At 36.3% G+C, this 57,671-nt stretch carries 59 protein-coding genes, 2 tRNA genes and 1 pseudogene (1 of these 62 running past the window's edge); 20 read left to right on the top strand and 42 right to left on the bottom strand.

Going from position 1 to position 57,671, the window contains the following annotated elements:
* The 4 genes from HMPREF2984_RS05690 to HMPREF2984_RS05675 form a co-directional block, all read left to right on the top strand.
* Positions 1–259, top strand: partial view of a hypothetical protein gene (locus HMPREF2984_RS05690; RefSeq protein ID WP_000182709.1) — the 3' portion only. The gene continues 347 nt to the left of window position 1, outside the view; 259 of the gene's 606 nt are visible here — the last part of the coding sequence; the start codon falls outside the window, past its left edge; the stop codon is at positions 257–259.
* Positions 260–464: 205 nt separating this feature from the next.
* Entirely contained in the window at positions 465–1,070 is a 606-nt protein-coding gene (locus HMPREF2984_RS05685) for a replication protein (RefSeq protein ID WP_001040935.1), read from the top strand.
* Positions 1,063–1,311: a MerR family transcriptional regulator gene (locus HMPREF2984_RS05680; RefSeq protein WP_001058391.1), complete on the top strand. Its 249-nt coding sequence runs from the start codon at positions 1,063–1,065 to the stop codon at positions 1,309–1,311. Before HMPREF2984_RS05685 ends, HMPREF2984_RS05680 begins: the two co-directional genes overlap by 8 nt.
* A gap of 89 nt (positions 1,312–1,400) precedes the next feature.
* On the top strand, positions 1,401–2,666 hold the full coding sequence (locus HMPREF2984_RS05675; RefSeq protein WP_002931608.1) for a tyrosine-type recombinase/integrase: 1,266 nt from the start codon (positions 1,401–1,403) through the stop codon (positions 2,664–2,666).
* Positions 2,667–2,906: 240 nt separating this feature from the next.
* Here HMPREF2984_RS05675 and HMPREF2984_RS05670 read toward each other — a convergent pair whose 3' ends face one another.
* The 5 genes from HMPREF2984_RS05670 to HMPREF2984_RS05650 all read right to left on the bottom strand — a co-directional run bounded on the left by HMPREF2984_RS05670 (position 2,907) and on the right by HMPREF2984_RS05650 (position 5,599).
* Positions 2,907–3,290 carry a hypothetical protein gene (locus HMPREF2984_RS05670; RefSeq protein ID WP_049533399.1) on the bottom strand — a complete coding sequence of 128 codons (384 nt, stop codon included), beginning with the start codon at positions 3,288–3,290 and terminating at the stop codon, positions 2,907–2,909.
* A 1-nt stretch (position 3,291) separates the two neighbouring features.
* The gene (locus HMPREF2984_RS05665) at positions 3,292–3,879 is read right to left on the bottom strand and encodes a toxin-antitoxin system HicB family antitoxin (protein WP_049533398.1); all 588 of its coding nucleotides are present in this window, start codon (positions 3,877–3,879) and stop codon (positions 3,292–3,294) included.
* Entirely contained in the window at positions 3,866–4,123 is a 258-nt protein-coding gene (locus tag HMPREF2984_RS05660) for a hypothetical protein (protein WP_016397345.1), read from the bottom strand. Before HMPREF2984_RS05660 ends, HMPREF2984_RS05665 begins: the two co-directional genes overlap by 14 nt.
* Positions 4,124–4,246: 123 nt before the next feature.
* On the bottom strand, positions 4,247–4,567 hold the full coding sequence (locus tag HMPREF2984_RS05655; RefSeq protein WP_080977785.1) for a tyrosine-type recombinase/integrase: 321 nt from the start codon (positions 4,565–4,567) through the stop codon (positions 4,247–4,249).
* A 168-nt stretch (positions 4,568–4,735) separates the two neighbouring features.
* Positions 4,736–5,599, bottom strand: coding sequence for a cation diffusion facilitator family transporter (locus HMPREF2984_RS05650; protein WP_049533139.1), 864 nt, complete (start codon positions 5,597–5,599; stop codon positions 4,736–4,738).
* Positions 5,600–5,769: 170 nt separating this feature from the next.
* Here HMPREF2984_RS05650 and HMPREF2984_RS05645 point away from each other — a divergent pair, with 170 nt between their 5' ends.
* Both HMPREF2984_RS05645 and HMPREF2984_RS05640 read left to right on the top strand, forming a co-directional pair.
* Positions 5,770–6,291: a TetR/AcrR family transcriptional regulator gene (locus HMPREF2984_RS05645; protein WP_037566967.1), complete on the top strand. Its 522-nt coding sequence runs from the start codon at positions 5,770–5,772 to the stop codon at positions 6,289–6,291.
* Between the two features lie 65 nt (positions 6,292–6,356).
* Positions 6,357–7,526 (top strand): CynX/NimT family MFS transporter, encoded by a 1,170-nt coding sequence (locus HMPREF2984_RS05640; protein WP_049533140.1) that lies wholly within the window; start codon positions 6,357–6,359, stop codon positions 7,524–7,526.
* Positions 7,527–7,592: 66 nt separating this feature from the next.
* Here the strand turns inward: HMPREF2984_RS05640 and HMPREF2984_RS05635 are convergent, their stop codons facing one another.
* Positions 7,593–8,177 carry a DNA-3-methyladenine glycosylase gene (locus tag HMPREF2984_RS05635; RefSeq protein ID WP_049533141.1) on the bottom strand — a complete coding sequence of 195 codons (585 nt, stop codon included), beginning with the start codon at positions 8,175–8,177 and terminating at the stop codon, positions 7,593–7,595.
* A 253-nt stretch (positions 8,178–8,430) separates the two neighbouring features.
* Between HMPREF2984_RS05635 and HMPREF2984_RS05630 the strand changes: the two genes are divergently transcribed.
* Positions 8,431–9,255 (top strand): Cof-type HAD-IIB family hydrolase, encoded by an 825-nt coding sequence (locus HMPREF2984_RS05630; protein ID WP_003040703.1) that lies wholly within the window; start codon positions 8,431–8,433, stop codon positions 9,253–9,255.
* Between the two features lie 251 nt (positions 9,256–9,506).
* Here the strand turns inward: HMPREF2984_RS05630 and dltD are convergent, their stop codons facing one another.
* The 5 genes from dltD to HMPREF2984_RS05605 are packed head-to-tail and all read right to left on the bottom strand — an operon-like array spanning position 9,507 to position 13,955.
* Positions 9,507–10,775 (bottom strand): D-alanyl-lipoteichoic acid biosynthesis protein DltD, encoded by a 1,269-nt coding sequence (dltD, locus tag HMPREF2984_RS05625; RefSeq protein WP_070670741.1) that lies wholly within the window; start codon positions 10,773–10,775, stop codon positions 9,507–9,509.
* Positions 10,768–11,007: a D-alanine--poly(phosphoribitol) ligase subunit DltC gene (dltC, locus tag HMPREF2984_RS05620; protein WP_070670739.1), complete on the bottom strand. Its 240-nt coding sequence runs from the start codon at positions 11,005–11,007 to the stop codon at positions 10,768–10,770. The genes dltD and dltC overlap by 8 nt, the downstream gene beginning before the upstream one ends.
* A 15-nt stretch (positions 11,008–11,022) precedes the next feature.
* Positions 11,023–12,267 (bottom strand): D-alanyl-lipoteichoic acid biosynthesis protein DltB, encoded by a 1,245-nt coding sequence (dltB, locus tag HMPREF2984_RS05615; protein WP_070670737.1) that lies wholly within the window; start codon positions 12,265–12,267, stop codon positions 11,023–11,025.
* Positions 12,264–13,814: a D-alanine--poly(phosphoribitol) ligase subunit DltA gene (gene dltA / locus HMPREF2984_RS05610; RefSeq protein WP_022525252.1), complete on the bottom strand. Its 1,551-nt coding sequence runs from the start codon at positions 13,812–13,814 to the stop codon at positions 12,264–12,266. Before dltA ends, dltB begins: the two co-directional genes overlap by 4 nt.
* 9 nt (positions 13,815–13,823) lie before the next feature.
* Positions 13,824–13,955 carry a teichoic acid D-Ala incorporation-associated protein DltX gene (locus HMPREF2984_RS05605; protein WP_003026731.1) on the bottom strand — a complete coding sequence of 44 codons (132 nt, stop codon included), beginning with the start codon at positions 13,953–13,955 and terminating at the stop codon, positions 13,824–13,826.
* Between the two features lie 303 nt (positions 13,956–14,258).
* On the opposite strand from HMPREF2984_RS05605, the gene HMPREF2984_RS05600 reads away from it, so the two are divergent.
* The 3 genes and pseudogenes from HMPREF2984_RS05600 to HMPREF2984_RS05590 all read left to right on the top strand — a co-directional run bounded on the left by HMPREF2984_RS05600 (position 14,259) and on the right by HMPREF2984_RS05590 (position 16,194).
* Positions 14,259–14,585 carry a PadR family transcriptional regulator gene (locus tag HMPREF2984_RS05600; protein WP_070670735.1) on the top strand — a complete coding sequence of 109 codons (327 nt, stop codon included), beginning with the start codon at positions 14,259–14,261 and terminating at the stop codon, positions 14,583–14,585.
* Complete coding sequence (locus HMPREF2984_RS05595; RefSeq protein ID WP_070670734.1) at positions 14,572–15,567, top strand: DUF4097 family beta strand repeat-containing protein; 996 nt, start codon at positions 14,572–14,574, stop codon at positions 15,565–15,567. The genes HMPREF2984_RS05600 and HMPREF2984_RS05595 overlap by 14 nt, the downstream gene beginning before the upstream one ends.
* A 9-nt stretch (positions 15,568–15,576) precedes the next feature.
* Positions 15,577–16,194, top strand: a pseudogene (locus tag HMPREF2984_RS05590) (HAD family hydrolase).
* Positions 16,195–16,521: 327 nt separating this feature from the next.
* Here the strand turns inward: HMPREF2984_RS05590 and HMPREF2984_RS05585 are convergent.
* From HMPREF2984_RS05585 to HMPREF2984_RS05570, 4 genes are all read right to left on the bottom strand, one after another.
* Complete coding sequence (locus HMPREF2984_RS05585; RefSeq protein ID WP_049492402.1) at positions 16,522–17,280, bottom strand: DUF6261 family protein; 759 nt, start codon at positions 17,278–17,280, stop codon at positions 16,522–16,524.
* Positions 17,281–17,701: 421 nt separating this feature from the next.
* A complete protein-coding gene (locus tag HMPREF2984_RS09880; protein ID WP_257362648.1) occupies positions 17,702–17,827 on the bottom strand; it encodes a hypothetical protein in 126 nt (41 codons plus the stop codon).
* Between the two features lie 84 nt (positions 17,828–17,911).
* Entirely contained in the window at positions 17,912–18,220 is a 309-nt protein-coding gene (locus HMPREF2984_RS09875; protein ID WP_239681907.1) for a thioredoxin domain-containing protein, read from the bottom strand.
* Between the two features lie 241 nt (positions 18,221–18,461).
* Positions 18,462–18,797, bottom strand: coding sequence for a hypothetical protein (locus tag HMPREF2984_RS05570; RefSeq protein WP_070670730.1), 336 nt, complete (start codon positions 18,795–18,797; stop codon positions 18,462–18,464).
* A gap of 306 nt (positions 18,798–19,103) precedes the next feature.
* On the opposite strand from HMPREF2984_RS05570, the gene HMPREF2984_RS05565 reads away from it, so the two are divergent.
* Together HMPREF2984_RS05565 and HMPREF2984_RS05560 are read left to right on the top strand one after the other, a co-directional pair.
* The gene (locus HMPREF2984_RS05565) at positions 19,104–19,985 is read left to right on the top strand and encodes a helix-turn-helix domain-containing protein (protein ID WP_083312545.1); all 882 of its coding nucleotides are present in this window, start codon (positions 19,104–19,106) and stop codon (positions 19,983–19,985) included.
* Positions 19,986–20,002: 17 nt separating this feature from the next.
* A complete protein-coding gene (locus HMPREF2984_RS05560) occupies positions 20,003–20,776 on the top strand; it encodes a Cof-type HAD-IIB family hydrolase (protein WP_070670729.1) in 774 nt (257 codons plus the stop codon).
* Positions 20,777–20,945: 169 nt separating this feature from the next.
* On the opposite strand, the gene HMPREF2984_RS05555 is transcribed toward HMPREF2984_RS05560, so the two are convergent.
* Positions 20,946–23,744: a YhgE/Pip domain-containing protein gene (locus HMPREF2984_RS05555; RefSeq protein ID WP_070670728.1), complete on the bottom strand. Its 2,799-nt coding sequence runs from the start codon at positions 23,742–23,744 to the stop codon at positions 20,946–20,948.
* A 173-nt stretch (positions 23,745–23,917) separates the two neighbouring features.
* Between HMPREF2984_RS05555 and HMPREF2984_RS05550 the strand changes: the two genes are divergently transcribed.
* Positions 23,918–24,451 (top strand): TetR/AcrR family transcriptional regulator, encoded by a 534-nt coding sequence (locus HMPREF2984_RS05550; protein WP_003027864.1) that lies wholly within the window; start codon positions 23,918–23,920, stop codon positions 24,449–24,451.
* Positions 24,452–24,562: 111 nt separating this feature from the next.
* On the opposite strand, the gene rpsD is transcribed toward HMPREF2984_RS05550, so the two are convergent.
* The 9 genes from rpsD to HMPREF2984_RS05505 form a co-directional block, all read right to left on the bottom strand.
* Positions 24,563–25,174, bottom strand: coding sequence for a 30S ribosomal protein S4 (gene rpsD / locus HMPREF2984_RS05545; protein WP_003026749.1), 612 nt, complete (start codon positions 25,172–25,174; stop codon positions 24,563–24,565).
* Between the two features lie 204 nt (positions 25,175–25,378).
* Positions 25,379–26,011: an HAD family hydrolase gene (locus HMPREF2984_RS05540; protein ID WP_059221649.1), complete on the bottom strand. Its 633-nt coding sequence runs from the start codon at positions 26,009–26,011 to the stop codon at positions 25,379–25,381.
* Positions 26,012–26,069: 58 nt separating this feature from the next.
* A complete protein-coding gene (locus HMPREF2984_RS05535; RefSeq protein ID WP_003027868.1) occupies positions 26,070–26,342 on the bottom strand; it encodes a Veg family protein in 273 nt (90 codons plus the stop codon).
* 3 nt (positions 26,343–26,345) lie between these two features.
* A complete protein-coding gene (gene dnaB / locus HMPREF2984_RS05530; protein ID WP_070670726.1) occupies positions 26,346–27,698 on the bottom strand; it encodes a replicative DNA helicase in 1,353 nt (450 codons plus the stop codon).
* Positions 27,699–27,731: 33 nt separating this feature from the next.
* Positions 27,732–28,184 carry a 50S ribosomal protein L9 gene (rplI, locus tag HMPREF2984_RS05525; RefSeq protein ID WP_059221653.1) on the bottom strand — a complete coding sequence of 151 codons (453 nt, stop codon included), beginning with the start codon at positions 28,182–28,184 and terminating at the stop codon, positions 27,732–27,734.
* A complete protein-coding gene (locus HMPREF2984_RS05520; RefSeq protein ID WP_059221655.1) occupies positions 28,181–30,157 on the bottom strand; it encodes a DHH family phosphoesterase in 1,977 nt (658 codons plus the stop codon). Before HMPREF2984_RS05520 ends, rplI begins: the two co-directional genes overlap by 4 nt.
* Before the next feature lie 241 nt (positions 30,158–30,398).
* The gene (gene mnmG, locus HMPREF2984_RS05515; RefSeq protein WP_037613094.1) at positions 30,399–32,315 is read right to left on the bottom strand and encodes a tRNA uridine-5-carboxymethylaminomethyl(34) synthesis enzyme MnmG; all 1,917 of its coding nucleotides are present in this window, start codon (positions 32,313–32,315) and stop codon (positions 30,399–30,401) included.
* Positions 32,316–32,450: 135 nt separating this feature from the next.
* The gene (mnmA, locus tag HMPREF2984_RS05510) at positions 32,451–33,596 is read right to left on the bottom strand and encodes a tRNA 2-thiouridine(34) synthase MnmA (RefSeq protein WP_257362725.1); all 1,146 of its coding nucleotides are present in this window, start codon (positions 33,594–33,596) and stop codon (positions 32,451–32,453) included.
* A 333-nt stretch (positions 33,597–33,929) separates the two neighbouring features.
* Positions 33,930–34,457 carry an aggregation-promoting factor gene (locus HMPREF2984_RS05505; RefSeq protein WP_070670724.1) on the bottom strand — a complete coding sequence of 176 codons (528 nt, stop codon included), beginning with the start codon at positions 34,455–34,457 and terminating at the stop codon, positions 33,930–33,932.
* Between the two features lie 247 nt (positions 34,458–34,704).
* Between HMPREF2984_RS05505 and sdaAB the strand changes: the two genes are divergently transcribed.
* From sdaAB to HMPREF2984_RS05490, 3 genes are read left to right on the top strand one after another with little or no spacing between them, the layout of a single operon-like run.
* Positions 34,705–35,376, top strand: a complete 672-nt coding sequence (sdaAB, locus tag HMPREF2984_RS05500) for an L-serine ammonia-lyase, iron-sulfur-dependent subunit beta (RefSeq protein WP_059221662.1) — start codon at positions 34,705–34,707, stop codon at positions 35,374–35,376.
* 8 nt (positions 35,377–35,384) lie between these two features.
* Positions 35,385–36,257, top strand: coding sequence for an L-serine ammonia-lyase, iron-sulfur-dependent, subunit alpha (sdaAA, locus tag HMPREF2984_RS05495; protein ID WP_049514052.1), 873 nt, complete (start codon positions 35,385–35,387; stop codon positions 36,255–36,257).
* Between the two features lie 52 nt (positions 36,258–36,309).
* Positions 36,310–36,966: an HAD hydrolase-like protein gene (locus HMPREF2984_RS05490; protein ID WP_059221664.1), complete on the top strand. Its 657-nt coding sequence runs from the start codon at positions 36,310–36,312 to the stop codon at positions 36,964–36,966.
* A gap of 137 nt (positions 36,967–37,103) precedes the next feature.
* Here HMPREF2984_RS05490 and HMPREF2984_RS05485 read toward each other — a convergent pair whose 3' ends face one another.
* From HMPREF2984_RS05485 to HMPREF2984_RS05450, 8 genes are all read right to left on the bottom strand, one after another.
* A complete protein-coding gene (locus tag HMPREF2984_RS05485; protein ID WP_003027878.1) occupies positions 37,104–37,721 on the bottom strand; it encodes a LysM peptidoglycan-binding domain-containing protein in 618 nt (205 codons plus the stop codon).
* A 156-nt stretch (positions 37,722–37,877) separates the two neighbouring features.
* On the bottom strand, positions 37,878–38,672 hold the full coding sequence (locus HMPREF2984_RS05480; protein ID WP_059221666.1) for an energy-coupling factor transporter transmembrane component T family protein: 795 nt from the start codon (positions 38,670–38,672) through the stop codon (positions 37,878–37,880).
* Positions 38,665–39,504, bottom strand: coding sequence for an energy-coupling factor transporter ATPase (locus HMPREF2984_RS05475; RefSeq protein WP_003027880.1), 840 nt, complete (start codon positions 39,502–39,504; stop codon positions 38,665–38,667). The genes HMPREF2984_RS05480 and HMPREF2984_RS05475 overlap by 8 nt, the downstream gene beginning before the upstream one ends.
* Positions 39,489–40,316 (bottom strand): energy-coupling factor ABC transporter ATP-binding protein, encoded by an 828-nt coding sequence (locus tag HMPREF2984_RS05470; protein ID WP_070670722.1) that lies wholly within the window; start codon positions 40,314–40,316, stop codon positions 39,489–39,491. Before HMPREF2984_RS05470 ends, HMPREF2984_RS05475 begins: the two co-directional genes overlap by 16 nt.
* A gap of 1 nt (position 40,317) precedes the next feature.
* Entirely contained in the window at positions 40,318–40,857 is a 540-nt protein-coding gene (gene pgsA / locus HMPREF2984_RS05465) for a CDP-diacylglycerol--glycerol-3-phosphate 3-phosphatidyltransferase (RefSeq protein ID WP_003027883.1), read from the bottom strand.
* Between the two features lie 10 nt (positions 40,858–40,867).
* Positions 40,868–41,689: a cytoskeleton protein RodZ gene (gene rodZ, locus HMPREF2984_RS05460; protein ID WP_049533455.1), complete on the bottom strand. Its 822-nt coding sequence runs from the start codon at positions 41,687–41,689 to the stop codon at positions 40,868–40,870.
* 58 nt (positions 41,690–41,747) lie between these two features.
* Positions 41,748–43,043 carry an EF-P 5-aminopentanol modification-associated protein YfmH gene (locus HMPREF2984_RS05455; protein ID WP_049533456.1) on the bottom strand — a complete coding sequence of 432 codons (1,296 nt, stop codon included), beginning with the start codon at positions 43,041–43,043 and terminating at the stop codon, positions 41,748–41,750.
* Positions 43,043–44,290 carry an EF-P 5-aminopentanol modification-associated protein YfmF gene (locus HMPREF2984_RS05450; protein ID WP_070670720.1) on the bottom strand — a complete coding sequence of 416 codons (1,248 nt, stop codon included), beginning with the start codon at positions 44,288–44,290 and terminating at the stop codon, positions 43,043–43,045. The genes HMPREF2984_RS05455 and HMPREF2984_RS05450 overlap by 1 nt, the downstream gene beginning before the upstream one ends.
* Positions 44,291–44,465: 175 nt before the next feature.
* Between HMPREF2984_RS05450 and yaaA the strand changes: the two genes are divergently transcribed.
* On the top strand, positions 44,466–44,843 hold the full coding sequence (gene yaaA, locus HMPREF2984_RS05445) for a S4 domain-containing protein YaaA (RefSeq protein ID WP_003031580.1): 378 nt from the start codon (positions 44,466–44,468) through the stop codon (positions 44,841–44,843).
* 1 nt (position 44,844) lies between these two features.
* Positions 44,845–45,942, top strand: coding sequence for a DNA replication/repair protein RecF (gene recF, locus HMPREF2984_RS05440; protein ID WP_003027889.1), 1,098 nt, complete (start codon positions 44,845–44,847; stop codon positions 45,940–45,942).
* Positions 45,943–46,030: 88 nt separating this feature from the next.
* On the opposite strand, the gene guaB is transcribed toward recF, so the two are convergent.
* The 5 genes from guaB to HMPREF2984_RS05415 form a co-directional block, all read right to left on the bottom strand.
* Positions 46,031–47,512: an IMP dehydrogenase gene (gene guaB / locus HMPREF2984_RS05435; RefSeq protein WP_003030719.1), complete on the bottom strand. Its 1,482-nt coding sequence runs from the start codon at positions 47,510–47,512 to the stop codon at positions 46,031–46,033.
* A 131-nt stretch (positions 47,513–47,643) separates the two neighbouring features.
* Entirely contained in the window at positions 47,644–48,669 is a 1,026-nt protein-coding gene (trpS, locus tag HMPREF2984_RS05430; protein ID WP_059221671.1) for a tryptophan--tRNA ligase, read from the bottom strand.
* 81 nt (positions 48,670–48,750) lie between these two features.
* Positions 48,751–49,746: a UDP-glucose 4-epimerase GalE gene (gene galE, locus HMPREF2984_RS05425; protein ID WP_065426971.1), complete on the bottom strand. Its 996-nt coding sequence runs from the start codon at positions 49,744–49,746 to the stop codon at positions 48,751–48,753.
* A gap of 20 nt (positions 49,747–49,766) precedes the next feature.
* Positions 49,767–50,456, bottom strand: a complete 690-nt coding sequence (locus tag HMPREF2984_RS05420) for a triose-phosphate isomerase (RefSeq protein ID WP_003027894.1) — start codon at positions 50,454–50,456, stop codon at positions 49,767–49,769.
* Between the two features lie 21 nt (positions 50,457–50,477).
* Positions 50,478–51,017, bottom strand: coding sequence for an NAD(P)H-dependent oxidoreductase (locus tag HMPREF2984_RS05415; RefSeq protein ID WP_003027895.1), 540 nt, complete (start codon positions 51,015–51,017; stop codon positions 50,478–50,480).
* 162 nt (positions 51,018–51,179) lie between these two features.
* On the opposite strand from HMPREF2984_RS05415, the gene HMPREF2984_RS05410 reads away from it, so the two are divergent.
* Positions 51,180–52,802 (top strand): ATP-binding cassette domain-containing protein, encoded by a 1,623-nt coding sequence (locus tag HMPREF2984_RS05410; protein WP_049533459.1) that lies wholly within the window; start codon positions 51,180–51,182, stop codon positions 52,800–52,802.
* Positions 52,803–52,868: 66 nt separating this feature from the next.
* Positions 52,869–55,445, top strand: a complete 2,577-nt coding sequence (locus HMPREF2984_RS05405) for a YfhO family protein (protein WP_070670718.1) — start codon at positions 52,869–52,871, stop codon at positions 55,443–55,445.
* An 87-nt stretch (positions 55,446–55,532) separates the two neighbouring features.
* Here the strand turns inward: HMPREF2984_RS05405 and HMPREF2984_RS05400 are convergent.
* From HMPREF2984_RS05400 to HMPREF2984_RS05385, 4 genes are all read right to left on the bottom strand, one after another.
* Positions 55,533–55,606 (bottom strand) — tRNA-Asn (locus HMPREF2984_RS05400).
* Positions 55,607–55,611: 5 nt separating this feature from the next.
* Positions 55,612–55,683, bottom strand: a tRNA-Glu gene (locus HMPREF2984_RS05395).
* 109 nt (positions 55,684–55,792) lie between these two features.
* Positions 55,793–56,542, bottom strand: a complete 750-nt coding sequence (gene comE, locus HMPREF2984_RS05390; protein ID WP_049517113.1) for a competence system response regulator transcription factor ComE — start codon at positions 56,540–56,542, stop codon at positions 55,793–55,795.
* On the bottom strand, positions 56,542–57,671 hold a 1,130-nt coding region (locus HMPREF2984_RS05385), incomplete at its 5' end, for a sensor histidine kinase (RefSeq protein WP_218969688.1). The genes comE and HMPREF2984_RS05385, both read right to left, overlap by 1 nt.

Below are 57,671 nucleotides of genomic sequence, written 5' to 3'. Positions count from 1 at the left end.
TCTTGAACATCAGACGGTTACTACTATCAACCCAATCCATAACGGATTTAACCGAGCTGTTCGTAAGTGTATCGTAGATATACGAAAAGATACCATCACTATTTTTCTAAAAGTCCCTAGAGACCAACAAGGGCAAAAAATTCTAAAAGAGATGGAAGCACAATTAAAAGAAGAAATCGTCAGCCAACACGCAGACTATTATTTCTCCTCTCCTATTCGAGTTCGTAACCAATTGTGGTTCACTGGACAAAAACGTTAATCCCTTGGGGCTGTGGCTTGCGTTAAGCAAAAGCCAGACAGCCCCTTTTTATATTCTTTTCTATCATGACCTATTGGGGTGACTACGACCCCCAATAGGTCAATAATCAATAATCACAAAAAATTCAATTTTTTCAAAAAAACTTTGCATACGACCTGTCATTTCTCCTTAGTAATAGAACCCAAAAGAAATGAGGTAACTGCCTATGGCAAAAGAACAGCGCTCAACCAAATGGACTTTTCTCTTCTACGAGGAAAGCGCACCAGAGAACTACTTGAATATATTAGAGGAACTCCATATTCCGTTTATTCTTAGTCCTTGGCACGATAAGGACGTTAATAGACAGACGGGAGAGTTCAAGAAATCGCACAAACACGGTGCTTTCTTCTTTGATTCACTGAAAAGCTATTCACAAGTATCAAATATCATCAGTGACAAACTAAACGGTCCAGCACATGTGGAGGTAGTTATGTCTCCCACTGGTTTATTTGACTACTTTACCCATGCGGAAAATCCAGATAAGACCCCCTACAACATTGAGGATATTGAAGTCGGTTGCGGCTTTAATTTAGAAAAATTCTTGATGGAGATGAACTCCTCGGATTTTATACATGAAGTAGTTGATATTATCGAAGAGAACGACTTTACCGAATTTGAAGAATTGGTCTGGTATGCCCGAGCAAACAATACCAATTTATTAGGGCTTATCATTGAACGTACATATTTCTTCGCCAAATACCTAGATTCACGAAGATACAATCCTAATCGACTCCATAATTCAAACACAGAGGAGAAAGAGAATAATGAATAACGAAAAATTAGAACAAATTGAACAATTATTGCAAACACTTATCAAACTCATTCAAATCAAAGAACAGAACATACCACTAAAGATAATACAACAGCGAGAATTGCTAAAACAGCTAAATATCTCCCCAAACACACTAAAAACTTGGGAACAAAAAGGATTAAAAAGATTAGAACCTCCTATAGAGGGAACTCGAACCGTCTTCTATCTACTAGATGATATTATCAACTTTTTACAATCCTAATTCTGAAAATTTGTGCTAAAATAGTTTTATCTAAAAGAAAGAGTGGTAACTATTTTAGCCTACTTCAATATCCATGAAGAAAGGCAAATATGGAAACTGAAACAATTATTCATAATGGCAAAAAAGTCATTAAAAAAATCAAAAAAGATAGGTCCATCTCATACACTTTGAAGGGGACATTTCTGGGAAAAGATATCAAAACTGGTAAGCAAGTCACTACTACCATTACAGCCAAGACACTAAAACAGTTAGATAGAGCAATCATTCAAGCACGACTAGAATTTGAAAAAAATGGCTCAACACGAGAAAAAGTTATCGTCATTGATACACTGGAAGATTTAGCTGAAGAATGGTTTAAATCATATAAAACCTGGGTTAACTCGCATAATACTCTGAACAGAGTAAGAGGTTATCTTGATAATTATATTATCCCTAAATTTGGAGATTACAAACCAGATAAAATTGAATCTGCGGATATCCAGCTTTGGTTAAACGATTTGGCAAAGAAATCAAAAGAGTCCATTGAATCTGGTATAAAGCGTGCTGATAAAGGTAGTGCTAAAGATTTTGGTGCTGTTATCCATAAGTTGAAAGATATTTTTGACTATGGAATTACAAACTATGGACTAATCACTAATCCTGTTAGCACTGTTAAGATACCACCTAAGCCAAAATCAAATAAGCAACGCATCATGGTATTACATGATGATGGTCTTGTAATATGGCTTAATTATCTTGAAAGTTTAGATAACAATAGAGCCAATCGTAGATTTAAGTTAATTTGTAATACTCTATTAGCCTCCGCTTTGCGAATAAATGAATTACTTGCATTGACGATTGATGACCTAGATTTTGAAAATTCTTCTATTAACGTCAGTAAAACATTGATGTGGAAAACCGCAAATAAAAAAGATGGGACAAAAGGGGAAGTTATCTGTAAAGCTACACCAAAAACTGATGCAGGAAATCGCTCTGTCCCTGTCCCTCCCCCCATAATAGAAAAACTCAGAGATTTCCACCACGAAATGAACAAGTATCTTGAATTGCACAACAGACATAGAACAAAACTGATTTTCCCTACAATCTATGGGAACTATATGTGTGACAGAAACGAGAGAACAACTCTTAAGAAAAGGTTAGTAGGTCTTGGATTACCAAACTATGGTTTCCATTTATTCCGACATACTCATGCTTCAATGCTACTTAATGCTGGAACAAATTGGAAAGAACTCCAAGTCAGAATGGGACATAAATCCATTTCAACTACAATGGATACTTACGCTGAATTAGCACCACAACGAAAGTTAGAAGCTGTGGGGATTTATCTTGAAAAGATTGCTGAGCTAACGCAATAACTACTCTACCATTCACTCTACCTTTTATTATGTAGCATTCTAGAAACATTGATGTACCAACGTTTCTAACAGCTAAAATAGAAATTATTTAACTCTTACAGAGGTGAAATAATTGAGATTAAAAAAGCCTATGAAATCAACGTTTCAAAGGCTTTTTCTTTTGGCTTTAGCAAAATAACTGAATTTTAACTGATTAAATATTCCATAATGATATATGAATAATAAAAAAACGGATAACTTCTAGTCTTGATTAAAATCTAAATTTGGTATCAGAACAGCTCCATATGCACCCTCAGAAAACATACCAATATATAATCTAAACTTCTCTATCATTGGTGTAATAAGTGCTTGTTGAAATTCATTATCCTGCGAAATATCTTCTGGTAAATCTGAAGCTAAGACCGAATATATGGCATCAATGTCAGCAATAACTCGATACTGACTATCTGGGTAAGAAATTTCCATCTTTATCAGAATAAGTTGATTCTCTTGTCCTTCTTCTCTGTCAGGAAGATTTAAATTAATTGAGGCTCTTCCATCTTCTTCAACTTCTCCTGTGTTATGAATATTAAATTCGAATTTACTAAATGTTATCCTTCTTATCTCAATATTTTTTGACTTCATTTTAACCTCCAATAGACCATGAAACTACTTTATTATCTTGTAATCTATTATTAGTAATATTCTGCTCTTTATATGGTTGTATTTTTTCAGATTGATTTTTTATAATGATTGTTTGGTGAATATGTTGCTCTGGTGTAGAAACCTTTTCCACAATGGTTTGACTAATTTTTTTAGTCATATCTTTAAATTGCTCTGTTAGCTGTTCAACAACATTTTGAGTTTGTTTGAATAACCCATCGTTAATCAATTGTACTATAGTTTGATTTAAACTGACTCCTTCAATTTCAGAGCGTTCTTTAACATCTCTATGTAATGTTTTAGGTAATCTTAGCGTTATTTTTCCACTATACTCTTCCAGAGAGTTCTCAAGAGGTTCTTTAATTTTTCTCCCCCACTCAAGATTGGCCTCAATCCAGTCTGCTTTAGCTAATTCAATTTCATCATAAACTTCTTCTAAAGATTCACCATAAACGATTAGTCCTGGTAACTCTTTAATAGAGGCAGTAAACAATAATTCACCCTCATCATAAATTTTTTCAATTAAAATCGGATAGTTCAATCCAAGATAATATTCTTTATCTTTCATCATTTAAACCCTCCTCCAATTCTATCACTTTCTCAATCATTTTTATAACCTTTTTCACATAAACTGGCTTTATTGGCTTATGTCGCGGTATTGGATAACTTTCTTCCAACAAGGCATGAGAGGTTATTGAATGATTGGTTCCTTGCTTCCACATAAAACCATATTTTTTACACAGAGATTCTAAGCGTTCAGGGGTAACAGATTTGGGGTTATTTTTTATTTTTTGCAACTCTTTTTCCTTGCCCATGATGTACCTCATTTATAGCGACACTATATATGGTGTCATATTAATTATATACAAAAAGGTTGACGATTTCAAGAATTTCTTTTATTTTCAATAAAATAACTGAATTTTAAGTGATTATAATCATTAAGAGATAATTTTAGCTAAATCTATCATGGCTTGTTCAATCTTATCCTTTCCTTTTTGCATAACATGAAGATAGATTTTTTCTATCTCTCTACTATCCTCTGAATGTCCTACAAATTTTCGAATCACGTTTAGACTTACATTTTTATCTGCCATAACTGAAACAAAGCTATGTCGAAACATGTGAGGAACTATGTGAACAGGTCTGCCAAAATCAACTAAGTCATCAATATCTTTATAAGGTTTTCCACTTTTTTTGTTGTATTTCGCAGACTGACTTGAACCACCTTGCAGGAACATTGAAATTTCTGTATGATACAATGAGCTACCTTGCTGATTCTTACATTTAATATACGTGATACTAGTTTCCATATTTTAATTTATAAGTAAAATAATCAACCATCTTATGAAAGTAGAATTTTCAACAATCATAAAAAAGAAAACATAAAAATAAAGAGTTTAAAACATCTGTCTTAAACTCTTTATTTCTCACTGTTGCTCACCAATACAGCATTCTTCATGCTCATCTAAACTTTCGTCTGTCTGAATGGTTACTTTTGTAATTCCATACATTTTGAGATGTTGGCGAATGCGCTGCTGAGTTTCTGCTTGTTGTTCGAGATGTTTCATGCAAATATGAATCATCGCAAATTTTTCTAGCCCATCGGTTGTCCAAACATTTAGCTGAGTGATTGTTTGGATATTCTCGATTGTTTGAATCTCTGCATAAAGATCATTCAAGTTCACATCACTCGGTACGTGATCAAGAAAGATTTGAACATTTTCCCAAAACTTTGGCAGTGCTTTACTCAAGATAAAAGTCGAAATGATGAGCGAAAGCAATGGGTCAAGGAAATACCAGTTTGTAAAGCGAAGAATAAAGGATACGAAGATTACAGCCAACCAGCCTAAAATATCTTCTAAGAAATGCAGACTCAGAATGGATTCATTGTGTGTATGTCCATGGCTAACCACTCTGCTGGCTGCAAAGTTGATTACAATTGCAAAAATTCCTAAGACAAGCATACCGTCGTAGTTCACCCGTTCAGGCGCAAACAGCTTGGGAACATTTTCAACCAGAATGAGAATAGATCCCACTATCAAAATGGTAGAGGTCAACATAGCCCCCAGCAAACTATACCGTTTATACCCTAGTGTGTATTTCTTATCATCTCGTCTGTTGGAAATTTTTTCAAAAAACGCCGACAAGCCAATCGCTAAGGCATCTCCTGTATCATGTACCGCATCTGCCAGTACAGCACTGGAGTTAAATAGAGCTCCAAAGATAAATTCAATAATCGCAAACGAAAAATTTAACAGAAATGCAATCCAGACATTTTTACTTGATTTCATTATTGTCTCCTTCTAATCGCACATTGAGATTTGATTTTATTTATTATATAATGTATTCAAAACAAAACACTTTGTTCAATTATATTATCTACTATTTTAACGGAGGAAACAAGAAACAAATCTAATGCTTCGTTTGATAGTGTACATTTAAGGAGATTTGTTCGGAAACGATGGATAGACGAGTTAAAAAATCACGCGCAGCCATTTATCAGGCTTTTCTCACTCTTTTGAATCAAAAAAGCTATGAATCCCTCACAGTTCAAGAAATCATTGACCTTGCAGATGTCGGTCGGTCGACTTTCTATGCTCATTTTGAGACAAAAGAGGCACTACTTGAAGAAATGTGCCAAGATTTGTTCCAGCATACGTTTGTTGAGCGCTACCAAGCAAGTGAACTTTTTGACGCAACAGCTCATATTTTTTACCATTTCAGGAAAAACCAAGATAAAATAGCTACTTTATTATTGTCTAAAAATATTTATTTTACCAATCGTTTAAAATTAGAACTAGAGCATTATCTTTTTCCTCTCATTCATGAAAAGCTATTGGCACAAAAGTCTGAGCTACCAGAACCATTTTTAAAAAATTATGTCACGACAACTTTTATTGAAACAGTTACTTGGTGGTTGGGACAACGAAATAAAATCGATGAAGCCACTATTACAGCCTACTATCTTGAGCTAATGCACTAATATAGGGCTATAATTTTGGTTATCGCTATGGTATAATTTTTTTAAGAACCCTTCTAGGAGAATTTATGAAAAAACAACATTCTATCTTTTTATTACCAGGAATTATCATGGTGGGTGTCGCTTTGCGGACGCCCTTTACAACGCTTCCAACTGTCTTAACAGACATTGCCAACGGGCTTCATGTTTCAGTTAGTTCCCTCGGTCTTTTGACCAGTCTGCCCTTAATCATGTTTGCTCTCTGCTCTTCATTTTCGGCGCGTTTAGCGAGCAAAATTGGGCTCGAACGGCTTTTTACTCTCGTCCTTGCTCTGCTTACCATTGGATCCTTCATTCGGATTTTTAATCTACCACTTCTTTATGTGGGGACGATTCTCATTGGAGTTTCCATTGCAGTACTTAATGTTTTACTTCCAAGTGTCATCCAAGCCAATCAACCGCATCGGATTGGACTCTTGACAACCATGTATGTAACCTCTATGGGGCTATCAACCGCTATTGCTTCTTCTATTGCAGTGCCGATAACAAAAGCAACTTCATGGCAAGGTCTTGTCCTTTTTTTGACAATGGTTTGTCTTTTAGCATTTTTGATTTGGCTACCAAATACATCTTATAACCATTTCTTAGTGAACAAAAATAAAGAGCACCAAGGTAGCTCTATCTGGAAAAATAAAAAAGTTTGGGCTATTATTATTTTTGGTGGCTTGCAATCATTGCTTTTTTATACTTGCCTAACCTGGCTACCAACTATGGCAACACAAGCCGGCATTTCAAATGCTTCTGCTGGAGTTTTAGCCTCTGTCTTTAACTTGATTAGTCTACCTTTTTCAATGACCATTCCTAGCTTGACAACACGGCTGTCTCCTCGTCATCGTATGATAATGTTAGCAATTATCTCTGCTGCGGGTGTCCTTGGTATTAGCATGCTCTTAATTCAAACGAATGATTTCTTTTATTGGCTTATTGCCAATATCCTCATTGGGTCAGCTGTGAGTGCTCTTTTCCCATATCTTATGGTTACTTTTTCAACAAAAACGAGTAGCCCTGAACAAACTGCTCAGCTATCTGGCTTAGCACAAACAGGTGGTTATTTACTAGCTGCTTTTGGACCAGCTCTATTTGGTTATAGTGCCGATTTCTTCCATTCTTGGCTACCTGCTGTATGTGTCTTGCTCATTCTTACAATCATTATGATTATTGCCCTCTTTTATGTAGAGAAATCTGATAAAATTTTATAAAAATCAAAAACAGAATGGAGAGTGAACCTTTTTCAGTTGTTGGGCTCTTTTCTCCACTCTGTTTTTTTAATTATCTATTTTCCATGTCTTAGAATCTGGCAATAAACCTACCTTCGAAATTTTAGAAACATGCCGATTGCCCATAACATAAAAGCCTAGAGGCGCAGCTCGCCATTCATCTGTACAGGTCACGCCAATTCGAGAGCGCGAGCCAATTTGAAACGGGACAGCATTTTCTACCAATTGCAATCTTGAAGTGGTCAAACCTTGACCATCAAATTCCTTGGTAATCCCTGCAAATTTGGTTAATTTTCCTGGGCCGTTGGCAAGCAATGTCCCGTCTGGCAATTCCAAGGCTCGAATCAAGACTGCTTCTGCGACATTCTCAGCTCTTGTGACTAGATTCAACATTTGATGTCCGTAGATTTGATAGACATACCAGTGTCCAGCAGATAAGTACATAGACTCGTTTTTCGATGTTCGTTTGCCATGCGCACTATGACAAGCACTATCTTTAGCTCCCAAATAGGCTTCTGTCTCAACAATTCGTCCCAACACTTGTCCGTCTAAGCACAATTGCATACCTAACAAGGACTTAGCCGTTGCGACTGTATCTGTCTGCATGATGTGTTTAAATTCTTTTGATAACATGATTTCATTATAACATGAATTCCATACAAAAAAGCAATCGAGAAAGACTGCTTTTTTGTTTAGGAGATTATGATGAAAAAAGTTTTTTTAGGATTAGTTATAAGATACCTTGTTTTGCTTAAATTTGTCTTAATAGAAAACAGCTAAATCGCTTTCAAAAATTCTTTTTTGTGTTAAAATAATAACAAAGAAGAAAAATGAACATTCTGATTATCACCCCACAATGATATCATGCTTATAAAGAAGAAATTTTATGAACAAACGACCTATCCGCCTTGTCATAAGCGATATTGACGGTACTATTTTAAATGACCAACACCAAGTTGATTATCAGCTAAAAACACAGCTTCCTCTTTTGCAGGAAAAAGGAATCCCTTTTGTGTTGGCATCTGCACGTTCACCACTTGGCATGGAGCCAATCGCACAGCAGCTTGGTCTCATTGACAATCCATTGGCTTGCTACAATGGCGCTCTTGTCATCAAAGGAAATCCTCAGAATTATGATATTTTAATGGAACACGCTTTAGATAAAAAAGAAGTTCGTTGTCTGCTAGAGCTCGTCCAAGAGAAGTTTCCAGCTGTAGCTATCAATCTCTATTCAGGAAAGGATTGGTTTGCTGAACAGATTGACAAATGGGCTCAGGAAGAAGCAGATATTACCGGTGAAAATCCTATCCTTCAATCTCTAGTTTCTGTTGTAGAACATTGTGCTTCTATTCACAAACTTCTTCTGATAGGTGAAGCGATCACCATCCAAAATCTTCACGACTATCTGCAAAACACAGATTTTCCTAAAACAACCTTTTATCTTTCAAAAGAGAATTATCTAGAAGTTACAGCTAAACAGGTTTCTAAGGAAAATGCTCTTCAAGAGATTGCTCATTTTTACCAAATCCCTCTCCAGCAAGTCATGGCAATCGGTGATAACTTCAACGATCTCCCCATGCTGAAATTGGCCGGATTAGGAGTGGCTATGGGAAATGCTCCTAAAGCAGTCAAAGAGCAAGCTGCAGCCGTTACCCACACCAATAACAATCATGGTGTCGCTCAAGCAATAAAGCAATACGTCTTGGATTAACAGCTATCTTTCCAAAATACAATAGAAAAATGAACGGATTCATAAAATTCTCTAGTTCTCCATATAAAAATTAAGGAAATTATATACCTGTTTACACAACCGCAAAGTATAGTTGTCAAATTTACAAAATCTTGTTTTAAAATACTACATATTGTAATTGGTGTAAACTGCTATATAGTTCCCCAAAATAAAACACGGACAAGCAAACTAGCAACCAACTAGTTAAAATCTTTGTTCGTGTTTTCTTTTTCTTATTTAAAATTCTCAATTGCTCCGTCATAATTTGCCCATTCTTTGCTGAAGAATCGATCATTCATCCGGTAAGTCGGAGCAGGCTTTGGATTGGAAATAAAAGGATTGACAGCCTTATCAAACGCCAGCCAGCCAAGCCAGCCCATGTGAATGGTGTCCTGCATAAAATAAGGTTTTCCACCATCGTTTGAAAAGTCTGCAATATTGGTAAAACCTTGGCTTTCCAACTGATAACGAATTTTCTTCACCGCTTGTTGGTACTTTTCTTGACTCAAACCAGTATAGGCCATCCATTTTGCATTGACAGGGGGAATAACAAAGATTGGATTCGTTTTTGACTTGGCAAATTGCTTCAAAACAAGCTGTAAGTCATTATACTCAGGAGACTTGACATAGGATAGCTTTCCCTGCGCACCTTTGAGCTTCTTTAAATGCTTTCGCAAACGACGACGATAGAACTTATTATCAATTCCTAAGTTATTATTGTTAGTATTTTTTTGCGCATCTTTAATAGCAAATTTTTCTAAATCCTCGTAGGAAAATTTATCTGGTAAACGCTTGACTTGAGGCTGAACCAATTTTTCATAATTTGCATTGCGTTCGGCAAATAGTGAGCTAAAAAGAGCATCCTCCCGCTGATTCAAACGACTAATAAGACGAATATATTGCTTGTCAAAATTTGACAGTTTCTGATTAGCAGCGACTTTTTTTACATTGTCTTTCATAGCCACCGTAGGATACAGTTGCAGGAGGCGCTTCGCCGCATATTGAGCATCAATGTCTCCTTCTTGCTGGCGCAAGAAACTAGTCAATTGGTCACTATTGAAATATTGTTGAAATGCTGCTGGACTGTAGCCTTTTTTAGTAAACCATTGAGGAGAGACAACATAGACAGCTGGCTTATTTTTTAACTGCGGAAGCATTTGCTGCATGCCAAAATATTGCGTAAGAGATGCGGCTCCTCGTTGTCCTAAAAAATACGGACGATAATTACGCTTATATTTTTCTGACAAAACCGCAGGATGCATGCTGTCAAAGCGCAGCCATTCACTTGAACCAAAGTAAGGAACAAAGCGGTGCTTCTTATCTGTCAAAGCACGTACTTTTTGCGTTCTTCCCTTGAAACTTCCTGCCGTCAAAGTAACAGCTGAGCGCTTTTCAGCTTGGTAATCATGTTGCTGCTTCGTTGGATAGAAAAACAGTAAAGCCACGACCATCAAAAAGGCACAAAAAACGGGACCTAAAATGAGCCACAATCGTTTAAGCATTGCGAAGCTCCATCACGCCTTCAATAATTTTATTAGTAGTATTCCAATCATCACGACCAAATTCTGAGACGGGAACATGAATGTCAAAACGGTTTTCTAATTCAACAATCAATTCAACCGTTCCCATACTGTCCAGAACTCCTGCATCAAACAAATCTTCGTCCATCATGTCTGATACATCTTCCATAAATAAATCATCAATAATTTCTAATACTTCTGCTTTTACGTCCATTAGAGAACTCCTTTTTTATTTTTTAAACCATAAGTCATTCAAAAATCCTGAGAAGATTAAGAATGAAAACATTACAACATTAAAAGTGATAAACATCCCCACTGCTTGCGTCCATTTGTTGTCTGGCAATGGTGGCAAATTCTTCTTTTTCCGTTCTTTATTGACGGTCTTCTTCTTTCGCACCCAAGCGTCATTGATAACGAGCCCTAGACCATGAAAGAGTCCATAAGCAATGTAATACCAAGTAACCCCGTGCCAAAAGCCCATGACTAGCATGTTGATGATATAAGCTACGCTTGAAGTGGTGTTCCGATTTTTAAATACTTTATTTCGGATAAGTACTGTGACCAGCCGCATAAATACAAAATCACGGAACCAGAAAGACAGACTCATGTGCCAACGATTCCAAAACTCTTTCAAATCGCGCGAAACGAAAGGTTTATTAAAGTTAATCGGACTTTTAATGCCCATTAGATTGGAAATAGCGAGGGCAAACATGGAATAACCCGCAAAGTCAAAAAATAAATCCAATCCAAATACATACATCACTCCTAGAGTTGGCAGGTTGAAGATACCACCCATTTGCACCGCATATTGCTTGAGAGGAGGCAAAATCATTGAGCCTAAAATATGTGCTAAGATAAACTTGTATAGAAAGCCAAGCATTATGTATTGAACGGATTGCTCCAACATATCTAGCAGTTCATCACGATCAGGGATATTTTCATAATCTTGATTGAACCGCTTAAAACGATCAATCGGCCCACTTGAAAAAGTCGGCATAAAGAGCATGAAACGTAGAAAATCCCATAAGCTAAAGTCTTTTAGTACGCCATCTCGCAGCTCAATAATCATTCCTACTGAACGGAAAGTTAAGTAGGAAATTCCTAAAAAGCCTAAGAGTGATTGATGTCCATCAATCGCCGGCGTCACTTTTACAAGGAAAAGCAGCAAGATAGAGAGAGCAATGTGCAAGTAGAATATCCACTTGCTGTCTCTTGCTTTTCGATAAATTTTGTAAGACCAAACCCAAATCATCTGCCAAATAACGTAAAACAGTAACGCATAAATTTGCGTTAACTTTGGTCCAGTCAGCATAAAAATGATAAAAGCAAAGCTGGCCAGAGCTTCGTAAATGGGAAATCTTTTTTTGAAGAATAAACCAACAAAGATTGGCAAAACGGCTAAAATGATATAAACAAAATACTGCGGATCCCCGTACGGTTCCAAGTGAGGAAGCTGTCTTATGAAATCCATCATCGGTTGTTGACCTCGCTAATCAAACCTTTAATATCAATCTTACCATTTGGTGTCAATGGCAAGGAATCCCGATAAAGGAATTTGGAAGGCATCATATAAGACATCATAATATCTTGCAAATCTTCTTTGATAGCTTTGGTGATGTCAATTTCACGCTCAAATTGTTCCTTAACCCCGTCCTTCAGGATGACATAGGCTAGAAGGTTTTGTACTTTATGATCTTTATTGTAACGCGGTACAGCCACAGCTGAGTCCACATATTGAGACTTGTTCAGGTTTTGGGAAACATCTTCTAATTCAATACGAAAACCATTGAACTTGATTTGGAAATCCATACGACCGCCATAAAGCAGTAAACCTTCATCTGTCATAGTACCAACATCACCTGTATGATAAGCTGGTAATCCTTCAAACTCAAAAAATGCTTCGGCTGTTTTCTCTGGATTGTTCATATAGCCTTTTGATACAGCTGGTCCAGATATAATGATTTCTCCTTGCTCACCATTTGGCAATTTGTTTCCGTCTTCATCAATCACAAAAGTTGGAGAATCTGCTTTGGTATAGCCAATCGGCAAGCGTTTCATATTTGTCAGCATATCATCCGTTATAGCAACGGCAGATAGAGCCACAGTTGCTTCTGTCGGACCGTAAGCATTGATAATACGTGCATTTGGAAAACGGTCACGCAATTTTTGAGCCGTTTTAACCGTCAATTCTTCTCCGTCAAAGTAGAAATGTGTAATGCCTGGCATTTTTTCAGCATTGAAATCTTCAGACAGCATTGCCATGTCTGCAAAAGACGGCGTGGATGTCCAAATAGCGATTGGCAAGTTCAAAATAGTCTCAAACAGCTGCTTGAAATCTTGCGTAATGGCAGACGGAACTGCAAAAAGTGTTCCTCCAAGTGCCAAGGTTGGCGCCCAGTACATAACCGATAAATCAAAAGAGTAAGGTGGCTGCGCCAACATTTGCGGACGAGCTGGAGTCGCAAATTCCTTATCTGTAATCATCCAGTTGGTAAAGCTAAGCAAATTATCGTGCGAGATTTGCACACCCTTTGGCTTTCCAGTCGTTCCTGAGGTGAAAATGATATAGTAATTCGCATCACCTTTAACAGGGTGTGTAATTTCGTAAGGATGTTTGGCTGCAAAAGCTACTTGAACTGTTGTTACATCAAGAATCGGAATCGTCACATCTTTCAGCGGAAAGTCATTGATTGCAATAATGAGACTAGGCTGTGCCACTTCCACAATCGCTGTCACGCGCTCCAGAGCTGAATGACTATCAATCGGAATATAAGCATGTCCTGACTTCGTCAAAGCTACAAAGGTTGCTAACATGTCGTATTCTTGTCCACCAAACACCACCACTGGTGACTTTTCAGGAAGCGCAAGACTATCAATCTTTGCAGCGAGCGAATCCGAGTCCACTTTCAAATCATGATAAGTATGAGCTTCTCCGAGGACATTGTAAACTGGAAAATCTGGTTGAGACTGAGCAAAGCGCTCAATCGTTTCAATCATGTCGTTAATTACTGAATTGGTCACAGTCTGCTCCTAAAATTCATTATAGATAAAACCACCTTGGCCTTGACCAAGATAATTAAAGAAATAAAGCAACGCTAGAAATATCACAAAATAAAGCAGCGTCTGTCCAAAAAATTTAAAAATTATTTTATGTTTTTTCATCATATTCATCACTTTTGTCTTACTTCTAGATAAGACTTAGTATATTTTACCATTTTCTAACGCTATTTTTCAATACAAAACATTCTTTAATTGAGGAATTCAGTTAGAATTAAGGTTTATTTACAACAAACCTAGACAAATTACAGATACTTCTTGACACAGTTAGCTGAAAAAATACGTCTACTAACAGCAACTTTTGATAATATATAAAAATTTTATATATTTTCTTGACTTTAAAAAGAAAAAGAACTATACTATGTATAGAAAAATTATATATAAAAATATTATATATAGGAGGTGCTCATGTATTTTCCAACATCTTCTACCTTGATTGAATTTCTCATTCTAGCGATTTTGGAAAGCGAAGATTCCTATGGCTATGAGGTTAGCCAAACGATTAAATTGATTGCCAATATCAAGGAATCAACCTTATATCCTATTTTGAAAAAGTTAGAAAAAAATCGTTATTTAACGACTTACTCGCAAGAATATCAAGGTCGAAAACGGAAGTATTACTCCCTTACTCCAGAGGGACGAAAGCAGTTAAACATCCTTAAAAGGGAGTGGGAGTTATATACAGCGACAGTCAACGGTATCATAGAAGGGAGCATTCGCCATGACAAAAACTGACTATTTAGCCGCACTAGAGAAATACTTGAAAACATTGCCAGAAGCAGATTATAAAGAAGCAATGGATTATTTTACGGAATACTTTGAAGAAGCCGGACCTGAAAATGAAGCACAAGTCATTGAGGAGTTGGGAGATCCCAAAGACGCAGCCGAAGAGATTATTCGCTCACTTTCAGCAAATCAAGCAGAAGAAACGTCAACTCGTCCTCAACACCAGTCATCTGCACACAATCACCAATCATATACCGACAATGCTTATATCTTTGAAGACTATGCAACAATCTCTGAATTGCATATTGATGTCACCACGCAAGATATTCTGATTGAGCCTTCACCTGATGATTTTTTCCACATCAAATACTATAATGGAAAAGGCAACAATCAAATCATTTCTACTGTTCAAAACGAGAAGTGGCACATTACAGAAAAAGGCAACACGCATTATAGTGGTTTGGACTGGATTATTAATGTCATGAAAAACGGTTTGGATAATCATCCCATTTGCATTCAAATCCCGAATGGCAAGATTCTTCAATCATTCTCACTTCAAGCAACTTCTGGTGATGTAGCTGTATCTCATCTTCAAACACAAAAAGGAACGATTGAGCTTTCAAGTGGCGATCTGTCCATGCGGCATTGTCAATTACAACAGACCGATGTGACCCTTACTAGTGGCGATATCCATCTGGCACATGCCGAATTGACGGATTGTAAGCTGTCTCTTGTGTCAGGGGATTTCGATACGCATTCTTTAGAAATTGCTGGTAAGACTTTCATTCAAACAACTAGCGGAGATATTTCACTTCATCTGCTGCACCATGATTTCAGCTATGATCTCGAAACGGTGCACGGAGACATTTCTATTTCTGACCAGCTCCAGCCGAGCCACCAAATCATTGGCAACACAATCCACCACCAAGCAACGGCTTCTACAGATTCTCTTACTATCCAAGCTGTCAGCGGAGACATCAATCTTTATTAGAGGTTTCGCATGAAACAGATTGATTGGTTATTCTTTGATGTTGGCTCAACTTTGGTAAACGAAGAAAAAGCCTACCAAGATCGGATTGAGCAGGCTATTGCGGATACTAATATTTCTTATGCAGCATTTTATCAAACTATGAACCACTATTTTAAGGAAAATAAAAAAGGCGATGCGGAGGTTCTGAACGATTATGGTCTGAAGCGTCCGTCTTGGAGGTCTGATTTAGAGGTGCTGTATCCTGACTGCAAGCAAGTGCTGAAAACTCTCCACCAACACTACAAGATTGGGATTATTGCCAACCAGTTACCGAACTTGCAAGCAAGATTGAGAACATTTGGTATTGATTCTTGGATTGATCTGGTGATTTCCTCTGCCGATGTTGGCTTGGCAAAACCCGATTTCGCTATTTTTGAGTTAGCTTTCCAACAAGCGAACTGTTTGGCTGAACACGCTGTGATGATTGGCGACCGTTTGGACAATGATATTCTTCCGGCTAAACAACTTGGAATGCAAACCATTTAGATCCGACAGGGATTTAGCCACTTGAACCACATAACGAATCCAGCAGAAACACCAGATTGGACTATTGATAATTTGACAGAGATTCTAGAGATTTTAGGCTGAGCATGCAAAAAACTAGAGTTGTTTCGCTCTAGTTTTTTTTAAACGTTATCAACTTTATTATATCATAAATTTTCCTTCAAAAATAGACTTGTTTTTTCTTATTTTTGTGATACATTTAGGTTGAAAAAGGAAAAAGTGAGGTTACTAAACATGAAAAAAAGAAAGAATATCATCATGCTCAACAGATAAAACCGCCACCGAAACCAAAATTCGTTATTAAAATGAAATCGTATCATCCCATCACACTTTCTAATTTTCTGCTCGTTCCTCTTCGTCTTTATCCTACCACTCTGACAGACAAACTTCAAGTAAGATGAAGGAGAAATGTTAGTTGATTTCTGCTACTTTTCCTGCTTCTGCTTTAGGCTCTTTGCCCTTGCGACGGGCAAGGATATCTGCATAGTGTTTGCGGCTGTTATTGAGTACGGAAAGGAAGGTCGCATAAAAGCTATCGTCTTTGACTTGGTGCAAAATCACCACATAGTCCGCCAACTGTTGGTAAGGCGTCGCCACTTCTTTGCGCAATCGCTTGACATCATAGCTCACTTTTTGCAATTTCTCTTGGGAACGAGAGGCAAAGAGTTGTTCAAAAGCTGAGTGGCTTTCGGTCAGATTTTCAACGAATTTCCCAAGCGCTAAAGTCCCCACTTGCTCCTTATATGGGGCTGTCTTTAGCTTGTCCAGCAAGCTGACAACGAGGGCAGTTTCTTCCTCGTAATGCTTCTGATGAGCGTCTTTGTATTGGTCAAACAAGCGTTTCAAGCTGGCATAAGCTGCCTTTTCCTCTTCCCGCTTGGCTGCCCGATAAGGTTTCAGCGCATCGCGAAGAGCTTGCAAATCAGCGTCGCGCAATTCGTCAGCCGCACTAATCGAAGCTGACTTTTCACTCGCCCGAATCTGACCGAGAGAGGCTTGATAAGCAGGCAAAGCTGCCTTTATCTTCTTGACGAGAGCGGTAATGACATCCTCATTTTTAAAGTCGAGCGCTTCTTTCTCCACATCATCTAAAAAACGAGTGATAAACTGCGTGAATTCCGCATGACGGAGACTGCTCACCTGAACATTAACTAACTTTCCTTTTGGCATAAAATCCTTTCCTTATTAAAAAAATATTTTTTCTTATCTAACCCTCAGATAAGATGAATGACTTTTCTTTATCCTGTCCGAGGCTCGGACGAAGCAAACTTGTTTCAAGGCAAACCGTCTGACCCTCGGACGAAGCAAACTTGTTTTAAGGCAAACCGTCTGACCCTCGGACGAAGCAAACTTGTTTTAAGGCAAGCCGTCCGACCCTCGGATGAAGCAAACCTGTTTTAAGGCAAGCCGTCCGACCCTCGGATGAAGCAAACCTGTTTTAAGGCAAGCTGTCCGACCCTCGGACAAAGCAAACCTGTTTTAAAACAAGCTATCTGACCCTCAGACGAATGAAAAATCATCTCATTTAGTATAACATGAATGGGAAATTATAGGAAATTTTCTGGAAAAGAGGAGTGTTTTTTGAAAAAGTTCAATATTTCATTATTATATTAAACCATTCTGGTAAAGTTGTCTGCTCTTCATTCAAGACTTTAAAACCATTGTCTTTTTTTAAATAAATCAGCGTAGGTACACCAGTCACATTATATTTTTCCATAGCTTTCTTTATTTGAGAATTCTTATGAGAATCTTCTGTATTTAAGTAATAAATTTTAAAAGGCGTATGATACAAGTCTGATGTTTATTTCAAGACTGGAAGAAATTCTCTACAAAACGGGCACGTCTCACGACCAAAATAGAGCAAATTTCCCTTTGTTAATTTATTGTTTAAAACATTTTCTGCATTCGTCTCTTGAAAGCTCTTTACAATTTCTTTGTATAATTTTGTCAATTTTAAATCGTGTTCTACCTCATTTTCACTTGTTGAAACCTGAGAAACACTTGAAACTGTAGAGCTTTCAGAAGCTTGTGATGAAGAGGTGCATGCAGAGAGGAAAAAGAGAGTTGTGCAAATAATAATGAAGTATAGACTCATGCGAATACATTTCATAAAAATTCTCCTTAATCTTTTGGGATTTTTTTTATTATTGTCGTTAAAAGCAGAATTATATATGCTCCCAAAAATAGAATATCACCTATCACATCATCATGTGAGAAATATAAAAAGTACAGTATCAATACAATTGTATAAAAATAGAAATGATATTTCTTATAAAAGTATTTGTCAAAAGAATATTTTTTCTTCATTATTTTCACTCCTTTTTTAACACAGAAATAATAAGTCTATTTCGCTATGCTTTTAAGCATTGATATACTACTGGTCCATACGCCATAAGCAGAGAATACCATGTGGTTGAAAAGCTAAATACACCAAGCCCTAAAGCCCATAAACAATCTCTTTGCGCTGGTGTAAGAGTAGCCGAAGCACTCCCATCTTTCAAACAATATCTTTTGTAAGTATAGCTATTCTTGTTCATATCTCCACATACACCTCGATCCCGGAAAGGAACTACTTCTTCATATTTCATACTATTCGCATAAATAACAGAAGTTGAGGACGGTATAACTGTTGCGCTGATCATAAAAGCTGCTGCAATCGTAAGGAAAATTTTATATAATTTTTTCATAATATATACCTCTTTCTTTATAAAGACAAATACTTTTAAAAAAACAATACTAATTACATCAACACTTATAGTACATTGGTTTCACTCCTCCCTTTCTTTAAATTGTAGCACTATATACCAAATGGTGGCCACCATGGAAATGTACCAATTATTGCAGTAATAAAAGATAGTATTGAGAAAAATCTAAATTTTTTCATATATTTTCATCTCCTTGTCTTTATTTATCCTTATGATATAATATTATGAAAAGGCATTCACAAAATGCCCACTATTTTCACATTTCATATTTAACACAAGGAGTCGCCTATGCGTTGGGATATTGGCACAGTTTATAAGACGATTCGAAAAGCAAAGGGAATCACCCAGCAAGAGATTTGCGGAGATTGGATTTCTCGCTCCAATCTTTCCAAGTTTGAAAGCAACCAATCCGTTCCCAGCTATGAAACCATGGAATTTCTGCTCCACCAGATTGACATGAGCTTTGGGGAATTTGAATATATTTGTGATTATTATCATTCAAATCACAGAATGAAAATCATCTTACAATTTAAAAATTATTTGTCTGTCGTTGAAACAGAACAATTACTGGATTTAACCAAACAGTGTGAGGACTACTTGAAAGCTCATCATGATATTCCCATTAGCAATATTTTGCGTATGGCAAATATACTAATTGAAATTAGAAAAAATAAAATCAGTAGTCAAGCACAAGTTTTATCTCAACAGTTATGGACAGATTTAGAAAAACGAGATACTTTTTATGAAAGTGACCTAAATTTACTAAGTGTCATTCTTTATTTCTTCCCACTAGAAACTATTCAAAATATAACGGAAAAAATCTTAGCCAGTCTCAACAAGTATAAGCATTACAAAGAAATTCACAGTACACAATTCTCCATTTTAGCCAACCTTTCGACCATCTACCTTTACAACAATCGCCTTGACGATTGCCAGCGTATCACTGAGATGATCTTACCGCTCGCCAAGCAAACCAAACGATACGACAAGCTCGGCTTTGCTCAGGTTCGCCTGGGCATTTGCCAAGGAGACGACGACCTTATCCAGAAAGGTCTCCAGTTGCTTGAGCTGACAGAAGAAACGACCTTGCTCGAAAACTTGAAAGAAGAAGTCAAACAGCATCGTACTTCCCCTTCTTCTCATGTTTCACGTGGAACTTCAACACCCTAAAAGAGACGGAGAAGCAAATGACTTACAACGGATTTGTATTTTTTGATATTGACGGCACCTTGGTTGATAGCCAAGGACAAGTCCCAGCAGACAACAAAACAGCCATTGCTCAACTACGAGCCAACGGCTTTCTGCCTATTATCTGTACGGGGCGCGGGCGCGGAGAAATGGGGACAGTTCTGGAAGACGCTGGGATTCATTCCGCTATCTTGCTAAATGGCATGGAAATCCTCCATGAAAAGCAATTCCTGTTTGAAGGACGAATTGCACAAAACAGCATTCTCAAGCTCCTGCAACTGGCAAAGGAAAATGAGCACGACCTCGGTTTTTATTCGCAAGGAGAAATGCGTGTGACGGCGCTCAGTCCGACCGTTCAGCAGAATTTCCGTTATTTCCATCAAGACCTGCCCCAAGTTGGACCGACCATTTACCAAAACCAGCCTTGTCAGATGTTGCTCATTTTTAGTGAAGATCCCGAAAAAGACACTCAGTACCAAACAGAAGTCCCTGAACTGCACTTTTTCCGTAACAGCCCTTACTCGATAGACATCACGCCGCACGGTTGTAATAAAGGCTCTGGAATTCAGCACCTACTGACCTTATTAGCAGACGAAGCACCAACTTACGCATTCGGAGACGGACTCAATGACCTATCATTGTTTGAAAGAGTGGATTATTCAATTGCAATGGGCAATAGCCAAGCAATCGTCAAAGAAGCAGCCACTTTCATCACGCGCTCCAATGATGACAACGGCATTTCACATGCCCTTGCCCATTTCGGTTTGATTTAAAAAGGGTGGGACAAACATCAGCATTTCGTAAGAAATCGATGTTGTCATCCACCCTGTAAGGTTGAATTTTATTCTAGAAATAAACGAGTCTGGAACACTTTTTATACGTCATCTTCTCACATTTCATTTTCCTGTGGGTGATTGCGCTAGTGTTCCAGCCTCTTTTTGATTAAACTAATTCTTTTTTATTTGGATTGTAAACCAAGAAACCAAGACCAACAAAGAGCAGCAGAACGATTGTCATGAAGGCAACTTGTCCGCCGACTTGCCCTGTCATTGAAATCGTTTGACGCAAAGCCGAAACAGAATAGCTCATTGGCAACCAAGGATTGACATCTTGGAAAATCTTATCCGTCAATGGCAGTGGGTAAGTACCCGCACTAGAGGCGAGTTGTAGCAACAACAAGATTAAGGAAATGAAAGCACCAAGCTTGGTGTCCCACGTTACCAGAGCCGTCACCACCGCCATGAAGCACATGCTGGTCAAAAGAATGATTCCAAGCGTTGCCCATTCATGATTGGCAGTCAAGCCAATCATGTGCACTGCACCATACACCAACAAACCTGCTAAGAGAGAAATCATGCCGTTGACTTGAATACGTGCTTTCAACCATTCCATACGTGTCTTTGGCTTCTTACCAGAAGGTAACGTGCTAAAGATGATATTGGTTGAAATAGCTGCTACAAAGAGTGCCACAGAAATCATGTATGGTGCCATCCCGATACCATTTTTACCAACATGGTCTTTATCTATTTTCTTCGTTGTCAATGGATTTGCGAGAGCTTTAGCATTGGCTTTATTGGTTGTCACCATGGATAATTGATCTTTGGCGTCTGTCAAACCTGCTGTTAAGCTGTCCGCACCCGACACAAGTGCTCCCAGATTAGACGTGATAGTTGAGCTGCCGTCTGCCAGCTTCGTAGAACCATTCGCAATTTGACCAGCACCATCAGATAGTTTGCCTGCCCCTGACACAAGATCTGCAGAGTTGTTCACTAATTGACTAGCGCCGTCTGCTAATTTTGCTAAACCAGCGTCAATTTGACCATTATTAGCCGCCAATTGATTAGCTCCAGAATTGATTTTTGCCATGCCAGACGTCAATTGACTGTTTTTGCCAGCCAAGGTCTTAGAACCTGAACTGATTTTCGCCATACCAGACGTTAACTGCTCATTCTTACCAGCCAAGGTCTTAGAACCTGAACTGATTTTCGCCATACCAGATGTCAATTGGTCGCTATTGCCAGATAAGGTATTAGCTCCTGCCGTAATCTGAGCAACCCCATTGGTGTAGTCGGTTACACCTTTTGCTAATCGACCAGCACCCGTTGCTAAGCTCGTTTGCAATTGTTCAATACCTGCTGCTACTTGATTAGCACCCGCAGTTGATTGTTGCAAAGCTGCGAGAATGCTTGCTTGGGACTGTTGTGCACTCACTTGGAGATTTGAAAGCGCACCTTTTGCTTGTTCGATAACAGCGATGTTTTGTTGATTAGAAGATTGCTCTGGCAAGTTCGCCACTTGTGCCTTGAGCGCTTGAATATTTGTCAACATGTTTGCCGCAGCTGTAGCGGTTTGACTTGGAGCTTGTGAAATCGCAGCATTGATTTCTGATTGCTCACTAGCACTTAACTTTTGATAAGCAGCTGTAGCAGCCACGTTAGTTGCAATCGTAGCCTTGTCTGTCGTCGCACTATTGGCAAGTGTGTTCGCAGCTGTCTCCATATCGTTCAAAGCAGTCGTCATGCTTGCTTTAGCGGCTGACAAGTCTGATCCAGTTGAAAGAGCGGTTTGCACAGCAGTTAAACCTGCTTGCAAATCCTGTAGCTTTTGAACTTGTTCAGCAGTCATGCCAGATTGTTGAACAGTCGTCATTAACGTGTTCAGACCCGTAGCTAATTGATGCGCACCGCTTGATAATTTTTGAATTTCTCCATTAGAAGCACTCAATTGATTAACACCAGCTAATAAGTTTTGCGATTGACCGTTTAATTGATTTGCGCCACCTGCAAGATTTACCACACTATTGGTATAGGTAGTTAAGCCATCTGATAATTGCCCTGAGCCGTCAGCCAATTGACCAACAGCACTTGTATAGTCTATCAGACCTTTTGATAATATATCTGACCCAGAAGCTAATTGACCAACAGCATTTGTATAGTCTGTCAGACCTTTTGAAAGCGTATCTGACCCATAAGCCAATTGACCGACACCTGACGTATAAGCTGAAAGGCGTGTCGATAGCGTACCAATTCCGTCTGAAAGCTGACGCACACCAAGCGTATAGGTCCCCAAACCTGTCGTCAATGTATTAGCGCCGTCTGCAAACGTCATACTAGAGCTAGATAAAGTATTCAAATTATCTGTCAAGGTTTGACTACCGTCTTTTAATTGTTGACCGCCAGAAGCGAGTTGACCACTACCAGAAGCAGCTGTTGTCATGCCTTTCCTCAAGCTATTCATACTCTTGAAGAGAGATGTCGTGTATGTATTTGTCACATTGTTAGCGACAGTTTGTTGAAGCCGCGTCATAGCTGAGTCACTCATCTTGCTGGCAATAAAGCTGTGTCCGCTAGATGTTTGATAATCAATCTGCATCTTTTGCGGCTTATTATCCAGAATACTAGCAGCCTTTTGAGACAAATCACTTGGAAGCGTGATTATCATATAATAATCACCTTTCTCCAATCCCTTCTTAGCCTTTCCTTCAGATACAAAATGAAAGTCCAAAGCATCATTCTTTTTAAGACTTTTCACCATATCATCGCCAACAGATAAGGTGTTGTTGTTAAATGTCGCATGTTGGTCTTTATTCACAACCGCTACTGGCAATTCTGAAACTTTACCATAAGGATTCCACATGGAGCTCAAAAAGATTACATTATAAAGAGCAGGAATCAAGGAAACACCAATCATGACAATCACAAAAATTGGTTTTTTGAAAATTGCTTTCCATTCTTTGAACATTTTTTCTCCTCTATCTTAGACACTCTGTATAAAAATTTTAATTTTTGAAATATTTTTATACAGAGTGTCTAAATATTTGATATAATAGATTATACAGTTTCTGAAATTTTTCACAAGAGAAAAATTTCATTTTTAGACACGTTGTATAAAATTGTTCAAAAGAGGAAGGTAAAATGGTAGAAAGTAACAAACGTCAAAAAACAAAAATGATTATTGAAAACGCTATGGTAGAGCTACTGGAACACGAATCATTCGATCAGATTAGCACTGTCAAGTTGACAAAAACGGCTGGTATCAGTCGCAGCAGTTTTTATACACACTACAAAGATAAATATGACATGATTGAGCATTATCAGCAAAAACTTTTTCATAAGTTAGAATACATTTTTGATAAGTATGCCCAAAATAAGCGCAGTGCCATTATAGAAGTTTTTGATTTTCTCACACGTGAATCTCTCCTTTCTGCCCTATTGACAGAAAACGGAACCAAAGAAATCCAAACTTTTTTACGCCATAAATTCCAAATTATGCTAGCTGAAGACCTACAAGATCACTTCAATAGCAAATTGCTGAGCCAATTAGAAAAAGAGTACAGTTATGTTTATCTCACAAATGCCTTTTTTGGTGTCTGTCAAATGTGGATTTCCAGAGGAAAAAAAGAAAGCCCCGAACAAATGGCAGATTTCCTTTTAAAAATGCTGTATTAGACTATTTCCTATACCTGCCCTAGTAGCACACACAAGGTCTCTAGGACTTTTTTCGTAATCTTTATAACAAAAAAGAAGCTGGGGAAATCCCAACTTCTGATAATCCATTGATTAAAGTTGTTTGTTGTAGTATTCAACGACAAGTGCTTCGTTGATTTCTGGGTTGATTTCATCGCGTTCTGGAAGGCGAGTCAATGAACCTTCTAATTTTTCAGCATCAAACGATACGAACGCTGGACGTCCAAGAGTTGCTTCAACAGCTTCGAGGATTGCAGGTACTTTAAGTGACTTTTCACGAACTGAAATCACTTGTCCAACAGATACGCGGTAGCTAGGAATATCTACACGTTTTCCGTCAACAAGGATATGACCATGGTTTACGAATTGACGAGCTTGACGACGAGTTGTTGCAAGTCCAAGACGATAAACAACGTTATCCAAACGGCGTTCCAAAAGAAGCATGAAGTTAAAACCAAGGATTCCGCCTTTGATTTTAGTTGCTTGTACGAACAAGTTACGGAATTGTTTTTCACCTACACCGTAAGTGAAGCGAAGTTTTTGTTTTTCAGCCAATTGCAAACCGTATTCTGACAATTTACTACGGTTGTTTGGTCCATGTTGACCTGGTACGTAGTTACGACGTGCTAATTCTTTACCTGTACCTGTAAGTGAAAGACCCAAACGACGAGCTTGTTTCCAAGATGGTCCTGTATAACGTGACATAAAAATGTCCTCCTGTAAAAATAATAATTTGAGGAAATAGTCACTTAGAAAGCCCTGATTCGTGCAGAACATTTTCGCCTAAACAGCCAAGGCTACTTTTATAGCTAATGTTCTGTTGACGAGCTTCATGCTCTCCTGCTGCTATTTCACACAAAAGCCATTATATCAAAAAAAATCCTATCTGTAAAGACGGATTTTACCAGATTATTTCTTTCTATGAAAATAACCTTTCTTTTTCAACAATTCTTCTATCGCAATTATATTTTGCTGTTCAGATGTTGCTAAAATAGTTTCAAATCCTAGACTTTTAGCGACATCTAAATTAACCTGTAGATCATCTATAAACACACATTGATTAGCTTGTAATGCGTATTGAGCTAGTAACTTTTGATAGATACTTTTATCTGGCTTTGCACACCCTACTTCGTAAGAAAGGATTTTACCAGTCAACACTTTCGTCATCGGTAATAAACCTGCATTTTCAACTGCATAAAATATCTCACTTGTAGTAGACAAAATATAAATGCCATATCCCAGCTGAGCCCATTCAAAAATTTTCTCTTGTAGCTGATAATAAACATCCACTATCTCATACCAATGAGTAAAAATGGCTTCAACAGTAGCAGAGTAAGAACTATCTAGCAATGTTTGAGCTGCCTGAATGGCTACTTCCAAAGTTAATTGTCCAGTATCTGTCTGAGCCCAGAACCCCGAATCAAAAATAGCAGCTTTGACGCACTTCCGGTCTTCTTCATCTTCTACAAAAGTAGCTAAAATCTTAGCAGGATTCCATTCAATTAAAACATTGCCAAAATCAAAAACTAGATTTTTAATCATTTTTCACTCCAGCCACATCACATCAAAGCAGTTTTTCGCCATTAAAACAAATTTATTCTCAATCCAAATAATGAATGAGATTTTTCTCTGTTAAAATATCTGAATAAGTATAAGATTCGACATAAGTGTTTTCAATCTCACCTGGTTGACCTCCATTACTTGTATATTCAACGATAAACAAAGAAGGATAAACTTCAATCAAGCGCCCTTGCTTATTTTTTTGACGTTTACGACCATTTTCAAGAGTCATTTCTACCATTTTGCCCTCATGGGCTTTGATTTCTTCTTTGATTTTTCTCATTTTTGCAACATCTGTAAATGCATCACTCATTATCTATTCCTCTCTCTTAGAAATACTTGAAAACTTATTGTATTCTTTTTGAAAAATCAATTCCACCGTACCACGTGCACCGCTACGGTTCTTTTCGATAATCACTTCGACTTTGTTGTTTGGAATCCCTTCAGTTTCTTCACCGCCCCGTTCATAATAGTCATCACGGTAAAGAAAAGCTACAATATCTGCATCCTGCTCAATTGAACCAGACTCACGAATATCTGACAAAACTGGTCTCTTATCCTGACGTTGCTCCACACTACGCGAAAGCTGGCTCAGCGCAATAACAGGCACTTTCAACTCTTTTGCTAAAATCTTTAATTGACGAGAAATTTCAGAAACTTCCTGTTGACGATTTTCTCGACCAGTCCCTGTAATTAATTGCAAGTAATCAATTAAAATCAAGCCAAGATTTCCTGTTTCTTGCGCTAATTTTCGAGCACGTGAACGAATCTCTGTAATCCGAATTCCTGGTGTATCGTCAATGTAAATGCTAGCTTCTGCTAAATTTCCTTGTGCAATCGCATACTTGCTCCATTCTTCATCTGTCAATTGTCCCGTTCGGATTGAATGCGATTCAATCAAACCCTCAGCCGCCAACATCCGGTCTACTAAGCTCTCGGCACCCATTTCTAGAGAAAAAATAGCAACTGTTTTATCTAACTTGGTTCCAATATTTTGTGCAATATTGAGGGCAAAAGCAGTCTTACCAACCGCAGGACGAGCTGCCACAATGATGAGCTCTTCTTCATGGAGACCAGTCGTCATATGATCTAAATCTTGATAACCTGTCGCAATCCCTGTAATATCAGAAGTTTGTTGGGAGCGTGTTTCCAAACTACCGAAATTAAGATTCAAAATCTCTTTGATATTTTTAAAACCACTTCGACTAGCATTTTCACTAACATCAATTAACGCTTTTTCCGCTCCAGCAATGATTTCATCTGCAGGACTAGCACCATCATAAGCTAGGTTGATAGAGTCTGTCAAACGTGAAATCAACCGGCGCAAAACAGCTTTTTCTGCGACAATCTTAGCATAATATTCAGCATTGGCAGAAGTCGGCACTGAATTGACCACTTCAACCAAGTAAGACAAACCACCAATGTTTTGCAAATCACCCTGACTGTCTAAAATATTACGAACAGTCGTTGCATCAATGGCATCACCTCGATCTGCCAAATCAATCATCGCTTTAAAAATTAAGCGATTAGCATATTTAAATAAGTCGTTTGGCTCGATATATTCACGAACAAAAACTAGCTTACTCTCATCAATAAAAATCGCACCTAAAACAGATTGTTCTGCCAAAATGTCTTGCGGCTGTACTCGCAATTCATCAATATCTGCCATAAGACCTCCTCTCTCAAAAAATAATCTTCTTTATTAACCTTCTTTTACACGTAAATTGATAACGCTAGTCACATCTTGATAAATTTTCACTGGCACATCAATCAAGCCAACAGAACGAATAGGATTCTTGACTTGAATCAATCGTTTATCAATCCTAATTCCAAATTGCTTTTGCAATTCTTCAGCAATTTTTTTATTGGTAATAGAACCAAAAGTACGTCCATCTGGTCCTACTTTTTCAGTAAATTCAACAATTGTACTTTCTGCTTCCAGCTTTTCCTTAATGGCTTGTGCTTCAGCTAACATTTCTGCATGCGCTTTTTCTTCTGATTTTTGCTTACCACGAAGTTCACCAATAGCTGCAGCAGTTGCTTCCTTTGCAAGATTTTTTTTAATCAAAAAGTTCTGTGCATAACCAGTTGGCACCTCTTTAATCTCGCCTTTTTTCCCTTTTCCTTTAACATCTGCTAAAAAAATTACTTTCATTTCTTTAACTCCTTATCTTTTAGTACTTCATGAACAATAATTTCATTCAACCGTTGGATGATTTGTGCGATTGTCTGGTCAGGGATTTGCGCTGCTGCCAAGTTAAAATGACCGCCTCCACCCAGTTCTTCCATAATCCGCTGTACATTGATTTTACTACGACTACGAGCAGATATCGATATACTATTTTGTTTATTTTTGCTGACAACAAAACTCGCTTCAATTCCCGACATAGCTAGCATAGCATCTGCAGCTTTACTAATAACAACTGTATCATAGCATTTTTCTTCTGCTCCAGTGGCTACAAGTACATTTGGCAAGATTTTCTTACCATTTAAAATTAGCTCATTCACCTCACGGTACTCATCAAAGTCTGTGGCAGAAATATCCTGAATGGCTACACTGTCACTTCCACGCGTGCGCAAATAACTTGCTACATCAAATGTTCGACTAGTGACACGCGAAGAAAATTTCTTCGTATCCAGCATAATTCCAGCCATCAATACACTAGCTTGCATTTTACTCAAACGTCGATGCTTAGAATTTTGGAATTGAATCAATTCTGTCACTAATTCACAAGCACTGCTTGCTCCACTTTCAATGTAGCTAATAATGGCATTTTCTGGAAAATCTTGGTCTCTTCTATGGTGGTCAATGACGATAATTTGATGAAATAAATCATAAAATTCCTTTGATAGGGTCAGAGCTGTTTTTGAATGATCCACCATGATTAGTAAAGAGCGATTCGTTACCATTGTCATCGCATCAGCGACCGAAAGAAGATTGGTCTCTCCTTCATCTTGCAATCTATGAACTGCTCGCTCAATATCAGCAGCCATTTGATGAGGATCATAGACAGCATAGGTCTGATCAATAATATTGCTAGCAAATACTTGCATTCCAACAGCAGAGCCCAGTGCATCCATATCCAAATTTCTATGCCCAACCACAAAAACTTGGTCCACACTTTTAATCTTATCTGAAATAGCAGTCATCATAGCGCGCGTGCGAGTACGTGTCCGTTTCACAGATGCAGCTGATCCACCACCAAAATAAACTGGATTCTTTGACTCATCATTTTCTTTTACAACAGCCTGATCACCACCACGAACTTCAGCAAGGTTCAAGTTTAACAGAGCTACTTTACCAATCTGTTCATGATTGCTATCTCCATACGAAAATCCCATACTCAAAGTAAGAGGAATTTCCCGCTTTTTCGCCTCTTCCCTAAACTGATCAATCACTGTGAACTTATCTTGCATTAACTGATCCAAAACTGTGTAATCTGTAAAAATATAAAAACGATCCATCCCCACACGACGAGAAAACATGGCGTATTTTTCGGCAAATTCAGCAACAAACTTTGCGATGAAACTATTAATATGACTAATATCTGAATCTGAGACGACGTCCTCTAAATCATCATAATTATCGACTGAAATAATACCAATAACTGGTCTCGTCGTTACTAATTCTGAAGTTGCTTCATACTCATTAGATGCATCAAAAAAGTAAAACACACTTGAAGCATGATCTAAGTAGACCGAATATTTTGTATCCCCAATTGTTGCATACGACCCAGCACCCTCAGATGGTGTTTTGGTAATTTTTTGCAGTAAATCCATATCAAACTCACCATCTTCATTGGTGAGAACCAACTCCGCATAGGGATTAAACCATTCAACATTTCCAGATGCTTGGTCTACTTTCACAACACCAACTGGCATCCTTTCAAGTAATGACGCCAAACTGTTTTCTGCTTGATTGTTTACATACTGGATTTGTTCTACTTCATTAAGTTCATAACTTTTTTGTTGGAAAATCAATAGAAAAATCAAAATAGCCAGCACCAAAAAAAGCACAACTAACATCAAAATGCCGCTACCAAGAACTCTTAATAAAATAGCTAAAATTCCAAAGGAAATAACACCCATGATTACAAAATGGATTGGAGTAAAACGAAATTTTTCCATCATAAACCTCTTAACCGCCATTTTACCATAAAAGCTCTAAAAAAGCGAGCTTTCCCTGTATAAAGCAAGCCAAATATCTTGTTAGACATCAATCTTTCTATTACCACTTGGTCTACTTTACAAGGAAAAACAAGTTCTGTCACTGTTTTCTCAACTTTACTAACTCAATAGTTTACAAACTTGTCAAACATTTTTCACGAAAAAGATACTTGTTCATACTATTGAACAAGTATCTTCATCATTATTTTTTTGTTTTTTCCTGGTTTTTCGAAATACTTCGTGATTTACCTTCCAAATAAACCATCAAAATAGAAATATCTGCAGGATTGACACCAGAAATCCGGCTAGCCTGACCAATAGTTTCTGGATTTATTTTCTTAAACTTCTGACGAGCTTCTGTAGCAATAGAATCAATATCATCCCAATCTATAGTTGCTGGAATGCGTTTTTCTTCCATGCGCTTCATTTTTTCAACCTGATCCAATGCTTTAGAAATATAGCCTTCATATTTAACTTCAGTTTCAATCAATTCAATAATCTTTTCATCTAAAACTTCAGCTGCTGGACCAATAAAATTGATAACATCTTCATACGAAACTTCTGGACGACGCAAAAATTCTTTCGCTGTAACTGCGTCTGTCAATGGTTTAAAGCCTAATTTTTCAACCATTTCATTCGTTTCTTTAATTGGCTTTAATTTAATAGAATTCAAACGCTTCATTTCAGTTTCATATTGATGTTTCTTAATTTCAAAACGCAGCCAGCGCTCATCATCAACCAATCCTACTTTACGTCCAATTTCAGTCAATCGCATATCCGCATTGTCATGACGTAAAATGAGACGATATTCGGCTCGACTAGTCAAAAGACGATACGGCTCTACCGTTCCCTTAGTGACCAAGTCATCAATCATGACCCCAATATAACCATCACTGCGTTTCAAAATCAGTTCCGGTTTTCCTTGAACTTTTAGAGCTGCATTGATTCCTGCAACAATGCCTTGTCCCGCTGCTTCTTCATAACCAGACGTCCCATTCGTTTGCCCAGCTGTAAACAAACCTGAGATTTTCTTAGTTTCTAGAGTAGCACGAAGCTGATGTGGCATAATCATATCATATTCAATCGCATAGCCAGTTCGCATCAATTCAGCATTTTCAAGTCCCTTAATAGAATGCACTAAATCTTTTTGAACATCTTCTGGCAAACTCGTTGACAACCCCTGAATATAAACTTCTTCTGTATCTCGCCCTTCTGGCTCCAAGAAAAGTTGGTGACGCTCTTTATCTGCAAAACGAACAATTTTGTCTTCAATTGACGGGCAGTAACGTGGTCCTACACCTTTCACCATTCCTGAAAACATTGGTGCACGGTAAAGGTTGTTTTGAATAATTTCATGACTTCTTCCATTAGTATAAGTTAGCCAACAAGGAATCTGATCTTTGAGGTAATCCTCATCGTGAGAAGTATAGGAAAAGTGGTTCGCTTTTTCATCTCCAGGCTGAATATCCGTTTCTTCATAATTGATAGAAGAGGCTTTCACACGTGGTGGAGTCCCTGTTTTAAAACGCCCAATTTCAAACCCTAAATCACGTAAATTGTCTGCTAAGTTAATTGCAGCTAAACTATGATTAGGACCAGAAGAATACTTCAAATCTCCAATAATAATTTCTCCACGCAGAGCTGTACCGGTTGTTACGACAACTGCCTGTGCAGCAAACTCTTGGTGCGTGGCTGTTTTCACACCAACGACTTTCCCGTTCTCAACTAGAATCTCATCTATAATAGTTTGACGCAAAGTGAGATTTTCTTGATGTTGAACCGTCTTGCGCATTTCTTTAGAATAAAGTTCCTTATCTGCTTGCGCACGAAGAGCACGAACTGCTGGACCTTTCCCAGTATTGAGCATCTTCATTTGAATATAAGTTTTATCTATATTCTTAGCCATCTCTCCACCTAGAGCATCCACTTCACGTACAACGATCCCCTTAGCAGATCCTCCAATAGACGGATTACAAGGCATAAAAGCTAGCATTTCAATATTGATTGTCGCAAGCAAAACTTTACAGCCCATCCGGCTTGCTGCTAACGAAGCCTCAACACCCGCATGCCCTGCGCCAATTACGACAATATCATAACTTTCAGTAAAATTGTGTGTCATCTTTTCTTTCCTTATTTTTTCACCAAAAAAGTCAAACCTCTAGAAGTGCAGGACAAAAAGCCTGCAACATCCATGAGCTTTGACCATCATAGTTATTGCTATATCCATTTTAGCAGATTGCTAAAAAATGTCAATCTAAATATACTGTTGAAGTTTACCATCTTTATAGGCATTGTCAATCAAGCCACCACCAAGACACTCTTCTTCATCATAAAATACAACGGCTTGTCCAGGTGTAATAGCACGTTGAGGTTCTGCAAAGTTGACAATTCCCTTGTCACCCTTTACAGTTACTGTAACCTTAGAATCTGGCTGACGATAACGAAACTTAGCTGTACATTCCATAGTAAACTCAGCTGGCATTTCTCTTGTAAAATGTACTTGACTAGCGTCAAGACTCGTTGACATCAAGTTGTCATGGTAAAAACCTTGACCAACATAAAGAATATTTTGACTGAGATCCTTACCCACTACAAACCAAGGTTCATTATCCCCGCCATGCTGACCACCAATGCCAAGGCCACCACGCTGACCAATTGTATAATACATTAAACCAGCATGTTCACCCATATCTCGACCATCAACTGTCATCATGCGACCAGGTTGAGCCGGTAAATAGTTTCCTAGGAATTCTTTAAAGTTTTTCTCACCAATAAAGCAGATGCCAGTTGAATCTTTTTTCTTAGCAGTAGCTAATCCTGCTTTCTCTGCAATAGCTCGAACTTCAGACTTTTCTAAATGTCCCAACGGGAACATCGTTTTTTGCAGCTGCTCTTGTGATAATTGACTAAGGAAATAAGTCTGGTCTTTGCCATTATCCACTCCTCGCAGCATATGAACAATTCCGTCTTCATCGCGCTTTGCACGCGCATAGTGACCTGTTGCCACATAGTCCGCTCCCAATGTCATAGCATAGTCCAAAAAAGCTTTGAACTTAATTTCTTTGTTGCACATGACATCTGGATTCGGGGTTCTACCAGCTCGATATTCAGCTAAGAAATATTCAAAAACGCGATCCCAATACTCTTTTTCAAAGTTGACAGAATAATAGGGAATGCCAATTTGGTCTGCCACAGCTGCTACGTCTTTATAGTCCTCTGTAGCCGTACAGACCCCATTTTCGTCAGTGTCGTCCCAATTTTTCATGAAAATGCCGATCACGTCATAGCCCTGCTCCTTTAACAAAAGAGCCGTAACTGACGAATCCACACCGCCACTCATTCCGACAACGACACGTGTTTTAGAATGATCACTCATAGTGTTCTCCCATCTTTTCGTTATTTCACGATTGAAGGTCGTGTTTTGCTTTCAACGATTGAAGGTCGCTTAGAGCAAGGTTTATTATAACACGAAATAACCTTAAGAACAAATTTCAATAACCAGACATCAATAACTTTACACTACTGTAAACTAAAAATTCAGTGGATAAACTATTAAATCAGTGAATGAAACAATAGAGATTCTATCAAAAGGGCGAATCTAGTGAGCAACTTTCAGCCTCTATCTACAGTCTGAAAATGGTGCTTTTAGTCGTAAACTACTATATTAAAGCCTTGCTTTCATCACAAAAAGGTTGAGACATTTTGTCCCAACCTCAATCATTTTTTGTATTCATCAATACCAGCCACTTGCTAACCAGAAAGTCTTTGCAGCTGACCAAGAACCATAACGACCTGCTACATAAGCATCAGCTACTTTTTCTTGATTTTCTGCTGACAAGTCACCATTTAAGTAAGATAAACTCAATTGGTAACGACCATAATATTGTCCATTTTGGGCTGTATAACTGCCACTTGATTCTTTTTGCGCAATCCATTCTTTTGCAGCTGCATCTTCAGCACTCAGACCAGATGTGGTAGTTGCAGAATTACTTGACTCCGCAGTTGTAGTACTTGTAGCGGTGTCATCTAACTCCAATACCTGCCCAACACTAATCAGATGAATATTGCTAATTTTATTCTTCTGAGCAATTTTATCAACTGTTGTATTATGTGATGCAGCAATAGCTGAAAGTGTATCTCCAGATTTCACTGTATAACTATCCGCGTTTGCAAGTGTAGGAAGAAAGAACAGCGCTGTTGCTGCTAAGCTCATTAAACCTACTTTCATTTTTTTATTTGTATTCTTTAAATTCAAAATCATTTAAATTCTCCTTTTCTGTGATAGAACTATCATATACCTTAATTATTACTATTGTTTTTACCTTTCATTAAAAATATTACAGGCAAATTGAAGAGAGACTAAAATTCACCCTATATTTCTTTGCTTTAAGGTTACTATAAGAAAAGTGACCTTAAAGATGGTCTAGAATTTATATCACATCTATTTTATCAAACAAAAAATACTGAATTTTGATATAATGAAGCTAATGAACTTATAAGGAATTACAATGAACTCACTAAAATTTCAATCTGTTTTTGATATTATTGGACCTGTTATGATTGGTCCATCTAGTAGTCATACTGCAGGAGCTGTTCGTATCGGAAAAATTGTCTCGTCTATCTTTGATGACGAACCAACAGAAGTTGAATTCCAACTATTTAATTCTTTTGCGAAAACTTATCGGGGACATGGTACAGACCTGGCTCTTGTAGCTGGGATTCTCGGAATGGATACAGATGACCCTGATATTCCAAATAGCCTAGAAATTGCTCATAAAAGAGGGATTAAAATTGTCTGGACTATTCAAAAAGATAGCAATGCTCCACACCCAAATACAGCTAAAATCACCGTAAAAAACGACCACAAAACGATTAGTGTTACTGGTATTTCTATTGGTGGTGGAAATATTCAGGTAACTGAATTAAATGGTTTTTCTATTTCACTCAGCATGAACACTCCAACAATCATTATCGTTCACCAGGACGTACCTGGAATGATTGCTCATGTTACTGAAGCACTTTCTCGTTATAACATCAATATCGCACAGATGAATGTCACAAGAGAAAAAGCAGGTGAAAAAGCAATTATGATCATTGAAGTTGACAGTCGCAGCTGTGATGGAGCTATTGAGGAAATCAAGAAAATTCCTAAACTTCATAATGTCAATTTCTTTAAATAGGAGAGTTTATGTTTTATTCAATCAAAGAATTAGTGGAGCAAGCAGATTTAGACTTTCAGGGTAGCGTTGCCGAACTTATGATTGCTACTGAATACGAACTGACAGGTCGTGAACGAGATGAAGTCTTACGCTTGATGACTAGAAATCTAGAAGTTATGAAAGCTTCTGTCGTTATGGGATTAGATGAAAGTAAATCTCGGAGTGGTTTAACAGGTGGCGATGCAGCCAAACTCCACAAATATATTCAATCAGGAAAAACTCTTTCGGACTATACTGTCTTGACGGCAGCTAAAAATGCTATTGCTGTCAATGAATACAATGCTAAAATGGGGTTGGTCTGTGCAACACCAACAGCAGGAAGTGCTGGTTGTTTACCCGCTGTCCTTACATCTGCTATCGAAAAATTAAGCCTTACTGAAAAACAACAACTAGACTTTTTATTAACAGCTGGAGCTTTCGGTCTAGTCATCGCTAATAATGCTTCTATTTCAGGAGCTGAAGGGGGCTGTCAAGCAGAAGTTGGATCAGCCTCAGCCATGAGTTCAGCAGCACTTGTTTTGGCAGCAGGTGGTACCCCATTTCAAGCCAGCCAGGCGATTTGTTTTGTGATTAAGAATATGCTTGGATTAATCTGTGACCCCGTTGCAGGATTAGTAGAAGTTCCCTGTGTCAAACGAAATGCTATGGGAGCTAGCTACGCTTTCATTGCCGCTGATATGGCTTTAGCAGGTATTGAATCAAAAATTCCCGTTGACGAAGTGATTGACGCTATGTATCAAGTTGGAGCAAGTATGCCAACTGCCTTCCGTGAGACTGCTGAAGGTGGATTGGCAGCTACACCTACTGGTCGTAGATTGTCCAAAAAAATTTTTGGAGAATAATTTTCTCCAAAAAAGGAAAAAGTTTACAACTCTGTAAACATGAATTTAGACTATGCAAAATTTTAAATATATTTTTTTCGATTTAGATGGAACACTTGTTGACAGTTCTGTAGGAATCAAGAATGCTTTCCAGTACGCATTCACTTCACTAAATATCAAAGCCGTTGATAGCAAAGAGCTGGATACTTTCATTGGACCACCTTTAGAAGTTAGTTTCGCTTCTGTAGTGCCAAAGACCAATGTCAATCAAGCTATTGCTCTCTTTAGAGAATACTATAAAAATAACGGTGTTTTTGAAGCTCAACTTTACAAAGGTATAAAAGAACTGTTGTTAGAATTAGAACATTCGGATTACCATGTCTATATTACCACTAGTAAAAATGAACCAATGGCTCATAAAATGGCACAATACCTAGAAATTGATAAACATTTCAATGGTATCTTCGGCTCTCTTCCAAATTCTTATCATAAAGCAGATGTTATAACTCGTGCTTTAAATAATTCTCATGCTAATCTTAAGCAATCTATCATTGTTGGGGATACAAAATTTGATATGATTGGTGGAAAATCAGTCGGAATTGCTACTTTAGGAGTTCTGTGGGGATTTGGAAACAAGAAAGAATTAACTGACAATGGGGCAGATTTTATCTCAGATTCACCTCAGAAAATTTTAACGGCTTTGGTAAATAATACTTTACATGAATTGTAAACCATCTTTACAATATACAATCAAAGATTCTAAAACAAACAACTATGTTTGCTGAGCCAATCACTCATAGAAAAAGACGAATCATCTTTTACTCAATGATTCGTCTTTTTGTTTACTCATTTATCATAAAATTTTGCTTAATAGTTCCAAGCTGAAAGACCTTGAGCATTATAAGCACGGTAAGCAGATTGAATCTGATCATCTACTGTTGCTGTTGACCCCCAACCTGGCATTGTTTGGAAAAGACCACTAGCTCCTGATGGGTTATAAGCATTTACTTGTCCGTTTGACTCACGAGCAATGATATGTTCCCAAGTTGATGCTGGGACACCTGTCAATTCTGCCATACGAGCAGCTGCATAAGATCCCGTAGCACCAGCAGTATTTCCATTAGGAAGAACAACATTTGAAGAAGTGTTTGCAGCCGGTTGCGAATAGGTAGTGGAAGCAGCAGGTGCGTTATATGTCACATCTTCATAAGTTACAGCTTCTTCTGTTGTAGTTTCTGTTGAAACTTCTGAATTTTTCTCTTCATCAAGTTCTAAAATTTGCCCAACTTTAATCAAGTCAGGATTTTCAATTTTATTGAGCTCAACAATTTTTTCAACTGATGTGTTTTTTTCTTTAGCGATTTCTGATAAAGTGTCACCTGATTTAACAGTATAAGATTCAGCACTTGCAATAGCTCCCGTTGCAAAAAAAGCAACTGCCGTAAAAAGTCCTGATAAAGTCCATTTCATTGATTTTGTATTCATGTATATATCAATTTCTCCTTTTTTCGTATAATACTATATTACACATAAAATATTACTTTAATCTTATAATTGTATTACAAAGATTACAGAAATATTGATTTTATACGCAAAAAACGCCCTTCAAGGCGTTTTTTAGCTAACAATAATATAAGTTTTTTAACTTTTTAAGAAAAATAACATCAAACCTAAAGCAAACATAATAAAAATAGAAAGGGTATCTGCTTTTTTCCACCTCAATTGACGATAACGACTTCTTCCTACACCACCTTGATAACCTCTCGCTTCCATAGCAGTTGCCAAAGCATCCGCACGTTTAAAGCTAGAAGCAAATAACGGAATTAAAATCGGAATAATTGATTTTACTTTTTGAACAATATTTCCTTCACCAAAATCAACCCCACGCGCCCTTTGAGCATTCATAATCCGTGTCGTATCATCCATCAAAGTAGGAACGAAACGTAAACTCATTGATAACATCAACCCTATTTCATGAACGGGTACCTTTAATGCTACTAAAGGCTGCAATAATGATTCAACTGCGTCTGCCAAACTAAGTGGCATTGTTGTTAAAGTCAATAAGGTAGAGAATATAATAATTAAAAGAAAACGACTAAAAATGATACCCGCTTGAGCCAGACCTACTTCAGTAATTCTAATAAAGCCAAATTGAAATAAAGTCGTGCCATCAGATGTAAAAAGTAGTTGAAACAAAGTAGTAAAAGCAATCAAAAAGACCATAGATCTTAATCCTTTAAGGAAAAAGCCTAAAGGAATCTTGGAAAGTCCAACTAATACTATTGTAAAGACGAATAGTAGTCCATTGGTTACAATATTATTTGCCAAAAAAATAATTAAAATAAAGAAAAACATTGACAAAAGTTTACTGCGAGGATCTAATCGATGAATGATTGAATTTCCAGAAACATATCGCCCCAAAATCATACTATCCATGTAGTAACTCCTTAAATTCTTCTATGGTGATAGGTAAATACGGAAGAGTTAACCCTCTATTTTTTAATTCTTGTACAAATTTTGTAATTTTGGGGACTCCTAGTTGAATACTTTCCATAAATGCTACATCTTGAAAAACTTGCCGAGGCTCTCCGCTTTTGACTAATCTTCCTTTTTCCATCACATAAACCGTATCTGCAAAATTAGCGACATCATCCATCAAATGCGTTACCAAAACAATGGTCATTCCTGCTTCATGTAATCGTTTAAATAAACTCATCAATTCTTTTCGTCCAGCAGGATCTAAGCCTGCTGTTGGCTCATCCAATACAAGAATATCTGGCTCCATGGCTAGGATACCAGCTATGGCTACTCGACGCATTTGTCCCCCAGACAGTTCAAACGGGCTTCGTTCAAATAATTCTTCTGAAATTCCGACAAGAGTTAATTTTTCACGTGCTACACGTTCAGCGTCTTCCTTTGATATTCCAAAATTTTGTGGACCAAAAGCAACATCTTTTAAAACGGTCTCATCAAAAATCTGACTTTCAGCAAACTGAAAAACCAATCCTACTTTTCTACGTACTTGTTTAATATCTTTGTTTACAGATGTGGAAGTAATTTTGACATCATCAATCACAACACTTCCTTCAGTCGGGACTAAAAGCCCATTCAGCAATTGTAAAATAGTTGATTTCCCACTACCTGTATGACCAACCAAAGCAGTATATGAGCCATCTTTTATTTCTAAATTGACTTCAAAAAGGGCAGGACCCTCAAAGGGAGTGCCTGCTTGATAAGTATAACTTACATTTTCTAAAGTGATTCCCATAAATAATCCTGCAATTCTTTTTCTGTTAAATAGCGCTCTGGCAATTGAAAGCCTGAATTCAGCAAAGTTTCCTTTACTTGATTTGTAAAAGGTTCATCTAAACCTAAATCTTCTAAATCCACTCGTGAGAAAAGCTCACTTGGTGTGCTGGTTGATTCCACCTGACCTTCCTTCATCACCAAAACTCGGTCACTAAGAGCCACCTCATCCAAATCATGCGTGATAGAAATAACAGTCATTCCATGTCGATCTTTAATCTTTTTAACTGTCTGGATCAACTCTAAACGCCCTTCCGGATCCAACATACTAGTTGCTTCATCTAAAATAATGATGTCAGGACGCAAAGCAACCACACCAGCAATAGCCACGCGCTGCTTTTGCCCACCTGAAAGTCTTGCAGGTTCACGCTCTTTAAAATCTTGCATTCCAACAATGTCTAATGCTTCTTGAACTCTGTCAAACATTATTTGGTAATCCATTCCTTGATTTTCCAAACCAAAGGCAACATCATCCTCAACAGTCGCCCCCACAAATTGATTATCTGGATTTTGAAAAACCATCCCAATATGCTGGCGCTTTTCCCATACATTTTCAAGAGTTAATTTATCTCCATCAATGATAATCTCGCCACTTTCTGCCTCCAACAAGCCATCTATTAAACGAATCGTCGTAGACTTGCCACTGCCATTATGCCCCACAATAGACAGCCACTCTCCTTGTTTCACGTGAAACGTCACATCCTTGAGAATATAATCATCTACATGATGATCGTATTTATACTTTAAATGCTGAACTTCAATGATATTTTTCATATTATCTAAATGTATCTTTAAAAAGATAGGCACTTCCTTTGAAGTAGTCATAACCCGAATAAATCGTAAAAATCAATGCAATATATAGCAAAACTTGTCCTAGCAGTGTCCAGTGCAATAACAGAAAAATAATGGAAAACATCTGCGTAAATGTTTTTATTTTCCCTGGCATAGCAGCAGCTAAGACTGTCCCTCCAGTTTCAACCAACAATAGCCGCAAACCTGTCACAGCTAACTCACGACAGATGATAACTGCAACAACCCAAGCAGGTGCTATATTCATTTCAATCAACATAATAAAAGCTGACATGACCAATAACTTATCTGCCATCGGATCAGCAAATTTCCCAAAATTTGTTACAACCTTCCATTTACGAGCCAAATATCCATCCAAATAATCTGTAATGCTGGCTACTGCAAAAATAATCGCTGCAAAGACATGCATTCCAACAGAGTGACCCAAGGATAGTACTAAAATAAAAATTGGAATTAAAGCAATCCGCAAAAGAGTTAAAGCATTGGGAATATTTTCTTTTTTCATTTTCTTTTCCTTAATTGTTTATTATAAGTGTAATTGTACCTGTCAAACTTGTCAAGCCTGACGTATCAATCTGTTGATTATCAATTGTAATGGTCACACCTTGAACCACACCAAGAGTAATTGTTGAGGTAGTGCCTGGTGAAATAGTGGTTGACACACTTTGATTCTCAGGACTTAATATTGCCCCACCTTCTAAGTCTGTACCTGTAACACTTACCCAACTAGTTGCATCAGTAACTGATAGTTTTAAATTGACAGAGCTTGTTGCACCTGTTAAGGTTGCTGTCAAGTTGTTACCATTTCCTGATACAGTCAAATTTGTATTTGAACTGCCAGAAGATTCACTAGAAGTTGCCTCACTAGTCGAACTAGAAGAAGTAGTTGTCTGTTTGTTTACAACACTATAACTTGATGAAGGAGTGGTTGTTAATGAGTTATGGTGAACGTACGTCCAAACATAATAACTAACAAAAGATAAAATAGCTAATGCAAGAATCGTCAGATAAAATAATGGTAAAAAAGAAGTTCGTTGTTTTTTTGTTCTTCGACTTCTAAAATTCTCTTCCTCATCAACATCCACTTCATCATAAGTAATCATGTTTCCTTCTTCATAAGCATCAAGAATAATTCGCTCATCTAAATCAACAGCCCAAGCATATTTTCTTAGAAAAGAACGAGCATAGAAAGGACTGGGAAGACGATCAAAATCATCAGCTTCCATAGCTTCCAGTAGCTCTAACTGAATATCTGTTTTCTTTTGTAAATCTTCCAAGCTCATTCCTTGATTAATACGAGCTAACCTCAGGACTTCACCGATTGTTTTCTTTCTCATACACACTAGCCTTCTTTCTATTAAACACTATTTTACCAAATTTCATCAAAACATGAAATTATTTTGGAAAAATAGTAAAATCAATCATTTCACAAGAATCAATAAAATGATGTCCTATTTCAATCACATCAACTAAACTAATTGTCTGTAATATTTTTGGTAAATCAAATAGATTATCCCCTTCTGAAAAGGTTTCGTATTGAGTGGCAATATATTCTAATGAGTTCAGTCCATGTAAAAAATCACCAAACATTTCACTTTTTATAATATCAAGATGCTCTTCTGTTACATCAGGGTCTTTTTCAAAATCACGAATCGCAGAACGAAATTGGTGAGACAGAGCAACTGGCTCACTAGTATCCATTGTTAACATCACAAAGTGAAAATCTTTTTCTACTTCAACTTCTAACGATAATGAGTTGTCTATTTTTCCAGCCTCATAAAGCGTTTGAAATCTTTTAGATGTCCAACCAAACATCATTGCAAATAGCAGTTTTAAAGCAGTCTTATAACGAAATAAATCAGCTCCCACTAGTGATTGACTCCCACGTAATCCGATTGCAAGTTTAGAACTTGCCACTTCCATTCGAACACTCCCAGTAGAAATAACAGGATTTAACGCAAGGGGAAAACGTCTAATCAAACTTTCTTCATCAATCCCCTTCAAAGATTCGTGTTGTTCCTGAATAACAGCAATGGTCTTTTCTAAGTCAAAATTACCAATCAGCAGTAAACTCATATTAGATGGATGGTAAAAGGTTTCAAAGTTTTCATCCAAATCCTCAACAGTTATTTCTGCAATTGATTCAACGCTTCCTGCAATATCTTCTGCCAATGGAGTGTCTGGATAAAGATTTGCTAAAGTGTGAAAAAACAGGCAATAATCTGGATTGTCTTTGTACATATCAATTTCTTGCTGGATAATTCCCTGTTCACGTTGAACAGATTCTTCTGTGAAATAAGCATTTTCTAGTAAACTTTGCAACAATCTCACATTTTCTAAAACATTGTCCGTCGCCGAAAAAAGATAACTGGTCTTAGTAAAACTTGTAAAGGCATTGCTCTCAGCACCTAATTCAACAAATTGTTGTAAAAGATCTTGACCATTTTCATCCTCAAATAATTTATGTTCCAAAAAATGTGCAACTCCTGCAGGGTATTGAACAGCTTGATTAGAACCACGCGGAATAAAAGAAGTATCAATTGAGCCAAAATTTGCTGTCATAATCCCATAAGTTTCATTGAAATCTCGTTTGGGTAAAAGAAATACTTTTAGACCATTTCGTAAAGTAGTCTGATAAACTGCTTCTCCAACTGCTGGATAATCCTTCCTCTCCATTTTTAAAATTTGCATTATTTTCCTTCCATAAAATAAATCGCTTGTAGCCTGAGTTGTGTTGCAGCAACAATGATATCTTCTCGGCTGACTGCTTCTAAAGCATTTAGCCAAACAGCAATTGGCATAAATGTTTTCTGCAAAACAGATGCCATATAAGCTTGTTCTATCAACGTATTTTGCCTATCTAAAGAAAGGAGCATCGTATTTCGTAGCATTTTTTTGGTCTGATTTAACGCCTCATCAGTAAAATGTCCTTTTTTTAAATCTGCAATTTGTCGATAAATTAAACTCACTGTTTTTGTTCGATTTTTCCTATCAATTCCAGCATAAATACGCATCATACCCGAAAAAATATCAATACTACTTGAAATTGTATAAGCTAGACCCTCTTTTTCCCGAACATTAACAAATAATTTTGAATGAGCAAAGCCACCTAAAAGTCCGTTCAATACAATAAGAGGGATATGAGTCTTATCACCATATTGAGCAGAAAAATGATATCCTAATTCAACAATAGATTGATGAGCATCTTTTCGCTCCAATGATTCTTTTAAAACATTCGAAAATTTTTGATGATAATGCAGTTGCAAACTAAGTTGACGCGGCTGTAAACCAAAGGTTTTAATATGTTCACAGACTTCAATCTCATTAAAATCACCCATAAAAAAGATGTCAATTTTATCATTTTGAAGCATTTTTTGAAAAATAGCAAAACTACTTTCTGGTGTTTCCTTGTCAACTAAGTCTGGCGTAGCTAAACGAGGAGTTTTCATTTCCTTTTCTGTATAAAATAATTTATTCAGCTCTTGATGCGCGTGATAAAAATGATCTTCAATTTCAGCTTTTAAATCATTGAGTACATTCTTTTTTTCAATTTCAAAAACAGCCTGATTAAAAGCTCCTTCATTCGCTAAAGGTTTTAACAAGCTATCCTTTAAAAAATCAAGTATCTCTCCTGTTAGTGTATTTTTTCGACTTAAAAATGCATCGCTAACAAAAGAGATATTTAAATCCACGTAATGTATTAGTCCTCTGCGTGATAATCCCGTTGAAAAGTTGGCACCATAAAGAGTTGCTAATCGTTCACGAAAAATCTGCGAAGTTGGATAGATTTCATTAGCTGTTTCAAGCATACTTGCAACCAGCACGCGCCCCGCTATCGTATCCGTAGACATCGGAGCTGAAAACCTCATTTTTATTCGATTCGTTTTAAATTTTTTGGATGTTATAAAATGGAGATCTACTCCAGAAACCAGCTCCATAGTGTCCCTCATGTTCTTTTAATATTGACTTCTATTATATCACGAAACGACTCCTAATTTCTCCTTCAAGCTTTATTCTTTCAACTTAAAACGTTTTCTTAATGGTGTGATTGTGATAATTCTAATATCATCTTTTCATCTAATTATGATATAATGACAAAGATCGAGGTGAATTATGAAATATAAATTATTTGATGACTACATCACCCTACAAGCTTTATTAAAAGAAGTCGGAATCATTCAAAGTGGTGGTGCTATTAAAAGTTTTCTTCAAGAAAATCAAGTTTATTTTAATGGAGAGCTCGAAACTCGCCGCGGAAAGAAAATTCGCATTGGCGATACTATTACTCTCCCAAATCAAAAATTAGAAATACTGCTGACTGCACCAAATGAAGAGGAAAGGGGGGAGCATGAAAAAGAGCTTTTAGAAAAAAGACGAGTTGCCACCCTTGTAAAAGAAATGAACAAAAATATCAAAAAAAGTAAATCGACAACAAGTCTGAGAACCAATAAATCGGATAAAAAGGCTCCTATCCGCTTCCCAGGTATTTAATATGTGGTTAAAAAAGTTACAAATTCAACATTTTCGTAATTATGAAGCAACTGAAATAGATTTTCATTCTGGTCTCAATATTTTTCTAGGCCAAAATGCTCAAGGAAAAACAAATATCTTGGAAGCCATCTATTTTCTTGCATTGACACGAAGTCATCGAACTCGTTCAGACAAAGATTTAATTTATTTCTCCAAAGACACCCTAAAAATATCTGGACAACTTGTCAAGCAAACGGGGAAAATCTCTTTAGAGATTGACTTGACACCTAAAGGAAGAATTACAAAGGTTAATCATCTAAAACAAAGCAAACTATCTGATTATGTTGGAAATATGAATGTTATTTTATTTGCTCCAGAAGATTTACAGTTGATTAAAGGAGCTCCAGCCCTTAGACGAAAATTTATTGATATAGAATTGGGGCAAATTAAGCCAATCTATTTATCTGATTTATCACATTACCACCATGTTTTAAAACAAAGAAATACTTATTTAAAAACAGCAAAAACAATAGATGAGACTTTTTTAGCAGTTTTAGATGATCAACTAGTGGAATTTGGTTGTCGTGTTATGCAGCATCGGATAGAATTTCTCAAAAAATTAGAGCACTTTGGTCAACAAAAACATTTGGAACTCTCAAGTCATTTAGAAAACTTAACCATTAAGTACTGCTCTTCTGTTCCACTTTCAGATTCCAATAAGTTAAAAGAATCCTTCCAAATTGCATTAAAGCAAAGCCGTAGTAGAGATTTATTTAAAAAAAATACTGGAGTTGGTCCCCATCGAGATGATATTGCTTTTTGTATCAATGACATGAATGCCAATTTTGGTAGTCAAGGACAACATCGAAGTGTGGTTTTATCTCTCAAACTGGCAGAAATTGAGCTCATGGAAACTGTTACTAAAGAAAAACCAATTCTTCTACTTGACGATGTTATGAGTGAACTTGACAATAGTCGTCAACTTAATTTACTTGAAACTATTTCTCAAAATATCCAAACATTTATGACAACAACAACTCTAGAACATCTACAAAACGTGCCTTCTAATATTAAAATTTTCTCAATTCATGAAGGACATTTAACTGAAGATAAGGTGTAAACTAGATATTAACACGCTTTACACGTTTGTAAAGTGTGTTAATTATAAAAGCTCTGCATTATCTACTGCAGAGCTTTTATAATAAATCTCATTGTACAGAATAGTTTGGAGCTTCATTCGTAATTTGAACATCATGAGGGTGGCTTTCTTTCAAACCAGCTCCACTCATTTCAATAAATTGAGCTTTGTCATGTAGTTCTTGGAGATTGGCTGCTCCACAATATCCCATACCAGAACGAACTCCTCCAATCATTTGGAAAACGATATCTGCTGCTGCACCTTTATAAGCTACACGACCTTCAATTCCTTCTGGAACTAGCTTGTTCGCCTCATTGACAGAACCCTGGAAATAACGATCGCTGGACCCTTTCTTCATAGCAGCAATCGAACCCATTCCTCGATAAGTTTTAAACTTACGACCCTGGAAAATTTCCGTTTCACCTGGCGCCTCATCTGTACCAGCAAACATTGAACCGAGCATGACCGCATTTCCTCCCGCAGCCAGTGCCTTCACAATATCTCCTGAATACTGAATACCTCCGTCTGCAATAATTGTTTTCCCGTATTCACGCGCAACTTGTGCAGCATCATAAATTGCCGTCACTTGAGGTACACCAACTCCAGCAATGACACGAGTGGTACAAATTGAACCTGGACCGATTCCGACTTTCACAACATCAACTCCAGCATCGTATAACGCACGTGCACCTTCTGCAGTAGCAATATTTCCTGCAATCAACGTTCGTTCTGGAAAATGTTCACGAATCTCAGCAATCTTCCGAAGTACTCCTGCTGAATGTCCATGTGCTGTATCAATGACAATAGCATCTGCACCTGCTTCAAATAAAGCTTCTGCACGCTCAAATGTATCAGAAGTAACTCCTACTGCACCAGCAACCAAAAGACGACCATATTCATCTTTAGCTGCATTTGGAAATTCAATTACTTTTTCAATATCTTTAATTGTAATCAGACCAGATAAACGACCGTAGTCATCAACCAATGGTAATTTTTCAATGCGATGCTCATGAAGTATCCGCTCTGCCGTTTCAAGATCTGTTCCAACAGGAGCTGTCACAAGATTTTTACTCGTCATATGCGCTGAGATAGGTTGATTATAATCCGTAATAAATCGCATATCACGATTTGTAATAATCCCAACTAATTTGCGATTTTCAAGCGTTTCAACAACAGGAACACCACTGATACGATAACGTTCCATCAATTCTTCTGCATCTGATACCGTATGAGTTGGAGTCAAGAAGAATGGATCAATGATAACTCCATTTTCTGATCGTTTAACTTTCCGAATTTCATCCGCTTGTTGCTCAATAGACATATTTTTGTGAATAACACCAAGACCTCCAGCACGAGCAATAGCAATGGCCATTTTACTTTCTGTAACAGTATCCATTGCTGCGGTGATAATTGGAATATTGAGTGTCAAATTTTCAGCCAATTTTGTTTGTAAATTCGCATCATTTGGCAAAACATGACTCTCTGCAGGAATGAGTAATACATCATCAAAAGTAAAACCTTTTTTCAAAAATTTAGTGTCCCAGTTAGACATCCACAAATTCCTCTTTTCTTTATTGATTGAGCACAGCTCGTATTTATTGTTAATATGATACCATTCTATCTGTATTTGTCAATCACTATTATCTAAAAAACCATCACTTTTGGTGATAGTTTTGCTCATTTTTATTTAAAATAGTTAATCCCCATAGCAGATTTTACCTCAGAAAGGGTCTGACTAGCTACTTGACGTGCTTTTTCGCTACCTTTTTGTAGCATAGTGTAAACTGCTCCCATATCTTTTGAAAATTCAACACGACGTTCACGAATTGGTCCTAACTCACGCTCTAAAATTTCCAATAAATAGCGTTTTGTTTTCACATCTCCCAGTCCACCTCGTTGATAGTGTTCCTTCATTGCTGTAATTTCTTGCGCATCTTCTGGACGACCAAACACATCTAAATAATGAAAAACCATATTGCCTTCAATTTTACCAGGATCTTCAATCTTGATATGGTCAGGATCAGTATACATGCTCATCACTTTCTTTTGTAAAGTATCCATATCATCAGATAAATAGATGCCATTATTTAAAGATTTAGACATTTTTGCATTCCCGTCAAGCCCCGGCAAACGTCCTGCTGCTTCATTTTGAGGATAAATGCCCTCAGGCTCTACCAAGACATCACAATTATAAGTATGGTTAAAAGAACGTACAATTTCACGAGTTTGTTCAATCATTGGTTTCTGATCATTTCCTACTGGAACATAATTCGCTTTAAAAGCAGTAATATCTGCTGCTTGTGCAATTGGATAAACTAAAAAACCAGTTGGAATACTTTCACCGAATCCTTTTTGAGCAATTTCTGACTTGACAGTTGGGTTACGTTCCAAACGCGCTAATGACACCAAATTCATATAATACATTGACAACTCTGACAACTCAGGAATTTGACTTTGAATAAAAATAGTTGTCTTTTCAGGATCTAATCCAGCAGCTAAATAGTCTAATGCTACATTTCCAATTGACTCTACAATTGTCTTAGGATCCTTAGCATGATCTGTCAAGGCTTGCTGATCAGCTAAAAATACAAATAATTCATATTTTCCTTCATCTTGTAATAAAACACGATTTCGCAAACTTCCTACATAATGACCAATATGTAATTTTCCTGTTGGACGATCTCCTGTTAAAATAATAGGTTTTGACATCACATTCTCCTTGAATTTTCTTGATAATATTATACCATTTTCAAGAAAAATGTGTAGAAACTATTTCTACACTTCTTAAAATTATTTGACAATTGAATTACCAGCTTTCACACGCCATTTATAATCAGATAATATAATATCTTTCAAAGAATAAGTTGCTTGCCAATTTAAAAATTCTTTTGCTTTAGAAGCATTTGCTAACACACTTGCTGGATCACCAGAACGACGTGCCACAATTTTATGAGGAATTTTTTGCTGTAAAATTTGCTCTGCAGTATTGTAAATTTCCTTGACAGTATAACCTTGTTCTGTTCCTAAATTGAAAATCTGTGAAGTTGACGAATCTGTAAACAAATAGTCAAATCCCTTTACATGTGCCTGCGCTAAATCTAAAACATGAATATAATCACGAATGCATGATCCATCTCGCGTTTCATAATCATCGCCATAAATTTTTAAAGCATCATTTTGTCCAAGAGCCGTTTTATTAATATTAGGGATAATATGTGTCGGATTTTTAACCCTCAAACCATTTGAAGTATCCATAGCAGCACCAGCAACATTAAAATAACGAAAAATGACATATTTCCAACTATAGCGGTTGGCCATCCAATAAATCATGCGTTCTCCCATCAGTTTTGTCTCTGCATAAGGATTTACTGGATTTAATAGCGTATCTTCATTTGCAGGTTTATCCATACAATTATTGCCATAAACTGAAGCTGTAGAAGAAAATATAATTTTATCAATTCCTACTTCTGATAATACTTTTAACACACGATTCATACCAGCTACATTTGCTGCAAAATATTTACTAGGATTTTCAATACTTTCACTAACAACGATTTCCCCTGCACAGTGCAATACAGCATCAATTTTATGAGATTGTAAATAATCTTTTAATGCCAGCTCATCATAAACATCCAGTTCTTTAAAGTGCGCTCTTACATCCACCGCATCCCTGACACCTGATGCTAGATTATCCAAAACATGCACATCATAATCAGCATCTAAAAGTGCCTTTACAGTATGAGAGCCAATATATCCAGCTCCACCTGTTACTAAAATTGATTTCATTTTTTCTTCTCCTTGTCTTTCTACATCAATACAAGAGTATCTTTTAGTAAGTATTGGTAGGTTTCAACCAAACTTTCAATTCTATCTCCAATAAGAATCCCATCAAATCCAATATTTAAAATCTGTTCAATATCTTCACAGTTTACACCACCACCAAAAATCAACTGATATGTAAACCCAAACTTTACACTTAAATTATCCAAATAATCTTTTAAATCTTGAAAACTTTCTTCAACATCTATAAAGGAATAATCTTTTTTTCCTTTTAATGTTGCACTCAATATTTCGTAAGCTACAATAATATGTTTATCCTGAAGATCTAGATCATCTAAATATGTTGCGCATTCAAAAATAGGATTTTCATGATTTCCTACACAAATAATAGGAATAATATCTTTCTGTAAAGCATTGTCAATCTTTGAGCGAATCATTCTTGTTGTTTCATTTAAATACTTTTGCCTTTCTAAATGACCTACAAAAGCATAATTTATATTATAATGTTTTAAATGTTGAGGCGATAAATCACCTACATTTCTTCCTTTAATTGACAAATTTTGAACTGCAATGTCAAAATGATATACATTATAATCCGGTATGATAGGAGCAATAATCAATTGATGTTGCTTGCTTATTGGTTGATTGAACTTCTCTAACAATTCTAATTGTTGCTTGATTGACATCTGATTTTTAAAATTAAAAACAACTAACACTTTACGCCCCCTTTACACTATTTACAACTCTTTTAAAAAATAATCTTCTATTGTCTGTTTATAAAATTTAAATTGAGGATTTTTCACAACATTATGAAAAGATAGTGTTTTTCTTTTCTTTAAACCACAAAATTCCATGGTCTTATGGAATGAAATCAAAACATCATCTACATTTTTTCCATCAAAAAATGCAGCCGGATTATTAAAAACTTCTTCTGGTGCATTCCAAGTTGTGGATAAGATATATTCTTTATTTTTCATTAAACCACCTTGTCCATAAGTATCTGCAAATGAATAAAATTGACCATATTCAAAGACTTCATCCATATATAATTTCAACTTCCCAGGTACATTAAACCAATAAATAGGAAATTGAAAAATAATCAAATCTGCCCACAAAAACTTATTTCTCTCGTCTATTACATTATAGTTCTCAACTGACGATAATTGCACATCATGATTGTGACGTAATTTATCCAACATAATATTATACAAACTAAAATTTAATTCTCCTTTACAAAAATCATGTTTTTGATAACCATTTACCAATAAAATTTTCATTTTCTCCTCCTAAAAATATTCTAAATTCATTATAAATTTTTGAAATTTCTCTTACTTATCAATATTCTAAAATGTCATATTTTATCCCCGAATCATTTGAAAAAAGTCAAATTTTCTAGTAAAATGAAACTAATTACAGATTACAGAATTAGGAGAAAATTATTGCTTACAGTATCAGATGTCTCACTACGCTTTAGTGATCGAAAATTATTTGATGATGTGAATATCAAATTTACAAAAGGAAATACTTATGGTTTAATTGGTGCTAATGGTGCAGGAAAATCAACTTTTTTAAAAATCCTAGCTGGAGATATCGAACCAACGACTGGAAATATCTCACTCGGACCAGACGAACGTCTCTCAGTCCTTCGGCAAAATCACTTTAATTATGAAGAAGAACGAGTGATTGATGTAGTTATCATGGGAAATGAGCATCTTTATAACATTATGAAAGAAAAAGATGCCATTTACATGAAACCTGATTTTTCTGATAAAGACGGTATCCGAGCAGCTGAATTAGAAGGTGAATTTGCTGAGTTAGGTGGTTGGGAGGCTGAAAGTGAAGCCTCTCAACTCCTCCAGAACTTGAATATCCCAGAAAATCTTCACTATCAAAATATGAGTGAATTATCCAATGGAGATAAAGTAAAAGTACTCCTTGCAAAAGCTCTATTTGGTCAACCAGATGTTCTGCTGCTAGACGAACCGACCAACGGTCTTGACATTCAATCTATCTCTTGGTTAGAAGATTTTTTGGTTGATTTTGAAAATACCGTTATCGTTGTATCCCACGACCGTCACTTCCTCAATAAAATATGTACACACATGGCTGATTTGGACTTCGGTAAAATCAAACTCTATGTTGGTAACTATGATTTCTGGAAAGAATCTAGTGAGTTAGCTGCTAAACTCTTAGCAGATCGTAATGCTAAAGCTGAAGAAAAAATCAAGCAACTGCAAGAATTTGTTGCTCGCTTCTCTGCTAATGCTTCAAAATCTAAGCAAGCAACTTCTCGTAAAAAAATGCTTGACAAAATTGAACTGGAAGAAATTGTCCCATCAAGCCGTAAATATCCATTTATTAACTTCAAAGCCGAACGCGAAATCGGAAATGACCTCTTGACAGTCGAAAACCTTTCTGTCAAGATTGACGGCGAAGTCATCCTTGACAGTATCAGCTTTATCTTGCGTCCGGGTGACAAGACAGCCTTGATTGGACAAAATGACATTCAAACAACCGCTTTGATTCGAGCTATTATGGGAGATATTGACTATGAAGGAACTGTCAAGTGGGGTATTACAACTAGTCAATCTTATTTACCAAAAGACAATAGCAAAGATTTTGCCAGCGGTGAATCTATTCTTGACTGGCTCCGTCAATTTGCAAGTAAAGAAGAAGATGACAACACCTTCCTTCGAGGATTTCTAGGTCGCATGCTTTTCTCTGGTGATGAGGTTAACAAGTCTGTCAACGTCTTGTCAGGTGGTGAAAAGGTTCGTGTCATGCTGTCAAAGCTCATGTTGCTCAAATCAAACGTTTTAGTACTAGATGATCCAACCAATCACTTAGACTTAGAATCTATTTCTAGCCTAAATGACGGTCTGAAAAACTTTAAAGAATCTATTATTTTTGCTAGCCACGATCATGAATTTATCCAGACACTTGCTAATCACATTATTGTTCTTTCTAAAAATGGTGTCATTGATCGTATTGACGAAACCTATGATGAATTTTTAGAAAATCAAGAAGTACAAGAAAAAGTCAATAGTCTTTGGAAAGATTAAACTTTTCAAAAAATAGGAGCTGATGAAAGATTCAGTTCCTTAAATTTTAGTATTTTACGATAGCTTATGAAAAAAATCAAAAAACTCTTCAAAAATTATTATTTGATAGCCTTTTTTATTCCATTTTTGATTCTGTTTATAACTTACCTTATAAATGGAATCTATTGGAAAAGTGACACTTCTCCGCTATTAGGAGACGGATTTCATCAATATGTCATTTTCGATGTTACTTTAAGAAATATTTTGCATGGTTCAGACAGTATTTTTTACACGTTTACAAGTGGACTTGGATTAAATTTTTATGCTTTATCTAGCTATTATCTTGGAAGTTTTTTATCACCTTTAGTTTACTTTTTCAATTTAAAAAATATGCCAGATGCAGTATATTTATTTACTCTGATAAAGTTTGGTTTGATGGGATTGACTTGTTTCATCAGTATTAAAGGTATCTTTAAAAAAATTTCTCCTTATCTTATATTAATACTGTCAACTTCCTACGCTCTAATGAGTTTTGCAGTTAGTCAACTTGAAATAAAAACTTGGCTAGATGTCTTCATTATTATTCCACTTATTTTACTTGGTTTACACCAGTTGATTACTCAAAAAAGACGTGTTCTTTACTTTATAGCTTTGTCAATTCTTTTTATTCAAAATTATTATTTTGGGTATATGATGGCGATCTTTCTTGTATTGTGGTTCTTTGTTCAAACTTCATGGGATTTTAAAATTAGGATTAAATCTTTCATAGACTTTACAGTTGTGTCAATTTCAGCTGGGATAACTAGTCTCATTATGATTCTACCAACTTTTCTAGATTTAAAAACGCATGGTGAGAAATTAACAAAAGTAACAACCTTACTGACTGAAAAAAGTTGGTATTTGGATATCTTTGCCAAAAACTTTATTGGAGCTTTTGACACAACTAAATATGGATCTATTCCGATGATTTATGTTGGGCTTGTTCCATTATTACTAGCAATTCTCTTCTTCACTTTAAAGTCTATTAAGTTTCACGTGAAACTTTCCTATGTTATTTTAATTATATTCTTAGTAGCTAGTTTTTACTTACAGCCTTTGGATCTGCTTTGGCAAGGTATGCACACGCCAAATATGTTCCTACATCGTTACTCTTGGACTTTTTCTATTGTCATTATTTTCTTAGCTGCTGAAAGCTTGGAGCGTCTAAAAGAGATTAAATTGACAAACATTCTAGCCAGTTTTTCTATCTTAGGACTTGGTTTTATTGCTGCTTTTATTTTTAAGAATCATTACAAATTTTTAGGTTCTGTTAATTTCATCTTAACATTAGAGTTTTTGATTGCTTATCTTTTAATTTCTTGGACTTATACAAAAAAATATATTTCTGTTAAAATATTTACTATTTCTACTTTATTATTTGTTTGCTTTGAACTAAGTTTAAATAGTTTTTATCAAATGGAAGGAATTGCAAAAGAATGGGTCTTTGCAAGTAGAAATGCTTATGAACAAGATTTAACAGCTATTGATTTACTCGTCAACTACAGTAAAAAGAAAAATTCCAATTTCTTTAGAACTGAAAAATTAGCTATTCAAACTGGAAATGACAGTATGAAATACAATTATAATGGTATCTCTCAATTTTCTTCTGTTCGCAATACCGCAGCTAGTTCTATTCTTGATAAATTAGGTTTTAAATCATCTGGAACTAATTTAAACTTACGTTATCAAAACAATAGTATCATTATGGATAGCTTATTGGGTGTAAAATATAATATTTCAACAAACAATCCTCAAAAATATGGTTTTACTTCCATTAAAACGAAAGATAATTTAACACTTTATGAAAATAAAAATGCTAATTCACTAGCATTTTTAACAAATTCAATTTACAGAGATGTAAAGTTTAATCACTTAACATTAGATAATCAAACTCGTTTTCTCAATCAGCTTTCTGGATTAAATTTAAAATATTATCACAGATTATCTCCTACAAGTAATCATAATGTTAAGCAGGTTGGAAATAGAATAGCAGCAGAAGTAGATAAAGAAAATCATGATTCCTTTGCTAGTGTAACTTACACTTTAGAAGTTCCAACAAATAGTCAAGTTTATTTAACTCTGCCAAACTTAACTTTCTCAAATGACAACCAAAAATCAGTTGACATAACTGTAAATAATAATCAAAAAATGCATTATGGTACCAACAATGTCTTTCCATTTTTTAATCTTGGTTATTTTAAGCAAAAACAAACCATAACCGTTAAAATATCTTTCCCAGATAACTCAAAAGTTTCATTTGATAGTCCTGAATTTTATACGCTTAACACCAATCATTTTCAACAAGCGATAAACAAGATTCAACGACAAAAAGTATCCGTGACAACAAAACATAATACAATAACAGCACATTATCAAGCTCAACGAGATAGTTCTCTATTCTTCACACTTCCTTATGATAAAGGTTGGGCTGCAACACAAAACGGAAAACCAATTAAAATTTCAAGAGCACAAAATGGCTTTATGAAAATTGATGTCAAAAAAGGCGCAGGAAAAATAAAACTGACATTTATCCCAAATGGTCTTAAAGAAGGTAGTATAGCATGTTTATCTGGAATCTCCTTATTTATAATTTACAATAAGATACGTAAGAAAAAATTGTCATAGTTAAAAAGCCAAGCTGAACAATAAGACAGTTTGGCTTTTAGTATTCTTTAGTTATATAAAAAAGCATTCTTTATGAATGCTTAGTAGCTCCGGCAGTAGGACTCGAACCTACGACATCATGATTAACAGTCATGCGCTACTACCAACTGAGCTATGCCGGATGATATAGTCCGTACGGGATTCGAACCCGTGTTACCGCCGTGAAAAGGCGGTGTCTTAACCCCTTGACCAACGGACCATATATGTTCTTTCACAGAACATATACTATTATACCAGTTTGGAAAACTTTGTCAATAGTTTTTATTTAAAAATTTAACTATATTTGCTATTTCATTTGCCTATTCTATTTATCCTTTTAATTCCTCTAAAATAGCCTTTAACTTTCCAATTTTCATTCGAGTAATCGGACAACGATGATCTTCATAAAAAATTATTTCTCGCATTTTTTTGTCATAACCTTTGATGTTTCCAATATTGACTAGATAAGATTTATGAGGTGAAAAGAAACGTCTTGTTTCTTTATCTTTTTCTTGAATATCTGCAATAGTACCATAAAATTCTTTAAAAAAGTTTTTACCGACAATTCTTAATTTATGAGAAGAACCTGTCGTTTCAATATATAAAATGTCATTAAAAGGCATTCTAACCTCTCCGCCACGAAAGCTATATTCAAAATAATCCACCATATCTTTATTTTCAATCAATGTCGCTTTTGTATACTCAATGCTGTCTTTTATATGTTTTTTAAAAGCAACATCACTCAAATTTTTATCAACAAAATCCAGTGCAGATACCTTATATTTGAAGGTCATAGTGGCAAATTCTGATTTCGTTGTAACAAAAACAATAATAGCATACGGATTGTGATGACGTATAAATTTTGCTATTTCTAAACCTTTTGTTTCCTCTCCTTTGATATCAATATCTAAAAAATATAATTGATTCACCTCATCATTTTCAATATATTCTTTAAATTCTCTTACTTTGCCAGTTACTTTAACTTTTATCGTAATTCCCATTTCTTTCGCAATCTCTGCCAAAGTTGTTTCCATTCTTACTTGATGTGAAATTTCATCTTCTAATACTAATACTTTCATTATAAACCTTCTTTCCGCACTCTCATTACTTGTGTAAAATATTCATCCTCAATTTTAGTATCGAGGATAATTCCTTCATAGTTGTTAATAATTTCTTTGATATTGCTTAAGCCTAAACCGCGTCCTTCACCCTTTGTTGAAAAATCAGTTTGGTAAATCTCTTCTAAATCTAGCGGTCTTTTCTTACGTGAATTTTGAATGACTAAGATTGTTTCTGTATCTAAATCCACCAAAGAAACATTCATCGTTTTTTGATAACTTTCTGCTGATCCTTCTATGGCATTATTCAAAAGGACGCTTGTCATTCTAACCAGATCTAACAATTTAATCGGCAGGGGCTTGACAAAATCTTTTACTTCAAATGTTAATTCTATATTGTAATCTCGTGCCTTAAACAATGTTTGCGTCATAACACTTCTAAGTGCTGAATCTCCAACATTATTTAAATCAAAATACGTATATTTATCAGAACGAAGCTGTAAATTAGCATTTACGAGAACCTCCTGATAGATTCGCTCCACTTCTTTTATATTACCTGTATGAATAGCTGATTGAAAACTTGCCAACATCCCACCATAATCGTGACGAAAACCTCGAATTTCATTATACAGATTAACAATTTCATCTGTATATTTTTGTAATTGTAGTTGTTCTCGTTCTTTCTGTTTAATTTGTTCTTCTTTTTCATACTTTTCGCGAATAGATTGTAAGTAGAATAAAGTTGACATAAACATTAAAAAGCAAATTGTAGCAATCATACTAGAAAAACTATTTAAATTTTTCATATTACTAAGCCAATGCGACAAATTTAATAAAAAATGAATAAATAAGAGATAAAAGTTTAACTGCACAATATTCTCTTTAAAATCCGCCTTTTTAAAATATTTAAAATTAAACTTAAAATAATCAATTGCTTTTAAAATAAAAACTAAAGAAATGATATTGATAAAAATATAGAACAATCCCCAGTATCTATCAACAAACTTATCACCTGTAACAGAAGAAATAATGACTGAAAAGAAGGTTTCAGAACTTGACACAGCTAAAGATAAAAATAGTGCTAAAAATACAGAAAGATGTTTTTTAACTTTTTTTACTTGATAAATTGCAAGAATAAGTGCAACATTTA

It is taken from the genome of Streptococcus sp. HMSC066E07 (assembly GCF_001814695.1).
Classification (GTDB): Bacteria; Bacillota; Bacilli; order Lactobacillales; family Streptococcaceae; genus Streptococcus; species Streptococcus hominis.
Note: the sequence above shows the minus strand (reverse complement) of the source record. Positions and strands in the feature narration are given on the sequence as shown.

Bases quoted from the DNA above. Each gene is read 5' to 3' on its own strand.
- HMPREF2984_RS05595 (WP_070670734.1), top strand. From the start codon at position 14,572: ATGACAAAAACTGACTATTTAGCCGCACTAGAGAAATACTTGAAAACA.
- HMPREF2984_RS05505 (WP_070670724.1), bottom strand. From the start codon at position 34,457: ATGATTTTGAATTTAAAGAATACAAATAAAAAAATGAAAGTAGGTTTA.
- HMPREF2984_RS05450 (WP_070670720.1), bottom strand. From the start codon at position 44,290: ATGGAGCTGGTTTCTGGAGTAGATCTCCATTTTATAACATCCAAAAAA.
- rpsD (WP_003026749.1), bottom strand. From the start codon at position 25,174: ATGTCACGTTATACAGGACCATCTTGGAAACAAGCTCGTCGTTTGGGT.
- HMPREF2984_RS05550 (WP_003027864.1), top strand. From the start codon at position 23,918: ATGGTAGAAAGTAACAAACGTCAAAAAACAAAAATGATTATTGAAAAC.
- comE (WP_049517113.1), bottom strand. From the start codon at position 56,542: ATGAAAGTATTAGTATTAGAAGATGAAATTTCACATCAAGTAAGAATG.
- HMPREF2984_RS05560 (WP_070670729.1), top strand. From the start codon at position 20,003: ATGACTTACAACGGATTTGTATTTTTTGATATTGACGGCACCTTGGTT.
- HMPREF2984_RS05585 (WP_049492402.1), bottom strand. From the start codon at position 17,280: ATGCCAAAAGGAAAGTTAGTTAATGTTCAGGTGAGCAGTCTCCGTCAT.
- mnmG (WP_037613094.1), bottom strand. From the start codon at position 32,315: ATGACACACAATTTTACTGAAAGTTATGATATTGTCGTAATTGGCGCA.
- HMPREF2984_RS05470 (WP_070670722.1), bottom strand. From the start codon at position 40,316: ATGAAAAATATCATTGAAGTTCAGCATTTAAAGTATAAATACGATCAT.
- HMPREF2984_RS05520 (WP_059221655.1), bottom strand. From the start codon at position 30,157: ATGGAAAAATTTCGTTTTACTCCAATCCATTTTGTAATCATGGGTGTT.
- HMPREF2984_RS09875 (WP_239681907.1), bottom strand. From the start codon at position 18,220: ATGAAATGTATTCGCATGAGTCTATACTTCATTATTATTTGCACAACT.
- pgsA (WP_003027883.1), bottom strand. From the start codon at position 40,857: ATGAAAAAAGAAAATATTCCCAATGCTTTAACTCTTTTGCGGATTGCT.
- HMPREF2984_RS05480 (WP_059221666.1), bottom strand. From the start codon at position 38,672: ATGGATAGTATGATTTTGGGGCGATATGTTTCTGGAAATTCAATCATT.
- dltB (WP_070670737.1), bottom strand. From the start codon at position 12,267: ATGATGGATTTCATAAGACAGCTTCCTCACTTGGAACCGTACGGGGAT.
- dltC (WP_070670739.1), bottom strand. From the start codon at position 11,007: ATGGACGTAAAAGCAGAAGTATTAGAAATTATTGATGATTTATTTATG.
- HMPREF2984_RS05600 (WP_070670735.1), top strand. From the start codon at position 14,259: ATGTATTTTCCAACATCTTCTACCTTGATTGAATTTCTCATTCTAGCG.
- HMPREF2984_RS05565 (WP_083312545.1), top strand. From the start codon at position 19,104: ATGCGTTGGGATATTGGCACAGTTTATAAGACGATTCGAAAAGCAAAG.
- HMPREF2984_RS05475 (WP_003027880.1), bottom strand. From the start codon at position 39,504: ATGGGAATCACTTTAGAAAATGTAAGTTATACTTATCAAGCAGGCACT.
- HMPREF2984_RS05670 (WP_049533399.1), bottom strand. From the start codon at position 3,290: ATGAAGTCAAAAAATATTGAGATAAGAAGGATAACATTTAGTAAATTC.
- HMPREF2984_RS05630 (WP_003040703.1), top strand. From the start codon at position 8,431: ATGAACAAACGACCTATCCGCCTTGTCATAAGCGATATTGACGGTACT.
- HMPREF2984_RS05675 (WP_002931608.1), top strand. From the start codon at position 1,401: ATGGAAACTGAAACAATTATTCATAATGGCAAAAAAGTCATTAAAAAA.
- HMPREF2984_RS05455 (WP_049533456.1), bottom strand. From the start codon at position 43,043: ATGCAAATTTTAAAAATGGAGAGGAAGGATTATCCAGCAGTTGGAGAA.
- HMPREF2984_RS05415 (WP_003027895.1), bottom strand. From the start codon at position 51,017: ATGAAAATTTTATTGGTAAATGGTTATCAAAAACATGATTTTTGTAAA.
- rplI (WP_059221653.1), bottom strand. From the start codon at position 28,184: ATGAAAGTAATTTTTTTAGCAGATGTTAAAGGAAAAGGGAAAAAAGGC.
- HMPREF2984_RS05650 (WP_049533139.1), bottom strand. From the start codon at position 5,599: ATGAAATCAAGTAAAAATGTCTGGATTGCATTTCTGTTAAATTTTTCG.
- HMPREF2984_RS09880 (WP_257362648.1), bottom strand. From the start codon at position 17,827: ATGGAAAAATATAATGTGACTGGTGTACCTACGCTGATTTATTTAAAA.
- HMPREF2984_RS05490 (WP_059221664.1), top strand. From the start codon at position 36,310: ATGCAAAATTTTAAATATATTTTTTTCGATTTAGATGGAACACTTGTT.
- HMPREF2984_RS05405 (WP_070670718.1), top strand. From the start codon at position 52,869: ATGAAAAAAATCAAAAAACTCTTCAAAAATTATTATTTGATAGCCTTT.
- HMPREF2984_RS05665 (WP_049533398.1), bottom strand. From the start codon at position 3,879: ATGATGAAAGATAAAGAATATTATCTTGGATTGAACTATCCGATTTTA.
- galE (WP_065426971.1), bottom strand. From the start codon at position 49,746: ATGAAATCAATTTTAGTAACAGGTGGAGCTGGATATATTGGCTCTCAT.
- HMPREF2984_RS05680 (WP_001058391.1), top strand. From the start codon at position 1,063: ATGAATAACGAAAAATTAGAACAAATTGAACAATTATTGCAAACACTT.
- HMPREF2984_RS05635 (WP_049533141.1), bottom strand. From the start codon at position 8,177: ATGTTATCAAAAGAATTTAAACACATCATGCAGACAGATACAGTCGCA.
- recF (WP_003027889.1), top strand. From the start codon at position 44,845: ATGTGGTTAAAAAAGTTACAAATTCAACATTTTCGTAATTATGAAGCA.
- HMPREF2984_RS05485 (WP_003027878.1), bottom strand. From the start codon at position 37,721: ATGAATACAAAATCAATGAAATGGACTTTATCAGGACTTTTTACGGCA.
- yaaA (WP_003031580.1), top strand. From the start codon at position 44,466: ATGAAATATAAATTATTTGATGACTACATCACCCTACAAGCTTTATTA.
- sdaAA (WP_049514052.1), top strand. From the start codon at position 35,385: ATGTTTTATTCAATCAAAGAATTAGTGGAGCAAGCAGATTTAGACTTT.
- HMPREF2984_RS05535 (WP_003027868.1), bottom strand. From the start codon at position 26,342: ATGAGTGATGCATTTACAGATGTTGCAAAAATGAGAAAAATCAAAGAA.
- HMPREF2984_RS05605 (WP_003026731.1), bottom strand. From the start codon at position 13,955: ATGAAAAAACATAAAATAATTTTTAAATTTTTTGGACAGACGCTGCTT.
- sdaAB (WP_059221662.1), top strand. From the start codon at position 34,705: ATGAACTCACTAAAATTTCAATCTGTTTTTGATATTATTGGACCTGTT.
- rodZ (WP_049533455.1), bottom strand. From the start codon at position 41,689: ATGAGAAAGAAAACAATCGGTGAAGTCCTGAGGTTAGCTCGTATTAAT.
- HMPREF2984_RS05570 (WP_070670730.1), bottom strand. From the start codon at position 18,797: ATGAAAAAATTATATAAAATTTTCCTTACGATTGCAGCAGCTTTTATG.
- HMPREF2984_RS05640 (WP_049533140.1), top strand. From the start codon at position 6,357: ATGAAAAAACAACATTCTATCTTTTTATTACCAGGAATTATCATGGTG.
- trpS (WP_059221671.1), bottom strand. From the start codon at position 48,669: ATGTCAAAACCTATTATTTTAACAGGAGATCGTCCAACAGGAAAATTA.
- dltD (WP_070670741.1), bottom strand. From the start codon at position 10,775: ATGCTTAAACGATTGTGGCTCATTTTAGGTCCCGTTTTTTGTGCCTTT.
- HMPREF2984_RS05540 (WP_059221649.1), bottom strand. From the start codon at position 26,011: ATGATTAAAAATCTAGTTTTTGATTTTGGCAATGTTTTAATTGAATGG.
- HMPREF2984_RS05555 (WP_070670728.1), bottom strand. From the start codon at position 23,744: ATGTTCAAAGAATGGAAAGCAATTTTCAAAAAACCAATTTTTGTGATT.
- HMPREF2984_RS05685 (WP_001040935.1), top strand. From the start codon at position 465: ATGGCAAAAGAACAGCGCTCAACCAAATGGACTTTTCTCTTCTACGAG.
- guaB (WP_003030719.1), bottom strand. From the start codon at position 47,512: ATGTCTAACTGGGACACTAAATTTTTGAAAAAAGGTTTTACTTTTGAT.
- HMPREF2984_RS05645 (WP_037566967.1), top strand. From the start codon at position 5,770: ATGGATAGACGAGTTAAAAAATCACGCGCAGCCATTTATCAGGCTTTT.
- dnaB (WP_070670726.1), bottom strand. From the start codon at position 27,698: ATGGCAGATATTGATGAATTGCGAGTACAGCCGCAAGACATTTTGGCA.
- HMPREF2984_RS05660 (WP_016397345.1), bottom strand. From the start codon at position 4,123: ATGGGCAAGGAAAAAGAGTTGCAAAAAATAAAAAATAACCCCAAATCT.